This is a genomic window from Variovorax sp. UC74_104, assembly GCF_044055375.1.
Classification (GTDB): domain Bacteria; phylum Pseudomonadota; class Gammaproteobacteria; order Burkholderiales; family Burkholderiaceae_C; genus Variovorax.
On sequence record NZ_CP171979.1, the window covers coordinates 674428 to 729857 of the forward strand.

The 55430-nt window shown below is 67.1% G+C and carries 53 protein-coding genes and 4 pseudogenes (2 of these 57 only partly in view); 28 read left to right on the top strand and 29 right to left on the bottom strand.

The genetic code is table 11. From position 1 onward, the window contains the following. The 6 genes from ACHMXA_RS33835 to ACHMXA_RS33860 form a co-directional block, all read left to right on the top strand. Nucleotides 1-1912: the 3' portion of a xanthine dehydrogenase family protein molybdopterin-binding subunit gene (locus ACHMXA_RS33835; protein ID WP_395321783.1), read on the top strand. 470 nt of this gene lie to the left of the window's left edge; the window shows 1912 of its 2382 coding nt (coding positions 471-2382); the start codon falls outside the window, past its left edge; it ends in the stop codon at nt 1910-1912. Beyond that, a complete protein-coding gene (locus tag ACHMXA_RS33840) occupies nt 1909-2760 on the top strand; it encodes an FAD binding domain-containing protein (protein ID WP_395321785.1) in 852 nt (283 codons plus the stop codon). The genes ACHMXA_RS33835 and ACHMXA_RS33840 overlap by 4 nt, the downstream gene beginning before the upstream one ends. 5 nt (nt 2761-2765) lie before the next feature. Beyond that, complete coding sequence (locus ACHMXA_RS33845) at nt 2766-3983, top strand: 2Fe-2S iron-sulfur cluster-binding protein (protein ID WP_395321787.1); 1218 nt, start codon at nt 2766-2768, stop codon at nt 3981-3983. 130 nt (nt 3984-4113) lie between these two features. Further along, on the top strand, nt 4114-4920 hold the full coding sequence (locus ACHMXA_RS33850) for an alpha/beta fold hydrolase (RefSeq protein WP_395321789.1): 807 nt from the start codon (nt 4114-4116) through the stop codon (nt 4918-4920). A 74-nt stretch (nt 4921-4994) separates the two neighbouring features. Beyond that, nucleotides 4995-5531, top strand: a complete 537-nt coding sequence (locus ACHMXA_RS33855) for a MarR family transcriptional regulator (protein WP_176666364.1) — start codon at nt 4995-4997, stop codon at nt 5529-5531. A 108-nt stretch (nt 5532-5639) separates the two neighbouring features. Beyond that, a complete protein-coding gene (locus ACHMXA_RS33860) occupies nt 5640-7430 on the top strand; it encodes an acyl-CoA dehydrogenase (RefSeq protein WP_395321791.1) in 1791 nt (596 codons plus the stop codon). A 116-nt stretch (nt 7431-7546) separates the two neighbouring features. Here ACHMXA_RS33860 and ACHMXA_RS33865 read toward each other — a convergent pair whose 3' ends face one another. Then, complete coding sequence (locus tag ACHMXA_RS33865; RefSeq protein WP_395321793.1) at nt 7547-8503, bottom strand: IS110 family transposase; 957 nt, start codon at nt 8501-8503, stop codon at nt 7547-7549. A gap of 183 nt (nt 8504-8686) precedes the next feature. On the opposite strand from ACHMXA_RS33865, the pseudogene ACHMXA_RS33870 reads away from it, so the two are divergent. Beyond that, nucleotides 8687-8842, top strand: a pseudogene (locus tag ACHMXA_RS33870) (ketopantoate reductase C-terminal domain-containing protein); the annotation flags it as partial. A gap of 116 nt (nt 8843-8958) precedes the next feature. Here the strand turns inward: ACHMXA_RS33870 and ACHMXA_RS33875 are convergent. Beyond that, entirely contained in the window at nt 8959-10368 is a 1410-nt protein-coding gene (locus tag ACHMXA_RS33875) for a PLP-dependent aminotransferase family protein (RefSeq protein WP_395321795.1), read from the bottom strand. A gap of 171 nt (nt 10369-10539) precedes the next feature. On the opposite strand from ACHMXA_RS33875, the gene gabT reads away from it, so the two are divergent. From gabT to ACHMXA_RS33910, 7 genes are all read left to right on the top strand, one after another. Continuing rightward, nucleotides 10540-11832 (top strand): 4-aminobutyrate--2-oxoglutarate transaminase, encoded by a 1293-nt coding sequence (gene gabT, locus ACHMXA_RS33880; RefSeq protein ID WP_395321797.1) that lies wholly within the window; start codon nt 10540-10542, stop codon nt 11830-11832. A 27-nt stretch (nt 11833-11859) separates the two neighbouring features. Continuing rightward, the gene (locus ACHMXA_RS33885; protein ID WP_395321799.1) at nt 11860-12966 is read left to right on the top strand and encodes an ABC transporter ATP-binding protein; all 1107 of its coding nucleotides are present in this window, start codon (nt 11860-11862) and stop codon (nt 12964-12966) included. Nucleotides 12967-13042: 76 nt separating this feature from the next. Then, a complete protein-coding gene (locus ACHMXA_RS33890; protein WP_395321801.1) occupies nt 13043-14071 on the top strand; it encodes an ABC transporter substrate-binding protein in 1029 nt (342 codons plus the stop codon). Nucleotides 14072-14105: 34 nt separating this feature from the next. Continuing rightward, nucleotides 14106-15362 (top strand): ABC transporter permease, encoded by a 1257-nt coding sequence (locus ACHMXA_RS33895; protein WP_395321803.1) that lies wholly within the window; start codon nt 14106-14108, stop codon nt 15360-15362. Nucleotides 15363-15384: 22 nt separating this feature from the next. Beyond that, nucleotides 15385-16203 carry an ABC transporter permease gene (locus ACHMXA_RS33900; protein ID WP_176666357.1) on the top strand — a complete coding sequence of 273 codons (819 nt, stop codon included), beginning with the start codon at nt 15385-15387 and terminating at the stop codon, nt 16201-16203. Next, entirely contained in the window at nt 16179-17177 is a 999-nt protein-coding gene (gene speB, locus ACHMXA_RS33905; RefSeq protein WP_395321805.1) for an agmatinase, read from the top strand. Before ACHMXA_RS33900 ends, speB begins: the two co-directional genes overlap by 25 nt. Before the next feature lie 62 nt (nt 17178-17239). Beyond that, nucleotides 17240-18718 (top strand): NAD-dependent succinate-semialdehyde dehydrogenase, encoded by a 1479-nt coding sequence (locus ACHMXA_RS33910; protein WP_395321807.1) that lies wholly within the window; start codon nt 17240-17242, stop codon nt 18716-18718. 219 nt (nt 18719-18937) lie between these two features. Here the strand turns inward: ACHMXA_RS33910 and ACHMXA_RS33915 are convergent. The 5 genes and pseudogenes from ACHMXA_RS33915 to ACHMXA_RS33935 all read right to left on the bottom strand — a co-directional run bounded on the left by ACHMXA_RS33915 (nt 18938) and on the right by ACHMXA_RS33935 (nt 23421). Next, nucleotides 18938-19908 (bottom strand): annotated as a pseudogene (locus tag ACHMXA_RS33915) (tripartite tricarboxylate transporter substrate binding protein). Nucleotides 19909-19960: 52 nt separating this feature from the next. Beyond that, nucleotides 19961-20338: a nuclear transport factor 2 family protein gene (locus tag ACHMXA_RS33920; protein ID WP_395321809.1), complete on the bottom strand. Its 378-nt coding sequence runs from the start codon at nt 20336-20338 to the stop codon at nt 19961-19963. Nucleotides 20339-20351: 13 nt separating this feature from the next. Continuing rightward, nucleotides 20352-21200 carry a fumarylacetoacetate hydrolase family protein gene (locus ACHMXA_RS33925; RefSeq protein ID WP_395321811.1) on the bottom strand — a complete coding sequence of 283 codons (849 nt, stop codon included), beginning with the start codon at nt 21198-21200 and terminating at the stop codon, nt 20352-20354. A gap of 159 nt (nt 21201-21359) precedes the next feature. After that, nucleotides 21360-22871, bottom strand: a complete 1512-nt coding sequence (locus ACHMXA_RS33930; RefSeq protein WP_395321813.1) for a bifunctional 3-(3-hydroxy-phenyl)propionate/3-hydroxycinnamic acid hydroxylase — start codon at nt 22869-22871, stop codon at nt 21360-21362. Further along, entirely contained in the window at nt 22864-23421 is a 558-nt protein-coding gene (locus ACHMXA_RS33935; RefSeq protein ID WP_176666351.1) for a VOC family protein, read from the bottom strand. Before ACHMXA_RS33935 ends, ACHMXA_RS33930 begins: the two co-directional genes overlap by 8 nt. A 146-nt stretch (nt 23422-23567) precedes the next feature. On the opposite strand from ACHMXA_RS33935, the gene ACHMXA_RS33940 reads away from it, so the two are divergent. Further along, on the top strand, nt 23568-24557 hold the full coding sequence (locus tag ACHMXA_RS33940; RefSeq protein ID WP_395321815.1) for a Bug family tripartite tricarboxylate transporter substrate binding protein: 990 nt from the start codon (nt 23568-23570) through the stop codon (nt 24555-24557). Between the two features lie 357 nt (nt 24558-24914). On the opposite strand, the gene ACHMXA_RS33945 is transcribed toward ACHMXA_RS33940, so the two are convergent. Beyond that, complete coding sequence (locus tag ACHMXA_RS33945; protein ID WP_395321817.1) at nt 24915-25790, bottom strand: IclR family transcriptional regulator; 876 nt, start codon at nt 25788-25790, stop codon at nt 24915-24917. A 129-nt stretch (nt 25791-25919) separates the two neighbouring features. On the opposite strand from ACHMXA_RS33945, the gene ACHMXA_RS33950 reads away from it, so the two are divergent. Together ACHMXA_RS33950 and ACHMXA_RS33955 are read left to right on the top strand one after the other, a co-directional pair. Further along, a complete protein-coding gene (locus ACHMXA_RS33950) occupies nt 25920-26390 on the top strand; it encodes a hypothetical protein (protein ID WP_395321819.1) in 471 nt (156 codons plus the stop codon). A 16-nt stretch (nt 26391-26406) separates the two neighbouring features. Further along, a complete protein-coding gene (locus tag ACHMXA_RS33955) occupies nt 26407-26925 on the top strand; it encodes a hypothetical protein (RefSeq protein ID WP_395321821.1) in 519 nt (172 codons plus the stop codon). Between the two features lie 148 nt (nt 26926-27073). Here ACHMXA_RS33955 and ACHMXA_RS33960 read toward each other — a convergent pair whose 3' ends face one another. Both ACHMXA_RS33960 and ACHMXA_RS33965 read right to left on the bottom strand, forming a co-directional pair. Then, a complete protein-coding gene (locus tag ACHMXA_RS33960) occupies nt 27074-27934 on the bottom strand; it encodes a DMT family transporter (RefSeq protein ID WP_395321822.1) in 861 nt (286 codons plus the stop codon). Further along, entirely contained in the window at nt 27934-28818 is an 885-nt protein-coding gene (locus tag ACHMXA_RS33965) for a MurR/RpiR family transcriptional regulator (protein WP_395321824.1), read from the bottom strand. Before ACHMXA_RS33965 ends, ACHMXA_RS33960 begins: the two co-directional genes overlap by 1 nt. 87 nt (nt 28819-28905) lie before the next feature. On the opposite strand from ACHMXA_RS33965, the gene ACHMXA_RS33970 reads away from it, so the two are divergent. Next, complete coding sequence (locus ACHMXA_RS33970; protein ID WP_395321826.1) at nt 28906-29802, top strand: oxidoreductase; 897 nt, start codon at nt 28906-28908, stop codon at nt 29800-29802. Between the two features lie 224 nt (nt 29803-30026). Here ACHMXA_RS33970 and ACHMXA_RS33975 read toward each other — a convergent pair whose 3' ends face one another. Together ACHMXA_RS33975 and ACHMXA_RS33980 are read right to left on the bottom strand one after the other, a co-directional pair. After that, entirely contained in the window at nt 30027-31043 is a 1017-nt protein-coding gene (locus ACHMXA_RS33975) for a TRAP transporter substrate-binding protein (protein WP_395321828.1), read from the bottom strand. A 25-nt stretch (nt 31044-31068) separates the two neighbouring features. Next, nucleotides 31069-31851, bottom strand: coding sequence for an IclR family transcriptional regulator (locus ACHMXA_RS33980; RefSeq protein ID WP_395321829.1), 783 nt, complete (start codon nt 31849-31851; stop codon nt 31069-31071). Nucleotides 31852-32001: 150 nt separating this feature from the next. Here ACHMXA_RS33980 and ACHMXA_RS33985 point away from each other — a divergent pair, with 150 nt between their 5' ends. Genes ACHMXA_RS33985 through ACHMXA_RS34005 form a run of 5 tightly spaced genes read left to right on the top strand, consistent with a single transcriptional unit; the run spans nt 32002 to nt 36756 of the window. After that, nucleotides 32002-33003, top strand: a complete 1002-nt coding sequence (locus tag ACHMXA_RS33985) for a TRAP transporter substrate-binding protein (RefSeq protein ID WP_395321831.1) — start codon at nt 32002-32004, stop codon at nt 33001-33003. A gap of 20 nt (nt 33004-33023) precedes the next feature. Next, on the top strand, nt 33024-33479 hold the full coding sequence (locus ACHMXA_RS33990) for a type II 3-dehydroquinate dehydratase (protein WP_395321833.1): 456 nt from the start codon (nt 33024-33026) through the stop codon (nt 33477-33479). Next, nucleotides 33476-34039 (top strand): TRAP transporter small permease, encoded by a 564-nt coding sequence (locus tag ACHMXA_RS33995; RefSeq protein ID WP_395321835.1) that lies wholly within the window; start codon nt 33476-33478, stop codon nt 34037-34039. The genes ACHMXA_RS33990 and ACHMXA_RS33995 overlap by 4 nt, the downstream gene beginning before the upstream one ends. Then, nucleotides 34036-35316: a TRAP transporter large permease gene (locus ACHMXA_RS34000; protein WP_176666339.1), complete on the top strand. Its 1281-nt coding sequence runs from the start codon at nt 34036-34038 to the stop codon at nt 35314-35316. The genes ACHMXA_RS33995 and ACHMXA_RS34000 overlap by 4 nt, the downstream gene beginning before the upstream one ends. A gap of 57 nt (nt 35317-35373) precedes the next feature. Then, on the top strand, nt 35374-36756 hold the full coding sequence (locus tag ACHMXA_RS34005) for an ELWxxDGT repeat protein (RefSeq protein ID WP_395321837.1): 1383 nt from the start codon (nt 35374-35376) through the stop codon (nt 36754-36756). Here the strand turns inward: ACHMXA_RS34005 and ACHMXA_RS34010 are convergent. The 9 genes from ACHMXA_RS34010 to ACHMXA_RS34050 form a co-directional block, all read right to left on the bottom strand. Next, on the bottom strand, nt 36737-37720 hold the full coding sequence (locus ACHMXA_RS34010; protein ID WP_395321838.1) for an alpha/beta fold hydrolase: 984 nt from the start codon (nt 37718-37720) through the stop codon (nt 36737-36739). The two genes, ACHMXA_RS34005 and ACHMXA_RS34010, sit on opposite strands and share 20 nt — an antisense overlap. A gap of 12 nt (nt 37721-37732) precedes the next feature. After that, nucleotides 37733-38911 carry a pyrroloquinoline quinone biosynthesis protein PqqE gene (gene pqqE, locus ACHMXA_RS34015; RefSeq protein WP_395321840.1) on the bottom strand — a complete coding sequence of 393 codons (1179 nt, stop codon included), beginning with the start codon at nt 38909-38911 and terminating at the stop codon, nt 37733-37735. After that, nucleotides 38889-39158: a pyrroloquinoline quinone biosynthesis peptide chaperone PqqD gene (pqqD, locus tag ACHMXA_RS34020; protein WP_395321842.1), complete on the bottom strand. Its 270-nt coding sequence runs from the start codon at nt 39156-39158 to the stop codon at nt 38889-38891. The genes pqqE and pqqD overlap by 23 nt, the downstream gene beginning before the upstream one ends. Beyond that, complete coding sequence (pqqC, locus tag ACHMXA_RS34025) at nt 39155-39832, bottom strand: pyrroloquinoline-quinone synthase PqqC (protein ID WP_395322685.1); 678 nt, start codon at nt 39830-39832, stop codon at nt 39155-39157. The genes pqqD and pqqC overlap by 4 nt, the downstream gene beginning before the upstream one ends. A 96-nt stretch (nt 39833-39928) precedes the next feature. Next, nucleotides 39929-40849: a pyrroloquinoline quinone biosynthesis protein PqqB gene (pqqB, locus tag ACHMXA_RS34030; RefSeq protein ID WP_176666334.1), complete on the bottom strand. Its 921-nt coding sequence runs from the start codon at nt 40847-40849 to the stop codon at nt 39929-39931. 54 nt (nt 40850-40903) lie between these two features. Continuing rightward, nucleotides 40904-40978, bottom strand: a complete 75-nt coding sequence (gene pqqA / locus ACHMXA_RS34035; protein ID WP_080898329.1) for a pyrroloquinoline quinone precursor peptide PqqA — start codon at nt 40976-40978, stop codon at nt 40904-40906. A 40-nt stretch (nt 40979-41018) separates the two neighbouring features. Continuing rightward, nucleotides 41019-43241, bottom strand: a complete 2223-nt coding sequence (locus ACHMXA_RS34040; RefSeq protein WP_395321844.1) for a PQQ-binding-like beta-propeller repeat protein — start codon at nt 43239-43241, stop codon at nt 41019-41021. A gap of 8 nt (nt 43242-43249) precedes the next feature. Beyond that, complete coding sequence (locus ACHMXA_RS34045) at nt 43250-44410, bottom strand: ThuA domain-containing protein (protein ID WP_395321846.1); 1161 nt, start codon at nt 44408-44410, stop codon at nt 43250-43252. Nucleotides 44411-44571: 161 nt separating this feature from the next. Then, nucleotides 44572-44748: a hypothetical protein gene (locus tag ACHMXA_RS34050; protein WP_395321848.1), complete on the bottom strand. Its 177-nt coding sequence runs from the start codon at nt 44746-44748 to the stop codon at nt 44572-44574. Nucleotides 44749-44973: 225 nt separating this feature from the next. Here ACHMXA_RS34050 and ACHMXA_RS34055 point away from each other — a divergent pair. After that, nucleotides 44974-45066, top strand: a pseudogene (locus ACHMXA_RS34055) (LysR family transcriptional regulator); the annotation flags it as partial. Nucleotides 45067-45220: 154 nt separating this feature from the next. Here ACHMXA_RS34055 and ACHMXA_RS34060 read toward each other — a convergent pair. Further along, on the bottom strand, nt 45221-45601 hold the full coding sequence (locus ACHMXA_RS34060) for a hypothetical protein (protein WP_395321849.1): 381 nt from the start codon (nt 45599-45601) through the stop codon (nt 45221-45223). Here ACHMXA_RS34060 and istA point away from each other — a divergent pair. Together istA and istB are read left to right on the top strand one after the other, a co-directional pair. Beyond that, complete coding sequence (gene istA, locus ACHMXA_RS34065; protein ID WP_395316597.1) at nt 45594-47126, top strand: IS21 family transposase; 1533 nt, start codon at nt 45594-45596, stop codon at nt 47124-47126. The genes ACHMXA_RS34060 and istA overlap by 8 nt on opposite strands. Beyond that, nucleotides 47119-48015 (top strand): IS21-like element helper ATPase IstB, encoded by an 897-nt coding sequence (gene istB / locus ACHMXA_RS34070; protein ID WP_093083094.1) that lies wholly within the window; start codon nt 47119-47121, stop codon nt 48013-48015. Before istA ends, istB begins: the two co-directional genes overlap by 8 nt. A gap of 367 nt (nt 48016-48382) precedes the next feature. Here the strand turns inward: istB and ACHMXA_RS34075 are convergent, their stop codons facing one another. Both ACHMXA_RS34075 and ACHMXA_RS34080 read right to left on the bottom strand, forming a co-directional pair. After that, entirely contained in the window at nt 48383-49138 is a 756-nt protein-coding gene (locus tag ACHMXA_RS34075; RefSeq protein ID WP_395321850.1) for a DUF4303 domain-containing protein, read from the bottom strand. A gap of 598 nt (nt 49139-49736) precedes the next feature. Beyond that, a complete protein-coding gene (locus ACHMXA_RS34080) occupies nt 49737-50210 on the bottom strand; it encodes an ester cyclase (protein WP_395321852.1) in 474 nt (157 codons plus the stop codon). A gap of 100 nt (nt 50211-50310) precedes the next feature. Between ACHMXA_RS34080 and ACHMXA_RS34085 the strand changes: the two genes are divergently transcribed. After that, entirely contained in the window at nt 50311-51186 is an 876-nt protein-coding gene (locus ACHMXA_RS34085) for a helix-turn-helix transcriptional regulator (protein WP_395321854.1), read from the top strand. 121 nt (nt 51187-51307) lie between these two features. On the opposite strand, the gene ACHMXA_RS34090 is transcribed toward ACHMXA_RS34085, so the two are convergent. Then, nucleotides 51308-51583: a helix-turn-helix domain-containing protein gene (locus ACHMXA_RS34090; RefSeq protein WP_395322688.1), complete on the bottom strand. Its 276-nt coding sequence runs from the start codon at nt 51581-51583 to the stop codon at nt 51308-51310. Between the two features lie 292 nt (nt 51584-51875). Further along, nucleotides 51876-52379 (bottom strand): annotated as a pseudogene (locus ACHMXA_RS34095) (AraC family transcriptional regulator); the annotation flags it as partial. A gap of 160 nt (nt 52380-52539) precedes the next feature. On the opposite strand from ACHMXA_RS34095, the gene ACHMXA_RS34100 reads away from it, so the two are divergent. After that, nucleotides 52540-53409 carry a PASTA domain-containing protein gene (locus ACHMXA_RS34100; RefSeq protein ID WP_395321856.1) on the top strand — a complete coding sequence of 290 codons (870 nt, stop codon included), beginning with the start codon at nt 52540-52542 and terminating at the stop codon, nt 53407-53409. A gap of 50 nt (nt 53410-53459) precedes the next feature. Here the strand turns inward: ACHMXA_RS34100 and ACHMXA_RS34105 are convergent, their stop codons facing one another. The 3 genes from ACHMXA_RS34105 to ACHMXA_RS34115 all read right to left on the bottom strand — a co-directional run. Beyond that, nucleotides 53460-53711 carry a hypothetical protein gene (locus ACHMXA_RS34105; RefSeq protein ID WP_395321857.1) on the bottom strand — a complete coding sequence of 84 codons (252 nt, stop codon included), beginning with the start codon at nt 53709-53711 and terminating at the stop codon, nt 53460-53462. Between the two features lie 102 nt (nt 53712-53813). Then, nucleotides 53814-54581 (bottom strand): coniferyl-alcohol dehydrogenase, encoded by a 768-nt coding sequence (locus ACHMXA_RS34110; RefSeq protein WP_395321859.1) that lies wholly within the window; start codon nt 54579-54581, stop codon nt 53814-53816. Nucleotides 54582-54616: 35 nt separating this feature from the next. After that, a protein-coding gene (locus ACHMXA_RS34115; protein WP_395321861.1) for a benzaldehyde dehydrogenase crosses the window boundary here: on the bottom strand, nt 54617-55430 show its 3' portion. It continues 662 nt past the right edge of the window; 814 of the gene's 1476 nt are visible here — the last part of the coding sequence; the start codon falls outside the window, past its right edge; its stop codon occupies nt 54617-54619.

Consider the following 55430-nt stretch of genomic DNA (forward strand, 5'->3'; position numbering starts at 1 on the left):
CGAATGGAAGGACAACGTCTTTCTCACGCTGCGGGCCGATCGCGACTTCGAAGAACTCGCCGCGAAGGCCGAGGTGAAGGTCAGCCGCACGGTCGAGCTGTCGCGCCAATGCATCGTGCCGCTGGAGGGCAAATCTGTCTTGGCCTATTGGGACTTCCAGACCGAGCAGCTCGTGGTCGTCAGCGCCACCCAGGTCCCGCATCTGCTACGCGTGGGCATCGCCCAGCACCTCGCGATGAACGAGGAAGCCGTGCGGGTCGTGTCACCGGACGTCGGCGGCGCCTTCGGCTACAAGGGACAGCTCTATCCCGAAGACCTCTGCGTCGCCTGGCTGGCCAAGACGTATCGCACACCGTTTCGCTACCTCGAGGATCGGCGCGAGCACCTGATCGTCGGCGCCAACACGCGCCAGCATCACTACCGGCTCACGGCCTATGCGGACCGCACGGGCAAGCTGCTCGCGCTGGATGCCGTCATCACCATCGACGGCGGCGCCTATTCCTACTATCCCTTCTTCGTCGGCCTGGAGCCTGGCCAGGCGATCGGCAATCTGCCCGGGCCCTACAGCTTCCGCGGCTATCGGTGCGAGACCCTGTGCGTTGCGACCAACAAGCCGGGATTCATGGCCTACCGTGGCGTCGCGCGCACCGGCGTCTGCTTCGCGATCGAGCTGCTCATGGACGCCGTGGCCCGCGAGGTGGGGCGCGAGCCGTGGGAGGTACGGCTGGAGAACCTGGTTCCAGCCTCGGCCATGCCCTATGTGAACGTGGCGAACAAGCACTTCGACAGCGGCGACTTCCCGGCAAGCCTGCGCCGCGCCGTGGAGATGATCGGACTGAAGGCCGTGCGCGAGCGCCAGGCGCGCGGCGAGCCCGACGGGCGGCTGATCGGCTTCGGCACGGCCACCTATACAGAGCAGTCCGCCCACGGCACGACCGTGTTCGCGAACTGGGGCCTGCCAGTGGTGCCTGGCTTCGACCAGGCGGTCGTCCGGATGACAGCGGACGGCGGACTCGAAGTGCGCGTGGGCGTGCACTCGCACGGCCAGGGCATGGAGACCAGCTTCGCGCAGATCGCCAACGACGTGCTCGGCATTCCGGTGGCACGGATCCGGGTGGTGCACGGAGACACGGCGCTCACGCCGTTTTCCTCGGGCACCTACGCCTCGCGCGCCACCGTCATGTCGGGAGGCGCCATCTCGGTCGCATGCAAGGAATTGCTGCCGCGCATCCAGTCGATCGCAGCCTATCTCATGGGTGTGGATGCGCAGACTGTCGCATTGATCGAAGGACGCGCCGTGTCCGGCAGCAAGTCGATCCCGCTGTCGGAGGTCGGGGGCGCCTGGTACCTCACGCCGCAGGACCTGCCTGCCGACGTTCATCTCGGCGGCCTGGAGGTGTCCCGTGCGTACAAGCCCAAGGTCGACACCGGCACCTTCACCTATGCGACGCACGCGGTGGTGGTGGCCGTCGACACCGAAACCGGTGAGGTCGAGATCCTCGACTACGTGGTCGTGGAGGACTGCGGGACCATGGTCAATCCGATGATCGTGGAGGGTCAGACCATCGGCGGCATCGCACAGGGCATCGGCACCGCGATGTACGAGGAGAGTCCGTACGACGAACAAGGCCAGCCGCTGGCCTCCACCCTGGCCGACTACATCCTGCCGGGCGCCACCGAGGTGCCGCGCATTCGCATCGACCATTTCGAGACACCTTCGCCGCACACCGAATTCGGGGCCAAGGGCGTCGGCGAAGGCGGTGCGATCGCGCCGCCCGCGGTGATCTTCAACGCGGTGAACGACGCCCTGCGCGGCACCGGCGCTGCCGAGGTGCTCATGACGCCGCTGACGCCGCGCCGCCTGCTCGCGGCCCTCGAGGGCGCGAATCGCGAAGAGGAGCACGCCCGATGAAAGCGCCGAAGTTCGCATACGCGCGCGTCCTCGATGTCGGCGAGGCGGTCGCTGCACTAGCGGCAGGCGCAGGCGCCACGAAGACCATGAGCGGAAGCCAGTCCCTCGGCCCGATGCTCAACCTGAGGCTGGCGCGGCCTGCCCACGTGGTCGACGTCGCGCAGATTCCCAGCCTGCGCACTGTCAGCCGCAAGGGCGACTGGATCGAGATCGGTGCCGCCGTCACCCATGCGGAGATCGAGGACGGCGTGCACCCGCCGCTGGCCGCGCATCCCATGCGCCAGGTCGCAGGCGGGATCGCCTACCGCGCGATCCGCACCCGAGGTACCGTGGGCGGCAGCCTGGCGCATGCCGACCCCGCAGCCGACTGGGTGGTAGTGCTGGCGGCACTCGGCGCGCGCCTGGTGGTCAGGTCGCCGCGCGGCGAACGCACGATCGACGCCGATGCGTTCATGCTCGGCGCCTACACGACCGTGCTCGAGTCCGATGAACTGATCGTGTCGGTCGCCGTGCCTTCGGAGACATCCTCCATGCATTGGGGATATCACAAGGTCTGCCGCAAGCCGGGCGAGTTCGCAGAGGCCAGTGCCGCGGTGTATTTCGACGCTTCGCGCGAGCGTGCGCGGATCGTCCTCGGGGCTGCCGACGGCCCTCCCCTTCTGCTGCTTGCGCTCGCAGCCGAGATCGCGCGCAACGGTGCCGGCGCGGCCGGCCACGAGTCGCTGAGGGCGGCCGTGCGCGCCGCGCTCCCCGAACGCGACGCCATCGACCGGAAGCTCTTCACCGCCTGCCTGGAGCGCGCACTCGAGCAGTCCGGCGTCCTGGCCGGTGCCAAAAACGCGGAGTAAAAGACTTGGACCCGATTTCCATTCAAGTGAACGGTCGCAGCATCAGCCGGCCGGCCGAGCCCAGGGTGCATCTGGGCGATTTCCTGCGCGACGAACTGCGCCTCACCGGAACCCACCTCGGCTGCGAGCACGGCGTGTGCGGCGCCTGCACCGTGCTCGTCGACGGCCAGCCCACGCGCTCGTGCATCACCTTCGCCGTGGCATGCGAAGGCCGGGAGGTCACCACCATCGAGGGCTACGACGACGATGCGGCGATGCAGCGGCTGCGGCAGGCATTCACGCGCCACCATGCGCTGCAATGCGGCTTCTGCACGCCGGGAATGCTGACCACGGCACGTGACATCGTGCTTCGCCTGCCCGACGCCGACGAAGCGCGCGTGCGCCTCGAGCTGTCGGGCAACCTGTGCCGCTGCACGGGTTACCAGGGCATCGTCGACGCCATCCTGGACGTGCTCCAGCAGCAGCGCGACACCCCCGACGCGCAGTTCGAGCAGCTGCGCAAGCGACTGGTCGCACCGCGAACGGTCGCGCTGAAACGCGTCGCCGCAGCGGCGCCCGCCGAATCGCCGGTGCCGTCGCCCGGCAGGACCGCGGCATCCGGTCCGGCCGCCGCGGCGGACATGGCGGAGGTCGATCCCGTGGCGATGGCCAAGGCCAAGGCGAAAGGCAACGCCATCGAGGTCCATTTCGACGTGCCTCATCCGGTCGACCGGGTGTGGGCATTCATGGGCGACCTGCCCGCGGTGGCGTCCTGCCTGCCGGGTGCGACCATCGACTCGCACGAAGGCGAAAGGGTCAAGGGCACGATCGCCATCAAGTTCGGGCCGATGTCCGCGGCCTTCGCCGGCGCGGCGCGGCTGGAACGCGACGATGCCGCCAGGCGCGCCGTCCTTCGAGGCGCGGGCCAGGACAGCCTGAGCAAGTCGCGCACCCAAGGCGACATCACCTACAGGCTCGAAGCGCTCACCGCCGACAGCACCCGCGTCCACGTGGACATGATCTACGCACTGCAGGGGCCGCTCGCGCAGTTCTCGCGCTCTGGGCTCGTGAAGGATTTCGTACGCCGCATGGTGGCGGACTTCGGAAAGCAGATCTCCCGCAGGCTGAGCGGGCAGGCTGCCTCGGTCGGCGAGCCGCAACCCGCGGTCTCCATGGCCGCGATGATGTGGAGCGTGCTGTGGAACCGCATTCGAGGCTGGTTCGGAAGGCCGCCGCAGTCATGAGACCGTTCGTGCCGTGTGCCGCACCGCTTCCAGCGCAGCGGCGAAGCTTCGTGTCGATACCGTTTGCGCCGCCAGCCGGAGCGGGAGTGGGAGTGGGATCGGTCGGTGAATGCAACACCTCGGAGTCGCAATGAGTTCATTTCTTCATGGCTACCACGTGCGCGCCAACGGGGTGCGGCTGCACCTGCTGCGCTATGGCGGCCAGGGCCCGCGCATGCTGGTGTTGCCCGGCATCACGAGCCCGGCCATCACGTGGGGCTTCGTCGCCGAGCGGCTGGCTCGCCACTTCGACGTCCATGTGCTGGACTTCCGCGGGCGTGGCCTGTCCTCCAGCGTGCCCGGCATGGACGCCGGCCTCGATGCCATGGCGGGCGACGTGCTCGATCTGCTGGAGGTGCTGGGGTGGTCGTCCGTCACGCTGCTAGGGCACTCCATGGGAGCGCGCGTCGCGATCCGCGCCGCGTCGCGCGACGTGCGCCGCCTCCACAGGTTGCTGCTGATCGATCCGCCCGTCTCCGGCCCCGGCCGCCGTCCCTATCCCGTGCCGCTGTCGTGGTACGTGGATTCCATCCGGATGGCCATCCAGGGCGTCACGGCCGACGAGCTGCGTCCCTACGCGCCGAGCTGGACGGACGAACAACTGCAACTGCGCGCCGAGTGGCTCCACACGTGCAGCGAGGAGGCGGTGGTCCGGGCGCATGCCGGTTTTCACGGCGACGACATCCACGCCGATCTGGCGAGGTTGCAGACGCCCGGGCTGCTCATGACGGCCGGGCGCGGCGGCGTGGTGCTCGCCGAAGACCTGGCGGAGATCGAAACCCTTGCACCCCACCTGAGGCAGTGCACGGCCAGCGGCGCCGGCCACATGATCCCGTGGGACGACGAGCTGGATTTTCACCGCCTGTTGGGCGAGTACCTCGAGGTCGACCTGCTGTAGTGGCGGGCGCTCTCGTTCCTTTGCATATGGGGGAGCCGATACACTCGCCGGCTGACACTATTGGCGATCTCGAGATGATGACGAAGCGTTCTCCCGCCCGGAAGAAGACAGGTGGCACCACGGACGTGGAGGCGCCAAAGCCCAAGGGTCCAGAGCCATTCAATCCGCTGCGCGAAGTCATGTGGCGGCGTCCGGGCTTCCTGATCCGCCGGCTCACTCAGATCGGACAGGCGATCTTCTTCGATCTCTGCAAGTCCGAGAGCATCACGCCGCTGCAGATCGGCATGTTGACCGCGCTTTCGATGAATCCGTGGCTCGATCAGAAGGCTCTCGGTCGCGAGCTTTCACTGGATCGAACGACGACGGCCGAAGTGGTCAAGCGCCTGGTCGACAAGGGGCTGGTCGAGACTCGCGTCAATCCGGACGATCGTCGATCGAGGCTGTCGGTGATCACCCAGGACGGGCTGAACCTGATCAACGACCTGCAGGAAAGCATCCACCGCTCCCAGGAACTGCTGATCGAGCCGCTGTCGCCCGAGGATCGCGCCGTCTTCATGAAGCTGCTGGCTCAGCTCGTGGATGCCCACGAGAAGATGGAGAAGCAGGGCTAGCCCGGCCGGCTTGACGCTCCGCATCGTCCTGCCGTATGTCCGGCGCTCCTGTTCGGGAGGAGCCGAGTTTTCATTTTTACCTTGGATCTGCTTCGAAAGAAAATCGAGATGAGTTACGTCGCGCCCCTTAAAGACATGCTGTTCGACATCGAACACCTGGCCAACATCGGCGAGATCGCGATGCTGCCGGACTTCGAGGACGCCGGCCTCGAAACCGCACAGGCCGTGCTCGAAGAGTGCGCGCGCTTCAACCAGGACGTGATCGCGCCGCTGAACGTGGCAGGCGACCGCAATCCCTCGTCGTTCAAGGATGGCGCCGTCACCACCACGCCGGGCTTCAAGGAAGCCTTCGCGCAGTACGTGGCGGGCGGGTGGCAGGGGTTGCAGCATCCGGCGGACTTCGGCGGCCAGGGCCTGCCCAAGACCATCGGCGCGGCCTGCGGCGAGATGCTCAACTCGGCCAACATGAGCTTCGCGCTGTGCCCGCTGCTGAGCGACGGCGCCATCGAGGCGCTGCTCACCGCCGGCTCCGACGAGCTCAAGGCAACCTACCTCGAGAAGCTCGTGAGCGGCCAGTGGACCGGCACGATGAACCTCACCGAGCCGCAGGCCGGCAGCGACCTCGCCATGGTGCGCAGCCGCGCCGAGCCGCAGCCCGACGGCACCTACAAGGTGTTCGGCACCAAGATCTTCATCACCTACGGCGAGCACGACATGGCGGAGAACATCGTGCACCTCGTGCTCGCCCGCGTGGCCGGTGCGCCCGAAGGCGTGAAGGGCATCAGCCTGTTCGTCGTGCCGAAGTTCCTCGTGAACAAGGACGGCTCGCTGGGTGAGCGCAACGACGTGCACTGCGTGAGCATCGAGCACAAGATGGGCATCAAGGCGTCGCCCACGGCCGTTCTGCAATATGGCGACCACGGCGGTGCCATCGGATATCTCGTCGGCCAGGAGAACCGCGGCCTCGAGTACATGTTCATCATGATGAACTCGGCCCGCTACGCGGTGGGCATGCAGGGCATCGCGATCGCCGAGCGCGCCTACCAGCACGCGGTGGCCTACGCGAAGGAGCGCGTGCAGAGCCGCCCTGTGGACGGCTCCATCAACACCAGCGCGCCGATCATTCATCACCCCGACGTCAAGCGCATGCTGATGACGATGCGTGCCTACACCGAGGGCTGCCGCGCGATGTCCAGCGTGGCGGCTGCCGCCTACGACGCCGCGCACCATCACCCTGACGCCGACGCGCGCAAGCAGAACCAGGCCTTCTACGAATTCATGGTGCCGCTGGTGAAGGGCTACAGCACCGAGATGAGCCTGGAAGTGGCCTCGCTGGGCGTGCAGGTGCATGGCGGCATGGGTTTCATCGAGGAGACCGGCGCGGCGCAGTACTACCGCGATGCCAAGATCCTGACCATCTACGAAGGCACCACCGCCATCCAGGCCAACGACCTCGTGGGCCGCAAGACGGCGCGCGACGGCGGCCAGACGGCGAAGGCGATTGCCGCGCAGATCGAGAAGACCGAGGTCGAGCTGGCCAGGCTCGACAACCCCGCTGCGGCGGCCGTGCACAGGCGCCTGAAGGCCGCGCGCGAGGCCTTCGTCGAGGTGGTCGATTTCGTGGCGGGCCAGACCAAGGCATCGCCCAACGCAGTGTTCGCGGGCAGCGTGCCCTACCTGATGCTCGCGGGCAACCTGGTGGCCGGCTGGCAGCTCGCGCGCTCGCTGATCATTGCGCAGGACCTCGCCTCGCGCAGCTTCGACACCGACTTCATGCTGGCGAAGATCGCCACCGCGCGCTTCTACGCCGAGCACATCCTCAACAAGGTGCCGGGCATGCGCGACAGCATCGTCGACGGTGCCGAGAGCGTGACGGCGCTGGCACTCGAGGCTTTCTGAAGCAAGGACGCAAGCCTCTTCCCCCGCGCGACGAAGGTCAAGCCCGGTGGCGCTCTCCTCTGCTGCCGAAGCCACGATTCACAATCGCGCTAACCTTTGAGCAACCGTCTTGGCAGTCAAGCGATATGCATAGTCGAGTCCCAAGTAGAGCCATGCTTTGCGATGGCATTGAGCATGGTCAGCAGCTTGCGCATGCAAGCGACCAGAGCGACTTTCTTGCGCTTGCCAACAGCCAGCAGGCGGTCGTAGCAGGCCTTGAGGGCCGGGTTGTACCGCACCGCTGTGAGGGTGGCCATGTATAGGGTTCGCCGCACATCGGCTCGCCCACCCCAGATGGAGCGTTGACCACGCATCTGGCCGGAGTCGTGGTTCAAGGGTGCCACGCCCACGAGTGCTGCGATGCGGCGCCGGTCGAGTTTGCCGAGTTCGGGCAGCTCGGCCAGCAGCACGGCCACGCTGGCCGCGCCGATACCCGGCACGCTGGCCAGCGCCTGCGCCAGTTGAGCGTGATGGCGCTGGACATGTGCAGCCACCTCGACTTCGCTGTCTCCCTGCTCCTTCTTGAGGAACTCGATCACGCGCTCGATGCTTGGGCGCGCGGCCGCATGCGCTAGGCGCAGGCGTTGTCGCTCTGAGGTCAGCATCTGCACCAACTGGCGCCGCCGCAGCACCAGGGCTTGGAGCTGCTGCAGTTCGGCATCCGCCATCGGCTTGACGAAACGCTCGCGCTCGGGATGCTGGTGCAGCACGCGGGCGAAGGCCGCAAGCATGCGCGCATCCAGGGCGTCGGTCTTTGCCAATGCGCCCATGGCGCGAGCAAAGTCACGCGCTGTGCGCGGATTGACCACGGCCACCGCCAAGCCTGCGGCCTGAAGCGCGCAGGCCGCCTCGAATTCATAGCCGCCAGTGGCCTCGAGCACTGTCAATGCGGGCGCCAAGGCCGATGCCTGGCTGACCAGTTGCTCGATGCCGCTGGTGTCGTTGGCGACCCGCCAGGTCTTGGCCTGGTCGCTGCTGGCGATCTCCAGCGTCTGACTGGAAACGTCGATGCCGATAAAAACAGAGTCGGACACGTCCTCTCACTCCCATCCTTGTCTATGCGAACTTCAAGTTCCTACAACCGTTCGGGCTGTAGAGAAGGACGGTCCGGCTCGGGCGCCCAGTGCTCAGAGGCGGGCTTCAAGCATCCCAGAGGCCGCTCGGGCTACCCGAGCCGGTCCGAGCCATAAAGATACAAGGCCGCCCGCATGAACATCACATCCATCCTCACCGATCGCGAAGCCGGCAGGCCGCTCGAATGGGACATTCGCAATGGTGTGGTCTCACGTCGCGGCCGGGCTCACGGCATTCCGACGCCGATCAGCGACGTCCTGGTGCCGCTGCTCGCGGCGGCGAGCGACGGCCCTGGCTGATTGCCAGCCTGCGCTCTCTTTGCTCCCACGTACCGTGGGGCCTGCCGCTGGCGTCCTCGGCGGAGTCGTCAGCATGGACTCCTCGTCGAGCCGGCCCAGTCCCGCCCCACCCCGGCTCAGTCGGCCGGACGCTCCTCGATGCTGCGCTCCAGGAAGCGCCAGAGGCGCTCGTCCTCGCTGAAGGCGACGTTGAAACGCAGCCAGCCGGTGGGATGCGGGTTGACCAGGAACAGCTGGCCCGGGCCGAGCATGATGCCCTGGGTCGCCGCGCGCCGAGAGAGTTCGGCGCTGTCGGTGATGTCCGGATGCCGGGCCCACAGGTACATGCCGGCCGCAGGCTCATGGAACAGCTCGAAACCCAGTCCGCTCAGCCGCCGCGCGACACTGCCATGCGCCTGCGCGAGGCGCTCGCGCAGGGCCTTCAGATGCTTGCGCCAGCGGCCGTCGGTCACGGTGCCGAAGGCCAGGCGCTCGGTGATGTCGGACGATGTGAGGCCCGAGATCATCTTGAGCTGCGCCAGCTCGTCGAGCAGCTCGGGCTGGGCGACCACGTAGCCGACACGGATGTTCGGCGAGATGGTCTTCGAGTAGCTGCCCACGTAGACCACGCGGCGCAGCTGCCCCAGGCTCGCAAGCGAGGGTCGCATCGACGCGTCCATCTCGGCGTAAATGTCGTTCTCCACCAGCGTGAAGTCGTGCGCCTGCGCCAACTGCAGCAGTTGCACCAGCTGCGGCAGCGAGGCCATGGAGCAGGTCGGGCTCTGCAGCCGCGGCTGCGTGAAGAAGGCCTTGGGGTGGTGCACCGCCAGCAGCGCTTCGAGCGCGGGCATGTCGTAGCCCGTCGGAGTGCGCGGCACGCCGACGATCTCCACGCCCAGGAAGCGCAGCATGAACATCAGGTTCGGATAGCCGGGATCGTCCACGAGCACCCGGTCGCCCGGCTTGAGCAGGCGGCGCGCGACCAGGTCCAGCGCCTGGCTCGAACCCTGGGTCAGCAGCACCTGGGCGGCCTCGACCACGATCTGCTGTTCCGAAAGCGCCTCCGCCGTCGCCATGCGCAGCGCCATGTGGCCGAAGGGCAGGCCATAGCCGCCGATGTCGCTGCCTTCGGAAGCCAGATGGCGCAGGCTGCGGCGCATGCCGTCCTCGAACAGCCAGTCGTGCGGCAGCCAGCCGCATCCGGGCTTCAGCGGCAGGTTGCGGTTCTCGAAGATCTGCTGGAGATACCAGCGCGCGTCGAAGCGGGGATCCGCGCGGGGCACGCTGGCGGCGCCGGCAGCACTCTCCTCGCTGCGCCGCTTGACGAAGAAGCCGGCATTGGCGCGCGAGACCAGCAGGCCCTGGGCCACCAGCCGGTCGTAGGCCTCGACCACCGTGAAGACGCTGACGCCGTGGGCGGCGGCGAAGGCGCGAATCGACGGCAGCTTGGTGTCGGCCTTGAGCTTCTGGGCGCCGATCAGTCCGCGCAGCCCTTCCACGATCTGGCTCACCAATGGCGTTGGCTGTTCGGGGCGAAGAATGAGCATCGGGGTGTCTCCGGCGGTCCGGCCTGCACCATATTGAGGAAAGTATGTACAGGATACAAGACCAGTACAGTCCTCCGGACGACCGCTTCCGGTGTACATGGCCGGTCCGGATCGGGCGACCTAGAGTGCCGGCATTCCTTTCCTCCCAGCACTCAAGCACAGGTCGTCCCCATGCAACGCGAACCCCACCTCAGCAATGCCGCCCTCATGGCCCGCCGCAGCGCGGCCGTCGCGCGCGGCGTCGGCCAGGCCCATGAAATCTTCGTCAGCCGGGCCGCCAACGCCGAGCTCTGGGACGTCGAGGGCCGCCGCTACATCGATTTCGCCGGCGGCATCGCGGTGCTCAACACCGGCCACTGCCACCCCGAGATCACGGCCGCCGTCAAGGCGCAGGCAGATCTTTATTCGCACACCTGCTTCCAGGTGCTGGCCTACGAGCCCTACGTGGAACTGGCCGAGCGGCTGAACGCGCTGGCCCCGGGCCAGTTCGCGAAGAAGTCGATCTTCCTGAGCACCGGTGCCGAGGCGGTGGAGAACGCGGTCAAGATCGCCCGTGCCCACACCCGGCGCCCCGGCGTCATTGCCTTCACCGGCGGCTATCACGGCCGCACGATGATGACGCTGGGCCTGACCGGCAAGGTGGCGCCCTACAAGATCGGCTTCGGCCCCTTCCCGGGCGAGGTGTTCCATGCGCTCTACCCGAACGCGCTGCACGGCGTGAGCGTCGACGACGCGCTGCATTCGGTCGAGCTGCTGTTCAAGAACGACATCGAGCCCGAGCGCGTGGCGGCCTTCATCCTGGAGCCCGTGCAGGGCGAAGGCGGCTTCTACGTGGCGCCCAACGACTTCGTCGAAGGCCTGCGCGCGCTGGCGGACCGCCACGGCATCCTGATCATCGCCGACGAGGTGCAGACCGGCGCGGGCCGCACCGGCACCTGGTTCGCCAGCGAACAGTGGCCCGTGGCGCCAGACCTGATCACCACCGCCAAGTCGATGGCGGGCGGCTTCCCGATCTCCGGCGTGGTGGGCCGCGCCGAAGTGATGGACGCCCCCGCGCCCGGCGGCCTGGGGGGTACCTATGCCGGCAGCCCCATCGGCTGCGCCGCGGCGCTCGCGGTGCTGAAGGTGTTCGACGACGAGCAGCTGCTGGCGCGCAGCCGCGCGCTGGGCGAGCGGCTCACGGCCGGCCTGCGCCGCATCGCGGCCGGGGTGCCGGCCATCGGCGACGTGCGAGGGCTCGGCGCCATGGTGGCCATCGAGCTGTTCGAGGAGGGCGACACCGCCCGACCTGACGCGGCGCTGACCCGCAAGGTGGTCGCGGAGGCGGCGCGGCGCGGGTTAATCCTGCTGTCATGCGGCACCTACGGCAATGTAATTCGCGTGCTGGTGCCGCTCACGGCATCCGACTTGCTTGTGGACGAAGGCCTGACGCTTCTCGCGGACAGCTTCGCCGCACTGCGCTGATCGACCGATCCTTTGCCGACATCCTCCATGACTGCTGAACCCTTGGTGCGCTTCCAGCGCGTTCAGAAGACCTACGACGGCGAGCACCTGGTGGTGCGCCAGCTCGACCTGGACATCCATCGCGGCGAGTTCCTGAGCCTGCTCGGACCTTCGGGCTCAGGCAAGACCACCACGCTGATGATGCTGGCGGGCTTCGAGTCGCCGACCTCCGGCGAGATCCTGCTCGACGGCCGGCCGATCACGCGCACGCCCCCGCACAAGCGCAACTTCGGCATGGTCTTCCAGAACTACGCGCTGTTCCCGCACCTGAGCGTGGGCCAGAACGTGGCTTACCCGCTGACCGTGCGCAAGGTGTCCAAGGACGAACAGCAGCGCCGCGTGCAGCGCGCGCTCGACATGGTGCAGCTGCGCGGCATGACCGACCGCCTGCCCGGCCAGCTCTCGGGCGGCCAGCAGCAGCGCGTGGCGCTGGCGCGCGCGCTGGTGTTCGAGCCCCAGCTGGTGCTGATGGACGAGCCGCTCGGCGCGCTCGACAAGCAGCTGCGCGAGCACATGCAACTCGAGCTCAAGGACCTGCACCGGCAGCTGGGCGTGACCTTCGTCTACGTGACGCACGACCAGGGCGAGGCGCTCACCATGAGCGACCGCGTGGCGGTGTTCAACGAAGGCGTGATCCAGCAGCTGGACACGGTCGACCGGCTCTACGAGGCGCCTTCCAACCGCTTCGTGGCCGGCTTCGTCGGCGACAACACCGTGCTGAAGGGCCAGCTGGGCCCGCAACAGGGCCATGGCGGCGGGCATGCCGAGATGAGGCTGCCCGACGGCCGCGTGCTGCGCGGACTCAACGTGAGCGGCGCGGCTTCGGGCGCGGCCGTCGAGGCCTGCATCCGCCCCGAGCGGGTGGTGCTGCACCGCCGGGCGGACGTGCAGCGCGCCAACATGCTCGACGCCGAGGTGGCGCGCGTCATCTACTTCGGCGACCACCTGCGGCTGCTGTGCAGCGTCGGCGCGGGCCAGGCCGAGGCCACGGTGAAGCTGCCGCTGAGCGGCCTCGACGGCGCCGCCGCGCCGCAGGCCGGCGAGGCGGTGGTGCTCGAGTTTCCGACGGCGCATGCGCGCATCTACGCCCCCTGACCCCGGCCGATTGCCGTTTCCTCGTTCGCGTTCCCTTTCTCCTTCCATTACTCCATCACCCCAGGAAGACTCCACCATGAAAAAGACCCTCCTCACCTGTACCGTCGCCGCCAGCTTCGCCCTGCCGGCCTTCGCCCAGCAGCAGCTCACCGTGGTCAACTTCGGCGGCGCCAACGCCAATGCCCAGAAGAAGGCCTACTACGAGCCCTTCGAGAAGACGGGCACCAAGATCATCCCGGTCGAATACAACGGCGAGCAGGCCAAGATCAAGGCCATGGTGGAGACGAAGAAGGTCACCTGGGACGTGGTCGAAGTCGAGTCGCCCGACGCCGCGCGCGGCTGCGACGAGGGCCTCTTCGAGAAGCTCGACTATTCCAAGATCGGCAGCAAGGCCGACTTCCTGCCGGCCGCCGTCACCGACTGCGGCGTGGGCCTGTTCGTATGGTCGACCGTGATGGCCTACAACGGCGAAAAGCTCAAGACCGCGCCCACGAGCTGGGCCGATTTCTGGGACGTGAAGAAGATCCCCGGCAAGCGCGGCATGCGCAAGGGCGCGCGCTACAACCTCGAATTCGCGCTGATGGCCGATGGCGTGAAGCCGGCCGACGTCTACAAGGTGCTCGGCACCAAGGAAGGCGCCGACCGCGCGTTCAAGAAGCTCACCGAGCTCAAGCCGAACATCCAGTGGTGGGAGGCCGGCGCGCAGCCGCCGCAGTTCCTGGTGGCCGGCGACGTGGTGCTGACCACCGTCTACAACGGCCGCATCGACGCGGCCAACCGCGAAGGCCGCGACCTCAAGATCTACTGGCCCGGCGGCATCTACGACCTGGACTACCTCGTGATCCCGAAGGGCGCGCCGAACAAGGAAGCCTCGCTGAAGTACATCCAGTTCGCGATGCAGCCCGCCAACCAGGCGGTGTATGCCCAGAACATCGCCTACGGCCCCACCAACACCAAGGCGCTGGCCTCGCTCAGCCCGAAGATCCTGGCCGACCTGCCAACCTCCTCGACCAATGCCAAGGACGCGCTGCAGTTCAACGTCGGCTTCTGGGCCGACCAGGGCGAGGCGCTCGAGAAGCGCTTCGCGGCCTGGGCCACGCAGTAAACAGACCGACGAACCAGCGAACGCGAAAGAGGCCATGCACGCGGCAACGTCTGTCCCCCTGGTTTCAGCGGAAGCGCCCCCCGGCGAACTGCGGCGCGCACTGGCGCGCGCCGAAGCCCGCCGCAAGTGGCGCGCCTTCGCGCTCACGGCGCCGCTGCTGGTGTTCCTGCTGCTGACGCTGCTGGTGCCCATCGTGGCGCTGCTGCAGCGGGCGGTGGAGAACCCCGAAGTGGCCAACGCGCTGCCGCGCACCGTGCGCGCGCTCGACGGCTGGAACCGCAAGGAGGCGCCCGCACCCGCGGCCTATGCGGCCATGGCGACCGATCTGGGCCAGCTGCCCGACAGCTCCGACGCGGGCGCCCTGGCGCGCCGCCTCAACACCGAGATCGCGGGCGCCCGCTCACTGGTGATGGGCGCCTTCAGAGCGCTTCCGATCACCGGCACGCCGGAGGAGATCAAGGCGCGCATGCTGGAGCTCGATCCTCGCTGGGGCGAGGCGCCGTACTGGCAGGCGATCGCCAAGAACGGCTCGCGCTGGACGCCCGACTACCTGCTCGCCTCGGTCGACCTGCGGCGCGACGTGGCCGGCGAGGTGGAGCGCATGCCCGCCGACCAGCGCGCCTTTGCCGGCATCCTGCTGCGCACCTTCCAGATCAGCGCGGTGGTCACTTTCTTCTGCCTGCTGCTGGCCTATCCGCTGGCGTGGTGGCTGTCGACGCTGCCGGCGCGCAAGGCCAACGTGCTGATGATCCTGGTGCTGGTGCCGTTCTGGACATCCATCCTGGTGCGCGTGGCCGCGTGGATCGTGCTGCTGCAGTCCGAGGGGCTGGTCAACCGCGGCCTCATGGGCCTCGGCCTGATCGACCAGCCGCTGGCGCTGCTGTTCAACCGCACCGGCGTGATCATCGCGATGGTGCACATCCTGCTGCCCTTCATGATCCTGCCGCTGTACAGCGTGATGAAGAGCGTGCCGCCCACCTACCTGCGCGCGGCCGTCTCGCTGGGCAGCTCGCCACTGGCGGCCTTCTTCCGCGTGTACGTGCCGCAAACCTATCCGGGCATCGGCGCCGGCGCGCTGCTGGTCTTCATCCTCGCCATCGGCTACTACGTGACGCCGGCGCTGCTCGGCGGCGCGGACGACCAGATGCTGAGCTACTACATCGCGCGCTACACCAACGTCGAGATCAACTGGGGCATGGCCTGCGCGCTGGGCGCGGTGCTGCTGGTCGCCACGCTGGTGCTGTACGCCGTGTACCGCCGCATCGGCAAGGCCGAGCTGAGCCTGGGCTGAGCAGCCAGAAAGACACACAGTCATGCTGAAGCTCCCTCAATTCCCGGCCTACGCGACCTTCGCCGACAAGCTCGGCTGGTGGCTGGTGCGCGCCGGCTGCGTCGCGGTGCTGGCCTTCCTGCTGGCGCCGATCCTGGTGGTGATCCCGCTGTCGTTCTCCGACAGTTCGTTCCTGGCCTACCCCATTCCGGGCTGGTCGCTGCGGTGGTATCGCAACCTCTTCGAATCGCCCGAGTGGGCGCGTGCAGCGCGCAACAGCTTCATCGTCGCTCCGGCCGCCACGTTGCTCGCCACCGTGCTGGGCACGCTCGCCGCGGTAGGGCTGTCGCGCACGAACTTCGCGTTCAAGGGCCTGCTCATGAGCGTGCTGATCTCGCCGATGGTGGTGCCGATCGTGGTGGTTGGAGTCGCCACCTACCTCTACTTCGCACCCCTCGGACTGGCCGACACCTACCTCGGCCTGATCGTGGTGCATGCGGCGCTGGGCGCACCCTTCGTGCTGACCACCGTGCTCGCCACGTTGGCCGGCTTCAACCAGAACCTGGTGCGCGCGTCGCTGAGCCTGGGCGAGACACCATTCAGGACCTTCATGCGCGTCACGCTGCCGGTGATTGCGCCGGGCGTGATCTCGGGCGCGCTGTTCGCCTTCGCCACCTCCTTCGACGAAGTGGTGGTCACGCTGTTCCTCGCGGGGCCGGACCAGGTCACGCTGCCGCGCCAGATGTTCACCGGCATCCGCGAGAACATCTCGCCCACCATCGCCGCAGTGGCGACGCTGCTGATCGTCTTCACCACCGCGCTGCTGCTCGCGCTCGAATGGCTGCGCGGACGGCGGCGCTGAACCCACGACACACGATGCCGACCACCACCACACCGAACCAGCCGCTCGGCGGCAACATGATGCCGCGCTTCGCCGGCCCGGGCACGATGATGCGGTTGCCCGGCGCCACATCCCCCGAAGGGCTGGACGCCGCCTTCATTGGCGTGCCGCTGGACATCGGCACCTCCAACCGGCCGGGTGCGCGCTTCGGCCCGCGCCAGATCCGCGCGGAGTCCGCACTGCTGAGGCCCTACAACATGGCAACCGGCGCGGCGCCCTTCGACAGGCTGAACGTGGCCGACCTGGGCGACGTGCCGATCAACACCTACTCGCTCGACAAGTCGCTGGCCATCGTCTCGGCCTTCTACGACACGGTGCTGGCCGCCGGTTGCGCGCCGCTGACGCTGGGCGGCGACCACACGATCGCGCTGCCGATCCTGCGCGCGGTGGCGCGCCAGCACGGCCCGGTCGCGCTGGTGCACGTGGACGCGCACGCCGACGTCAACGACGACATGTTCGGCGAACGCATTGCCCACGGCACGCCATTCCGTCGCGCCGTCGAAGAGGGCCTGCTGGCCTGCGACAAGGTCTGGCAGATCGGCCTGCGCGGCACCGGCTACGCGGCGGACGATTTCGACTGGCCGCGCGCACAGGGCTTCACCGTCGTGCAGGCGCACGAGGTCTGGTACCAGTCGCTCGCACCGCTGATGGCGCAGGTGCGCGAGCGCATCGGGCCGACGCACCCGGTCTACATCAGCTTCGACATCGACGGGATCGACCCCTCGTTCGCCGGCGGCACCGGCACGCCCGAGATCGGCGGGCTCACCGTGCCGCAGGCGCTGGAGATCGTGCGCGGCTGCCGCGGCCTGAACGTGGTGGGCGCCGACCTGGTGGAGGTCAGCCCGCCCTACGACCCGAGCGGCAACACCGCGCTGCTGGGCGCCAACCTGCTCTACGAAATGCTCTGCGTGCTTCCGGGCGTGCCTTACCGCTGACACCGGCTGCGCGCAGCCGCCGCTCTTTTTTCTTTCCTCGAGACAACACGACACACGAGACCATGGACGACAGGACTTCTCCCCTTGCACTGCTGAACGACCCCACCCTGCTCAAGACCGATGCGCTGATCGCGGGCGAATGGGTCGCTGGCGCCAGCCGCTTCGACGTGAACGACCCGGCCACCGGCCGCAAGCTGGCCGACGTCGCCAACCTCGCGCGCGCGGATGCCGCGCGCGCCATCGCCGCGGCGGACAAGGCGCTCGCCGCCTGGCGCGGCAAGACCGGCAAGGAGCGCAGCATCGTGCTGCGCAAGTGGTTCGACCTGCTGATCGCCCACACCGAAGACCTCGGCCGCCTGATGACCGCCGAGCAGGGCAAGCCCTTCGCCGAAGCCAAGGGCGAGGTCGCCTACGGCGCGAGCTTCATCGAGTGGTTCGCCGAAGAGGCCAAGCGGGTGAACGGCGAGGTATTGCCGCAGTTCGACAACAACCGGCGCCTGCTGGTGCTCAAGCAGGCCATCGGCGTGTGCGCGGCGATCACGCCGTGGAATTTCCCGCTCGCGATGATCACCCGCAAGGTGGCGCCAGCGCTGGCTGCGGGCTGCACGGTGGTCATCAAGCCGGCCGAGCTCACGCCGCTGACCGCGCTGGCCGCCGCCGAGCTGGCCGTGCGCGCCGGCATTCCCGCGGGCGTGCTCAACGTGCTCACGGCCGACAGCGCCAACAGCATCGCGATCGGCAAGGAACTGTGCGAGAGCGACGTCGTGCGCCACCTGAGCTTCACCGGCTCCACCGAGGTGGGCCGCATCCTCATGAGCCAGTGCGCGCCGACGGTTAAGAAGCTGTCGCTGGAACTGGGCGGCAATGCGCCTTTCCTGGTGTTCGACGACGCCGACGTGGATTCGGCGGTCGAGGGCGCCGTCGCGAGCAAGTACCGCAATGCCGGCCAGACCTGCGTGTGCGCGAACCGGCTGTACGTGCAGGAAGGTATCTACGACGCCTTCGTCGAGAAGTTTGCCGCCAGGGTCAAGGCGCTCAAGGTCGGCAACGGCTTCGAGGACGGCGTGGTGCAAGGCCCGCTGATCGAGGATGCGGCCCTCGACAAGGTGCAGCGCCACGTCGACGACGCCGTCGCCAAGGGCGGCAAGGTGCTCGCGGGCGGCCACAGGCTGCAGGGCCAGTTCTTCGAGCCGACCGTCATCGCCGAGGCCACGCCCGACATGCTGTGCGCACGCGAGGAAACCTTCGGTCCCTTCGCGCCCGTGTTCCGCTTCAAGACGGAGCAGGACGGCATCGATGCGGCCAACAACACGGAGTTCGGCCTCGCGAGCTACTTCTACACCCGCGACGTGGGCCGCATCTTCCGCGTGGCGGAGGCGCTGGAATACGGCATGGTCGGCATCAACGCCGGCGTGATCGCCACCGAGCACGTGCCCTTCGGCGGCGTGAAGCAATCGGGCCTGGGTCGCGAAGGCTCACACCACGGCATGGACGACTACGTGGAGATCAAGTACCTCTGCCTGGGCGATATCCGGCGCTGAACGCAGCACAGGTGCGAAGTCATCCTCCGGGCCAGCCGCAGTGGTCGTGACGGAGCCATCGGCAGGCGAATCGGACGGGGATTCCTGCCGCACCACAACCCGGAAGCATGAGCACTTGACGACGGCTCATCGCGTCCCGGGCCGATGGCCTGGGCGAGCGAGCAGACGATCTCGCCGATCATGGAGTCTGTCGCAGAACAGGACGCGGACGCGGTCCGCTCAGCGCGCCGCCAGTCCGAGCCGGCGCAGCGTGGCTGCCTTGGAGCGGCTGTCTTCGCGCAGTTGATGCTCGAAGGCTGCACCGGGGCGGAAGTCCACCACTTGGTTGGCCCCGCGGGCCCAGTCCTGGTAGCGCGGTGAAGCCACCGCTTGCCGGCAGGCTGCTTCCAGCCGCGAGACCACGGCGTCCGGCGTACGAGCGGGCGCCAGCAAGCCGCCGAAACTGGCCTGCACCACGTCCACGCCCGACTCCTTCAGCGTCGGCACATGGCCGAAGGCGGGGTGTCGCCGGTCGGCATAGACCGCAAGCAGGCGCAAGGCGCCGCTGCTGAGCTGGCCGGTGATGGAGCTGATCAGCACGGCACCGAATCCGAGACGACCGGCCAACAGATCCTGCAGCATGGGTGCATCGCCCTTGTAGGGCACGTGCGCCAGGCTGACATGGGTCACCGCCTCGATGTCCGCGGTGCCCAGGTGCGGGATGGAGCCTGTGCCGGAGGTGCCGTAGCTGACACCGCCCGGGTCCTTGCGCGCCGCCGCGAGCAGGTCGGCCATGCTGCGCCAGGCCGATCCGCCGGCACGGCAACGGCGAAGATGTTGTCGAACACCTGGCACACGGGCCGGAAACTGTCGAGCCCATACGCCAGCTTGAGCCGATGCGGCTCGCTCGACAGCGGCACTGCCGGCGTGAAGGCCAGCGTGTAGCCGTCGGACTGGGCGCTCGCCACGGCGTTGAGACCGATGGCGCCGGCCGCGCCATCGCGGTTGCTCAGCACCACCGGTTGGCCCAACTGTTCGGACAGCGCCGCACCGAGGTTGCGGGCGTTGAGGTCGAGGCCACCGCCGGCGGCAAAGGGCACCACCATGTGCACAGGGCGGTTCGGGAAGTCCTGCGCCGAGGCGCAGAGGGCCAGGGCGGCCAGCAGCAGTCCGGGCACGGCCCTCCCGGTAGCGCGCAGCAAGTCGATCATGGGTTGTCTCCCGATAGTTGTGAGGCCGAGGCGGCGCCACGGCCGGGCCGCTTCAGCTGGCCGGCGAAGCGGTGCCCTGGCAGGCAGCCAGCTCCCAGTCCATCCCTTGCCGCCGCCAGACGGCCAGGTAGCTACTGGCGACCTGCCGCAGCTCGCCGCCGCGCAGCACCTCGGCCCGCATCTCGCCCGCGACGATGACCGCATGGCCGCAACACGACACGGCCAGCGGTGCAAGCTCGAGTTGCTGATAGGCGATGACGCCCGTGGCGAGCTTGTGCAGCAGGCTGTCGCGCGAGTCGACCGTGCCGGTGGAGTGCACGTAGCGGAGATCGGGCGCGAGCAGCGCGCCCAAGGCTTTCACATCGCCGGCCAGCATGGTGTCGCGGCGGCGGGCCTCCAGTGCGCGCAGATCGTCGTCGACACTCGTCATGGCGCGGCGCCCATCACTCGTCGCGAATGCCGTTGCGCAGCACGCCGATGGCGTCCACCTCGATCTCGCACACATCGCCCGGCTTCATGAACACCTGGGGCGTGCGCTTGTTGCCCACGCCGCCCGGCGTGCCCGTGACGATCACGTCGCCGGGCTCCAGCGGGATGAAGGCCGAGATGTAGGCGATCTGGCGCGGGATGCTGTGCACCATCATGTCGGTGGTGGCGCGCTGCATCTCCTGGCCGTTCAGGCGGGTGACCAGCGTCATCTTCTGGTCGGGCGCGAGCTCGTCGGCCGTCACCATCCAGGGGCCGAAGGCGCCCGTCTTCCAGAAGTTCTTGCCGGGTGCCCATTGCGAGGTGTGCAGTTGCCAGTCGCGCACGCTGCCGTCGTTGTAGCAGCTGTAGCCGGCGATGTGCGACCACGATTGCGCCTCGCCGATGTGCCGGCCGCCCTTGCCGATGACGATGGCGATCTCGCCCTCGTAGTCCAGCCGCTGCGAAACGCCGGGGCGCACGATGTCCTCGCCGTGGGCCAACTGCGAATCGGCCACGCGCAGGAAGATCACGGGCTTCTCGGTCGCCTCCTTGCCGGTCTCGCGGATGTGCTCGCCGTAGTTCAGGCCGATGCAGAAGATCTTGCCGGGGTTGGGAATGACCGGCAGCAGCCGAACCTCCGACAGCGGCACGGTGGCACGCGCGGCATCGACATGCCCCGCCGCCTTGGCGGCCAGGCCCGCAGCGATGAAGGCCTTGAGGTCCGGTGCTTGTGCACCGAAGACTTCGCGCAGGTCGACCACGCGGTCGCCCACGACGGCACCGTAGCTGTCCTGGCCGTTGTACTGGTAGCTGATGAGTTTCATGGTGGTTCCTTTGGATAGAGAAGGTGGGAGGTTCCAGGCCGGCCGACTCGGGCACCGCGTCGCGGCCACGTGGTCAGGCGGACTTTTTTCAGGGTCGATGCTCGCCTGCCGTGAGAGATCGAGCGCAAGGAAGACGGACCGGGCGGATCGCGTGGATCGTCATGGCGCCACCGGCAGGTGCTGGGAGATGCGGTCGAGCTCGGCCTGCGTGCGCGCCACGCCAACGATGTAGCGATCAGGCCGCAGGATCACGGCCCCTGCTTCGTGCCTGCGCAGCCACGCGTCGAGCTGAGCGTCGGGCTGGTCGATGACGAGGGCCTCGCTGCGGGCCCAGCGCTCGGCGGTGGCCGGTGCCACCCGCTCCAGCAGCGCGCGCCGGCCGATGACGGCGCTGCGGCGGCCGAGCAGTTCGTCCAGCAACCGGCCGTCATCCAGGCGCGGCTGGGGGAAGGGGCGGCCAGCCAGGTCCTGCTGCTGCGCGTCGAAGGCGCCCTGGCCCAGCAGCTGCGGCGGCAGCTCGAAGACCTCCGGCTCGCTGTCGACGAATCGCGCATCGCGTTCGGCCGCGGCGGCCGGGTCGGTGGTCTGGATGATGCCGCCCAGGCGCACCGCCAGCTCGATCAGTGCGCGCACATGCGGCTTGCGCTCTGATTCGTAGGTGTCCAGCAGCAATTCGGGGGCACGTCCGCCGATCACGGCATCCAGCTTCCAGGCCAGGTTGGAGGCATCGCGGATGCCCGCGCACATGCCCTGGCCCAGGAACGGCGGCGTCTGGTGGCAGGCATCGCCCGCCAGGAACAGCCGGCCCTGGCGCCAGCCGTCGGCGATCACCGAATGGAAGGTGTAGATGGCCGCGCGCTCCAGCCGCGCCTGTGCAGGGCTCACCCAGGGGGCCACCAGTTTCCAGAGATTGTCGGGCTGCACCAGCGCCTCGCGGTCGTCGTCGGGCAGCACCATGATTTCCCAGCGGCGGCGGTCGCCCACCACGTTGCAGTAGGTCATGGGCCGACGCGGATCGCAGTGCTGCACCGTGTGCGGCGGCAGGTCGAGCGCCTCGTTCAGCACCACGTCGAACACCAGCCAGGGCTGGCGCAGGCCGAGGTCCACCATCGGGCTGCCGATGTGCTGGCGCACCGGCGAGCGGGCACCGTCGCAGCCCACCACCCAGCGCGCGCGGGCCTCGAACGCCGGGCCGTCATTGCCGTGGCTGTCGCCCTGACGGCAGTGCAGCGTCGCGCCGTCGCCGTCCGCTTCGATGGCGCTCAGCGTGGTCCGCAGCCGGACATCCACCTGCGGGAAGCGCGCCAGCCCTTCGCGCAGCACCGCTTCGAGCTCGGGCTGGTGGAAGTAGTAGTTGTTGGCGCAGCCGTGCGGCCCCAGCGCCGCGGTCCCGCCGCGGATCAGCAGGGTCTGCCCCGCGCCGTTGACGAAATGCATGCCCTGCGTGCCCGGCCGCGAGATGGCCAGCACCTGCTCGCGCAGTCCCGCCGCTTGGAAGATGCGAAGCACCTCGCCGTCGTAGTGAATGGCCCGTGGCAGCGGAAAGATGCCGGCCTCCTTCTCGATCACCAGCACCGAGCGGCCGGCCGCACCCAGCAGGTTGGCCAGCGTGGCACCGGTCGGGCCCAGGCCCACGATGGCCACGTCGTACACGGGCGGGCGCTCAGACATTCTGGTCTTCCTGCATGCGGCGCGCGACCTCGGCCTGCCACTGGACGCGGGTCATGAACTTGGGGAAGCGCTTCGCGATGGCCTCGGCCCGGGCCAGGATGGCCTCGTCGGACTGAGACAGGTCGATGGGCTCGCGCAGCGGCTGGTCGCAATACCAGGGCGTGTCCATGAACAGCTCGAGGCGGTTGCCCTCGGGGTCGCGGCAGTAGACGGAGACCGCGTTGCCATGCGTCACGGGGTGCATGTCCGTGGCGCCCTCGTCCAGCAGCCGGCCATGGAAGGCGCGCAGCGTTGCCAGGTCGGGCACGCGAAAGGACAGCTGGTTGACCACGTTGAAGGCCATGTCCGCCGGTCGGCCGGTCGCCAGGACCAGCTGGTGATGCTCGTTCGGGTCACGGCTGAGGAAGACCAGCCGCACCGGGCCCAGGTCGCCTGCGTCGGTCTGGGTGAACCGCAGGGCGCGCTTGTAGAAGCCGGCCATGCGGTCCAGGTCGGTGACGTACAGGCCGATGTGACTGAACTGCAGCTGGAGAGGAGATTTGGATGGCATGAATTGTCTTCTTTCGATAACGAAGCGTCTCTTTTATGGCTTCAACAGACAAATTATATCTGAATTATCTTATTTTGATAATTTGCTTCGTTTTTATATGATTCGTCCGCGTGCAGCCTGCACGCATTCGCAAAACGGAGACATTCATGACCCCCATCCAAAAGCTCGTCGCGGCGGCCGCGGCCTTCCCGCTGGCGGCAGTGCTGGCGCTGTCAGGCACCGCCGCCAGCGCCCAGCCCGACTACCCCTCCAAGCCCGTGCGCATCATTGCCCCCTTCCCCGCAGGCAGCGGGCCCGACGCCAACGCCCGCGAACTGGCGGCGGAGCTGACGAAGATCCTGGGTCAGTCCTTCTATGTGGAGAACCGTCCGGGCGCGTCGAACATCATTGGCACCGAGGTGGCGGCCAAGGCGACCAACGACGGCTACTCGCTCTACATCGGCACCACGAGTTCGCTGTCGGTGGTGCCGCACCTCTATGGCAAGCTGCCCTTCAATGCCGAGCGCGACTTCGCGCCCATCAGCCTGCTGGGCGTGCTCAACACCGGGCTGATCGCCACGCCCTCGGTACCGGTGAAGGACGCGCGCGAGCTGATCGCGCAGCTCAAGACCAGGCCCGACTCGGTCAACGTGGCCACGCAAGGCATCGGCAGCTATTCGCACCTGTCGGCGGCGTGGTTCAACAGGGAGGCCGGCGTGAAGTCCAACCTGGTGCCCTACAACAGCAACAGCCCCTATGCCGACCTGCTGGCAGGACAGATCCAGCTGATGTTCGACGGCCTGCCCGCCGCCGCCACCAACGTGCAGGCGGGCAAGCTCAAGCTGCTGGCCATCACCGGCCGCGAGCGGCACCCGAGCTTCCCCAACGTGCCCACCTTCGCGGAACAGGGCCTGCCCGACTACACGCCCATCGCCTGGCAGGGCCTGCTGGCGCCCGCCGGCACCGCACCGGCCATCCTGGAGAAGCTCAGCGCCGCGATGGCCAAGGTGTGCCAGTCACCCGAACTGGCGAAGAAGTGGCGCGACTACGGCGGCGAGTTGCGCTGCAACACGCCCGCCGAATTCACCGCCTTCATCCAGGCCGACCGCGCCATGTGGGGCAAGGTGATCCGTGCCGCGGGCGTCAGGCTGGACTGAGGACGCATGACGCCCGTGTCTCTTGCGCTTGCCCGGATCGCGGGGCCCGACCAGCGCCACGGCACCCACGTCGAGGTCTGCTGACCATGCGCGCTCTCTCTCAAGCAACGACCTGGTCGACGGCGACGGTTACGCCATACGCGTGGTGGCACATTCCGCGCTCACCTTTGCCGTACCGGCCGGACTCGGTCTGCATGCCGCCGTCGAGCTGCCCGAGGCGCTCTTCACCTGTGGCACGACTTCTTCGGCGTTGCGGCCCTGAGGCCGGAGAGCAGGTCTCAGCCAGAGTTCATCGTGCCGGTTGTGAAGAGACGGCGCAGGTCGACACGCGCCGGCTGACGCTGCGCCGTAGCTGACCTACGCCAGCCGCCCTCCGATGCGCGAGGCGCCCTCGGTGATCAGATGAACGATCTTTTCGAGATCGACGATGGCCAGGCGCGAGGTATCGAAAACCAGCGAGATCGCGGCCCATGCACCACCGTCGGTCTTCAGGATCGGCGCGGCCACCGCCGCAAGCTGTGGTTCGAGCTCACCGATCGATACGTAGTGGCCCGCCTTGCGAATCGCCGCAAAGCCACGGCGGAATTCGCTCCAGTCCGCGGGCAGTCCGCTGCGAATGATTTCGTCGTGGCGGGCGTCGAAGACCTTGCGCAGTTGCGCCGGCGTGAAATTGGCCAGCAACACCTTCGGTGCCGCGCCTTGGAACAATGGGCGGGGGCGTCCACGCCCATAGGCGAGGGTCGCCGGAGCCCCGCCCATCTCGCGATGCGTGTCCAGGGCCTGCATCCCGAAGAGGCCGGAGAGGACGCAGTCGAACCCGGTCGCGGCGACCAGTTCGCGCATCACCGGAATGCCCTCGCGCAGCACCGGGTCCGCCTTGCGGATGTAGTGGTCGAGCAGGATGATGCGAGGTCCCAATGCGTAGTGCGAGTCCTCGACGCGTTGCAGAAGACCGGCTTCGAGCAGCATCCGCACGTAGCGATAGCCCGTTGGCAGCGACACGTCCAGTGCCGCCGAAATGTCGTCCGCAGTGCGTGTCAGGTGCGTGTCGTCGAAAAGATCGAGAACTCCCAACATGCGTCCCAAGCTGGACATGGATTTTTCCGGCACGCAAATTTCTCCAGGATGTAATGACGCGACAAGGAGGTGCTGCGAGATGCGATCCAGCTCGTGCCCCTTGCGCGCGACGCCGACAATATATCGGTCCGGCATGCTGGCCCGAATCGAGGCCATACGTCACGCCTCGAGGCCGCGCGGGGGATGCCCGGCCTGCGTTCATGGAAATTGTGCTGCAGGTCATCCCTCCAAGCACGCCCCGCAACGAGGGCTGCCCCTGGCGGAGTGGTGCGACGGTATCGCCCGATGCGCCTGCCGGTCGCGGGCTTTGCGCTTTCTCGCCACCGCAATACCGCGCAAGGTTTGGATATGCATACTGCGCCCATGTCCGTGCCGCACCCCCCATCGCTTCTGCGTCCCATCCACTGTGCGGGCGCCCTTCTGGCGTTCACGAGCTTGTCCGCGCAAGCGGATCCCACAGTGGACCTCTTCCGCTTGCTGGGCTGGACCGCGGCACTGGGCTTTGGACAGATCCTGGCCTGGGTCGTGGGGTTGGCACTTGTCTTCCTGGTAACGTTCTTCGTGCCTGGCCCGCTCCTGCGGGCGCTGGTTCGCGCCCCGCTGCTTTGGAGCCTGTTCCTGCTTCTCGTGCCTCGCTTGCGTGGGGGGCCGTGGAGCTGGAGCAGCGTTCTGCTGGGCCTGGCGACCGCCGCCTTGGGTGCCTGGCTCATCGAGCGTCGCTGGAATGACGACGACGTGGATCTCGATCTGAGCTGACACACTGGAGTCGCCGATGAGTTTGTTTCGCAGGGCCGTTGCGCTGGTCATCTTCCTGGGTTCGGCCTGTTTCGCGATCCGGATACGTTCGGACGGTTCCGGGCTGGCAGCAATCCTTCTCATCCCGGCAGTGCTCGTCGCGTTCTTCGCGCTCGCGATGGTCCTGTTCGACCTCCCCGTCCTCGGAGATCGATCGTTCGAGGACAGCGGTTTCGAACGCACCGTGCTGTCGCCGTGGCAGTTGAAGATCTTCGGCATCTTTCTCGCGTTCCTCTTCGGCGGTGCACCTCTCTTCATTGCCGTGCGAGGCCTCTCCAGAGGCGTCATTCCCGCCCCCTGGGGTGCTCCAGATATCGTGCTGGCCCAGGCGCCATTTCGCTTTCTGCTTGCGTGTGCGCTCTTTGCCGGAGCCGGTGCGGTGCTCGCGGTGCTGATCATGAAAGGGGCCGGGCGAGCCAGCGGCTCAAAGCCGCCATATCCCAGATCGCCAGCGGGGACGCGAAGTGGACGGGACAAATCCGGCCGGCGACGGTGACAGCGCGTCGGCCGTCGCGTTCAAGACACCGTCGCTGCCAAGTGCTGCGCGACATCGATCGACAACATCGAACCGGACACCAAACCATCGGACAAGTCCCTTGGCTCGTCGCAGCAGATCGGATCGGTAGCGTCGGCCCGCCGAAACATCAAAGACTGATCGCCGCGATCCCGGCCAGCACGATCACTCCCCCGGCGATGCGGCGTGCGAGCTGGCCCTCACGAAAGAGCCAGCACGCCAGAAAAGCGCCGATGACGATGGACGACTCGCGCAGCGGCGCGATCAGCGCCACCGGTGCACTCAGCATGGCGGTGAGAACGAGGATGTAGGCCAGCGGGGACAACACGGCAACGACGAGGATCGGCACTGCGTTGGCACGCAGGACATCGGGGATCCGATGCCGCCGCAGCAGCGCGATGGGTGTCAGGATCAGGCCTTGCAGCAGGAGCGTGCCTGCGTAATAGCTCACGGGCGCCAGGTGCCACGAGGTGACCGAGTAGCTGTCCCAGAGGGTGTATGCGGCGATGGTGGCACCTGTCGCGGCCCCCCAGAGGATCCCCGGTACCGGACGGCGGGGTCCGCCTCCGAACAGATTGCCCGCGACGACGAGGATGCCCGCGACGATGAGCAACGCTCCGAGCATGGCGACCGCGGTGAGTCGTTCCCCCAGCAGGAGAACCGCGAACAGCATCGTCAGCATGGGTCCCGTGCCGCGGGCGACCGCATAGACCACGCCCAGTTCTGCGCGGTCGTAGCCGGCCTGCAGGATCAGGGAGTAGGCGATGTGCAATGCGGCCGAGACGGCGGAACCCACCGCGAGCCGCCAGTTGAGCACCTGCTGCCCCTTGGCCATGAGGGCCAAGCCGATCGGCACGCACAGCAGCGCCGAGGCGCAGGTATAGGCCCAGACGAACAGAAAGGTGTCGCCGCGCTTGTATTTCGAGGCGATGTTCCACAGCGCATGGGCTGCCGCGGCGGCGAGCACAAGCGCGACGGTGCCGGGCTGCATCAGCAGATGTCGGGCAGGTCGATGCCTGCCCGCTCTGCCAGGCGGCTGCGCTCGGGGTCGCGCAGCGCGAGCATTGCGACCAGCGCGTCGATCACGACGAGTTGGGCCAGCCGACTCCCCGCTGCGGCCATCTGCGCCGGCAGCGGCGCACCGCCGACGACCAGCGCGATATCCGCGAGGGTCGCCAATGGCGTGCCGTACTGGTTGGTGATGGCAATGAGCGAAGCCCCGGCGGACGACGCCGCATCGGCGATGGCGAGGGTGGTCGAAGTGCGTCCGGTCGAACTGACGGCGATGACGACGTCGCCGGGGCCGAGGAGGCGCGTCGCGATCATGGCCGACAGGTAGTCCGGGATGCCGATGGTCGTCACGCCGACTGCGCGCAGCCGGAAGACCGCGTCGGCAGCGACCGTCGCCGACGGTCCGGCACCGAATGCGATGACCTGTCGCGCAGACTGGATCGAGCGGACCGCTTCTTCGAACGCAGGCAGTTCGACGGCCCCGCCGAGCGCGGTCAGTGCGTCGGTGCCTGCGCGGATGGATGTTTCGAGCACCGTGGCCGACGTCGCATCCGCGGCGAGCACCTCAGGCGGCGCGAAGAACCGGGTCGTGCCCCGGGCACGAGCGATCTCGATCTTGAGTTCGGTGAACCCGGTGAACCCGATGGCACGTGCGGCGCGGACAACGCTCGGTGGCGAAACGCCGGCACGAGCCGCAACCTGCGCGGTCGTGCTCGCGCCGACGAACAAGGGATCGGCGAGCAGCAGAGCCACGACCTTCGCTTCGCTGGCGGCCAGATCGCCGCAGCGGGCCTGGATGCTCCCTATCCATTGCCCGAGCCGCGCTTCGTCCGAAGAAACTCCATTACCAACTTCTTCATTCATTTGGAATATATTACATCCCTCATCCGAAGCAGACAACCGCCGCGCAAGCAGGCGTGCTCTGCAACAAAGCCGCAGGAGTCCCGTTGCATGAATCCAGAACGCAGTCCATCCGTGGCCGTCGTGGGGCCGGGTGCCATCGGCACCACGATCGCGGCGGTGCTGCACGGGGTCGGGCGCACGCCGTTGCTGTGCGGTCGCACGTCCCGCGATCAACTGGTGCTGCGCGATGGCGATCGCCTCATCACCATTCCCGGTCCGGTCCGGACGGATCCCACCGAAGTCGAGCACCCGGTCGATCTCGTCTTTCTGGCTGTCAAGGCGACACAGATCGAGGCAGCCGCAGCATGGCTTGGCGCATTGACCGGTCCGGAGACGGTGGTGTGCGTTCTGCAGAACGGCGTCGAGCAGTTGGAGAGGGTCGCGCCACATTGCCCGCGTGGGCGGATCGTGCCTGCCGTCGTGTGGTTTCCCGCACAGGCGCAATCCGATGGCTCGGTGCGCTTGCGTGGCGACGCTCGCCTCAGCTTGCCGGACACGCCGGCTTCCCGCGTGATCGCCGAGGCCATGCAAGGCACTCGCTGCTTCGTCGAGTTGGCGCCAAATTTCAAATCCCTGGCTTGGCGCAAGCTGCTGCAGAACGCGGTGGCCGGACTCATGGCGCTCACGCATCGTCGCTCGGGCATGTTCGGCCGGTCCGACATCTCCAGTCTCACCCTGGGCTATCTGCAGGAATGTCTGGCGGTGGCCCGCGCCGAGGGCGCCGAACTCGGCGACGAGGTGCCGCAGGCGATCCTCGACAAGTTCCAGGCGTCTCCCGCCGACATGGGCACATCCATCCTCACCGATCGCGAAGCCGGCAGGCCGCTCGAATGGGACATTCGCAACGGTGTGATCTCACGTCGCGGCCGGGCTCACGGCATTCCGACGCCGATCAGCGACGTCCTGGTGCCGCTGCTCGCGGCGGCGAGCGACGGCCCTGGCTGATTGCCGGCCTGCGCTCTTGCTGTCCTTCCGTGCCGCCGGCATGGCCGCTCGAGTCCTCAGCGCACAGTCATCGAGTCCGATGCAATCACCCCCGTGACGCGCGCACCTCGGTTCGAACCTTGCCCCTCTACTTTCAAGCACTGCCCTACCGACGAGCCCCGCCGGTTTTTGAAACACCCGCGTGCCCGACTCGGCTGCTCCAGTGCCCTGCGTGGCGAAGCGGCCTACTTCCGCACTTTCTCGATTTCCGTCATCAACTCCTTGACGGTGGCCTCGCCCACGGACGCCGAGTACTTGTCGATCACCGGCTTGACCTTGGCGCGCAGCTTGGCCATCTCCTCCGGCGGCAATTCCGAGACGGTCATGCCCGCCGCCTTCAGGGCATCGAGCGCGCTGTCGGCCGCGCCGCGCGAGGCCTGGCGCTGGAACGCCGTCGCCTCGGCCGAGGCTTCGGCAAGAATCTTCTTCTCCTCGGCGCTCATGCCGTCCCATGTTTTCTTGCTGACCAGCAGCGCCTGCGGGTTGTAGATGTGCCGGGTCTGGGTGATGTGCTTTTGCACCTCGGCGAACTTGGACGACAGGATGGTGGTGTTCGGGTTCTCCTGGCCGTCGACCGCCTTCTGCTCGAGGGCGGAATACAGCTCCGGGAACGGCAGCGGCGTGGCGTTGGCGCCCAGCGCGGCGAACATGTCGATGTAGATCGGCGACTGGATCACGCGGATCTTCAGGCCTGCGATGTCGTCTGCCTTCGTGATCGGCCGCTTGCTGTTGGTGAGATTTCGAAACCCGAGGTCCCAATAGCCCAGCCCGTGCAGGCCCTTGTCCTCCAGCTTGGCCATGAGCTTCTGGCCGAAGGGGCCGTCGGTGACCGCATCGGCCTCCTTGCCGCTGTTGAACAGGAACGGGAAATCGTAGGCCGCGAACTCCTTCACTTGCGCCGAGAGGATGCCCGCGTTCAGCACCGTGAGCTCCACCGTGCCGCCCTGCAGCGCCGACACGGTCTGCAGGTCGCCGCCGAGCACGCCGCCCGCGAACAGCTTGACGGTGATCTTGCCGCCGGACTTGGCGGCCACCAGATCGGCGAACTTCTGCGCGCCCTGTGCCTGCGGATGGCCGGTCTGGTTCTGGAACGCGAACTTGAGCGTGCGCTCCTTGACCTGTGCGACCGCACCTGGCGCGGCAAGCACAGCCGTGGCGGCCACCGCGGCCCAGAGCAGCTTGCGAATCGGATTCTTCTTCATGGCGGTTGTCTCCTCGTTGGGGTTGTCAGGCTCTCTTCTTGAACAGCGCCGAGGCGCCGCTGGCGCGTGCGACTTCCTCGGCCGTGCCGAGCAGCGCCGGCCCCAGCGCCTCCATCCGCTGCGGCGTCAGCCTGACGGCCGGCCCCGCGATGGTGACCACGCCGATCACCGCGCCGTTGACGGAGAAGACCGGGGCGGCCATGGCGGTCATTCCCGGCGCGAAGACCTCGTTGATCATGCTGAAGCCGCGCTGGCGGGCGGCCTTCACATAGGCCATCACCGCCTTGAGCGTGGTGGGCGCCTTCGGGCCGAAGTCCTCCGGCTTGCCCAGCCCCTTCTTGGCCACCAGGGCCATCGCATCGTCTTCGCTCATCGTCGAGAGCCAGGCATGCCCAGCGGCGCTGCACGACAGCATCACCGACAGCCCCATGTCCGGGTCGTAGCGCAGCCCGTGCGTGGCCCCTTGCGCCTTGGCCACGAACGTCAGGTCTTCGTCGTCGACCACCGCCAGGCGCACCAGTTCGCCCGAGGCGGCCGCGAGCTGGTCCAGCAGCGGCTGGGCCACATCCACGATGCCCGAATTGCTCAGGAACGACAGCCCGACGGAGACGAGCTTGATGGTCAGCACGTAGTGACCGTCGCCCGGGCTCTGTCGTACGTAACCGCAGCGAATCAGCTCCGTGAGCAGTCGGTGCGATGCGCTCAGGGGGATCTTCAACTCACTGGCCACCGTGGACAGTGCAACACCCTGCGGGTATTCCGCCAGGTATTCCAACACTTTGAAGCTGCGTCCCAGCATCTCGCTCATTTGATGTCTCCCGGTTCAATCGCGCCCAGCCGCCTGTCGCGACGGCATCACTCTATCAGATCACGGGAAGGGATTTCCATAATGGAAAGATTTTCCGGAAAACTCAGAATCGCCGCAGTCAGTCCTTTCCGCTTCCTCTGGAGACCTTCCGTGAAACTTCTTCGTACGCTTGCCGCCGCCGGCCTGTGCATCGGCCTTGTCGCCCCGACCTGGGCCCAACAGGAACGGGTGATCCGCTTCGGCCATCTCAACAATGCGGACCATCCGGTGAGCTTCGGCGTGAAGCGCTTCGCGGAGCTGCTCGCGGCCAAGAGCGGCGGCAAGATGAAGGTGCAGGAGTTCCCGGCCTCCCAGCTCGGCAACGAGATGCAGCAGCAGTCCGCGCTGCAAGGCGGCGTGCAGCAGATGTCGGCGCCGGCCACCACGTCGCTCGCAGGCATCGTCAAGGAGTTCGGCCTGGTCGACTTCCCCTTCTCCGTCAGCAGCTTCGCCCAGGCCGACGCCCTCCTCGACGGCCCCCTGGGACAGGCCCTCGTCGCCAAGCTGCCCGAGAAAGGCCTCGTGGCCCTCGGCTACTGGGACCTGGGCTTTCGCAACGTCACCAACAGCAAGCGTCCCATCGGCAGGCCCGAGGACCTCGAAGGCCTGAAGATCCGCGTCATTCCCAACCCCGTGTTCCTGGAGACCTTCAAGGCCTTCAAGGCCAACCCGGTGCCGATGCCGTTCGCAGAACTCTACGGCGCACTCGAAGCCAGGGCGGTCGACGGCCAGGAGAACCCGTATTCGGTGATCCTGTCGAACAAGTTCTTCGAGGTACAGAAGTTCGTGAGCGCGACGAATCACGTGTATGCCGCCAACATCGTGCTGGTCAGCAAGAAGTTCTGGGACTCGCTGTCCCCCGCCGAGCAGAAGATGATGCACGAGGCCGCCGACGAGGCGCGCGGCTACCAGCGCCAGGTCAGCCGGGCGGCGGCCCAGAAGGCCGTGGGCGAACTGCAGGCCAAGGGCGCCCAGTTCAACGAGGTGAGCGCGGCCGAGCAGGTGCGCATGCGCGAGATCGCCAAGCCGGCGATCGACAAGTTCGCGGCCCAGTACGACCCCGCCATCGTCAAGCTCTACAACGAAGAGCTCGCCCGCATCCGCAAACCATGACCGCGCCACGCGCCACCTCCATGAAGATACTCGTCCTCCACGGCCCCAACCTGAACCTGTTCGGACGCCGCGAACCCCACATCTACGGCAAGACCACGCTCGCCGAGATCAATGCCCGGCTGCAGGCGCTGGCCGGCGAACTCGGCGTGACGCTGGAGACCCTCCAGTCGAACCATGAAGGCGACCTGATCGACTTCCTTCATGCGCATATCGACGACGCGCAGGGCGCGCTGGTCAACCCCGCCGGGCTCACGCAGCACGGCGTGCCGCTGCACGACGCGATCAAGGCCATGCCGTTCCCGACCATCGAGGTACACATGTCCAACATCGCCGCGCGCGAAACCTGGCGCGCCCACTCGATCATCTCGCCGGCGGTCAAGGGCACGATCCAGGGACTGGGCCCCCAGTCGTACCTGGCCGCCCTGCGCGCGCTGGTGGAGCTGCACAGGCAGACCGAAGCGCAGGCCGCCGCATGAGCCGCTGGATCGACCGGTGCTGCCGCGGCATCGAGGCGCTGATCGCAGCCGCGCTCGCGGTGATGGTCGTGCTCGTCTTCGGCAACGTCGTGCTGCGCTACGGCTTCAACTCGGGCATCACGGTATCCGAAGAAGTGTCTCGCTGGCTCTTCATCTGGATGACCTTCCTGGGCGCCGTGGTCGCCTTGAAGGAGCACGGGCACCTGGGCGTGGACATGGTGGTGCAAAAGCTGCCGCCCCTGGGCAAGAAGGTCTGCCTGGCCGTCGGGCACGTCGTCATGCTCTACATCGTCTGGCTGCTGTTCCAGGGCAGCGTCGCGCAGGCGCGCATCAACTGGGACGTGACCGCACCCGTCACCGGCGCATCGATGGCCATCGTCTATGCCTCGGGCGTGGTCTTCTCCGTCCTCGCCGGCCTGATCCTGGCGCTCGACCTGCTGCGCCTGCTCACCGGGCGCATCGCCGAGAGCGACCTCGTGATGGTCCAGGAGTCGGAGGAAGCCGTGCAGCTCCAGCAGATCCTCGGCGCGAACGACGACGCTCGGGGAGCGCGCCGATGACCATCCTCGTCTTCGTGGGCACCTTGCTGCTGGCCATGGCGATGGGCATTCCCATCGCGTTCTCGCTGCTCGCGAGCGGCGTGGCGCTGATGTGGCACCTCGACCTGTTCGACGCACAGATCCTTGCGCAGAACGTGATCGGCGGCGCCGACAGCTTCCCATTGCTGGCCGTTCCCTTCTTCATGCTCGCCGGCGAGATCATGAACGTCGGCGGCCTGTCCAAGCGCATCGTCGACTTCGCGCTCGCGCTGGTCGGCCATGTGAAGGGTGGCCTTGGCTACGTGACCATCATGGCCGGCTGCCTGCTGTCGGCGCTCTCCGGCTCGGCGGTGGCCGACGCCGCCGCGCTGACCGCGCTGCTGCTGCCGATGATGGTGAGCGCGGGGCACGACAAGGCACGCGCGGGCGGCCTCATCGCGGCCACCGGCGTGATCGGCCCGGTGATCCCCCCGAGCATCGGCCTCGTGATCTTCGGCGTGGCCGCCAACGTGTCGATCTCCAAGCTGTTCCTCGCGGCGATCGTGCCGGGCCTGCTCATCGGCGGTGCCCTGTGGATCACCTGGGCATGGCTCGTGCGGCGCGAGAAGATCGTTCCGCCGCCGCGCAAGTCCTCGGCCGAGATCGTTTCGGCCTTCCGCAAGGCGCTGTGGGCGCTCATGCTGCCCGTGATCATCCTCGTGGGCCTGCGCATGGGCGTGTTCACGCCGACCGAAGCGGCCGTGGTGGCTGCCGCCTACGCACTGTTCGTGTCGACGGTGGTGTACCGGGAAATCACGTGGAAGGACCTCTACGGCATCTTCGTGAGCGCGGCCAAGACCAGCGCCATCGTGATGTTCCTGATCGCCGCGGCCATGGTGAGCGCATGGCTCATCACCGTGGCCGACCTGCCGTCGAAGGTCGTCGGCCTGCTGCAGCCCTTCATGGGCAATCAGGTCCTGCTGATGGCGGCGATCATGGTGCTCGTCATGGTCGTGGGCACGGCGATGGACATGACGCCGACCATCCTGATCCTCACGCCGGTGCTGATGCCGATCGTCAAGGCCGCGGGAATCGATCCGGTGTACTTCGGGGTGCTGTTCATCATCAACAACTCGATCGGACTGGTCACCCCGCCGGTGGGCACGGTGCTGAACGTGGTGGCCGGCGTCGGGAAGATCTCGATGGACGACGTCACGCGCGGCGTGGTGCCCTTCATGATTGCCGAGTTCGCGATCCTGTTCGTGATGGTCGCATTCCCGCAGCTGGTCATCGCACCCGCGCGATGGTTCGGGGGTTAGGCGGTGGCGAGGTCCGCTTCTTCCGGCCTGCGGCGGCGTGGCCGCATCTTCCTGGGCATGCTCGCGCTCCTGACGCAGTTGCCCGCGGCCGCACAGGCACCCGACCGCGAGGTGCTGCCCGAGCAGCGCCAGCCGCTGGCTTTCGTTTCGCCCACGGGGCTGACGCCACTGGGCGGAAAGATGATCTTCAGCGCCTTCCATGTCGAAAGCGGGCAGGAGCTGTGGGTCACGGACGGCAGCCGCGCAGGTACCGCGATGCTCAAGGACATCCGCCCGGGCTTCCAGGGCGCCTTCCCCGCCGGCCAGACGGCGTTCAAGGGCCACGTCTACACCGCGGCCACCGATGGCGTGCACGGGATCGAGCTCTGGCGCACCGACGGCACCGCCGCGGGCACCGCCCTGGTGATCGACCTTCAGCCGGGCGAAGAAGGCGCGCTGCCGAGCGAGCTGACGGTGTTTCGCGACGCGCTGTACTTCGTGGCCAATGACGGGCGTTCAGGATTCCAGCTGTGGAAGACGGCGGGCACCGCGTCCACCACCGCGCGCGTGTCCTCGATCGACGCTGGCCCGCGCGCGGTGGCACGCCAGCTCACGGTGGCCGGGCAGCGCCTGTTCTTCACCGCGACCACGCGCGAGCACGGCCACGAACTCTGGGTCAGCGAAGGCACGCCCGAGAGCACGCGCCTGGTTAAGGACATCCGGCCCGGCCCCGAGGACGCAGGCATCCAGAACCTGACGGCGGCGGGCGACGAACTCTATTTCACCGCCCACGACGGCGTGCATGGCATCGACCTGTGGAAGAGCGACGGCACGGCAAGCGGCACACGCATGGTGAAAGACCTGCGGCCCGGTCCCGAACCCTCCCGACCGATGCACCTGACGGCCCTCGGCCGCGCCCTGTACTTCGCTGCCGACGACGGCGCGCACGGCCTCGAGCTCTGGAAGAGCGACGGCACCGAGGTCGGGACCACACTGGTGAAGGACATCCGCCCGGGACCGTCCGGCGCCATTTCCAGCCCGATCACGGCCATGGGCGGCCGGCTCTATTTCGCCGCCACTGACGGCACCTCGGGCGCGGAGCTCTGGCGCAGCGACGGGACGGCCGCAGGGACCGTTCTGGTCAAGGACATCGCGCCGGGCGCGCAGAACGGATCGCCCGCGCGCTTCTCGGTCGTCGGCTCCCGCCTCTGGTTCTCCGCCAACGGCGGCAGCGCCAGCGGCGTCGAACCGTGGACCAGCGACGGTACGCCAGCGGGCACCCGCGCCGTGGCGGACATCGCGTCGGGCGCACGCCATGCGATGCCGCAGGGTTTCCGCCAGCTGGGCAATTCGGTGCTCTTCGTTGCAGACGATGGCAACGGCAACGAACGGCTGTGGACGCACCGCAAGGACGGCCGGGTGGTCCTGGTCGGCGATCCGCTCAGCCAGCGCCTGCACTGATCCGCATGCCGGGCGCGGACTCGCCGGCGCCGCTGAAGGCCTGCGTGAGCGCGTAGTCGTTCAAGGCCTGCCGCATGGCTGCCGCGATGGCCGGGTGCGTCGGGTCGTGGCCGGCGCCCGGCACCCACCGCAGGATGGCACGCCCCTGCAATGCATGCGCCAGCGTCCGGGCGCCCTGCGGCGGGCACAGGCGGTCCTTCGTGCCATGCACGATCAGCGTGGGGACCGCGGGCAATGCGGCGCAACGCTCGAGCAGCGTGGGCGCGCGCAGCCAGCATCCATGCCTCAGGTAGTGGCTCTGCACGCGATAGCGCGTCACCAACCGCTGCAGCGTTGCGTCGTCGGGCTGCGATGCGGGCCTTCCCGTGGCCATGCGTTGCTCCCACCCGAACCAGAGCGCGGCGATCCGGCACTGGCGTTCCGGCGTTCCATGCGCCAAGTTCTCCGCGATCACGTCGGTGATCGGACATTGCCGCCGCCACGCCTCGCTCCACAACGTGCACCACTCGGGGTCGCCGTGGCGTACCGCCTTCGCGAAGAAGCCGTCGATGTCGCGGGCGCGCGCAAGGAACACGTTCCTCAGCAGCAGGCCCGCCACGGCGCCGGGCTGGTCCAGCGCATGGGTCAAAGCCAGCGTGGCGCCCCAGGAGCCGCCCACCACGAGCCAGCGCTCGATCCGGAGGTGATCGCGCAGGCGCCTCAGGTCGTCCAGCAGATCGGCGAGCGTGTTGGCCGTGATCGCGCCTGCCGGCGTGCTGTGACCGGCCCCTCGCTGGTCGGGGCAGATGATGCGGTAGCGCCTCGCATCGAAGTCGCGGCGCAACACCGGCGAGCTGCCCGAGCCCGGCCCGCCGTGCAGCACCAGCGCCGGCAGGCCCGCCGGGTCGCCATGCTCCTCGACATGCATGACATGCCCGCCGTCCAGCGGCAGCCGGTGGACGATCGGACGAGGACCATCCGTCACACGCGGGTCCGCTCAGCCCTGCGCCCGTGCATTGGCGTCCGTGCGAAAGACCAGTTCGCCCGACCGCCTGGCGCCGGGCACGAAACGGATCGGCGTGCCGCCGGTGTCGCCCATGCCAGCCGCGGCCGTGACCATGGCCTCGACCTCCGCGTGGCGCGGACTCTTCGGGCAAACCGGGTCCGTGGCGGCCGCGTCGCCGGTGAGGAGATAGGCCTGGCAGCGGCAGCCGCCATGGTCCTTTTCCCGGTCGTCGCAGCTTGCGCAGGTGCTGCTCATCCAGCCGGTGCCGCGGTAGGCGCCGAAGGCCGGACTGTCGTGCCAGATGCTGCGAACGGCGTGCTCGCGAACGTTGGGGAATTCCAGCCCGGGCAGCATTCGCGCACTGTGGCACGGTAGGGCCATGCCGTCGGGCGCCACCACCAGGAACACGCTGCCCCAGCCGGCCATGCAGGGCTTGGGCTTTCCCTCGGCATAGTCGGGCACCACCCAGAGGATCTTCATGCGCCCCTCGAGGCGCGGCCGGTGCGCCTCGACCACCGCTTCGGCGCTCGCCAGCGCCGAGCGGGAAGGCATCAGCATCTCCCGGTTGCGCCATGCCCAGCCGTAGTACTGCACGTTGGCCAGCTCCAGGAAATCCGCCTCCATGGATTCGGCCATCTCGATGATGCGCTCGACATGCGGCAGGTTGTAGCGGTGCATCACGCAGTTCAGCACCATCGGATAGCCCAGGTCCTTGATCGTGCGGGCCACGCGCTGCTTGAGGTCGAAGGTGCGCGTGGAGCTCAGGAAGTCGTTCAGCTCGCGGCTGGAGTCCTGGAACGACAGCTGGATGTGATCGAGGCCGGCCTTCTTCAGCGCCTCGGCCCGCCGCGGCACGAGGCCCACGCCGGAGGTGATCAGGTTGGTGTAGAAGCCGAGCTGGTGCGCCGCCGCGACGAGCTCTTCGAGGTCATCGCGCACCAGCGGCTCGCCACCCGAGAACCCCAGCTGGACGGCCCCCATGGCGCGCGCCTCGCGGAACACGCGAATCCATTCGCCCGTGTCGAGTTCGTTGCCGTAGCGCGTGTAGTCCACGGGGTTCGAACAGAAGGCGCAGTGCAGCGGGCAGCGATAGGTCAGCTCCGCGAGCAGCCACAGCGGCGGTTTCACAGCGCCCGCGCGGCCGCGCTCACCGGATCCAGTGGCGTCCACGGGCCTGCTCCAGGAACTCGAGCACGTCGGCACGCAGATCGGGTTCACCGAAGGTGCTTTCCAGGTCGGCCACGAGCGCCGCGACCGAGGTCTTGCCGTCGCAGCGCTTCAGGATCTCCGCCGCCGGCTCGTTCAGCCTGATCATGCCCTCGGGAAACAGCAGCACATGGCACTGCTGCGCCTCTTCCCATTGCATCCTGTACATCGTGCCGAGTGCCGGCTGTACGCTGTCGGTCCATGCGGTCATGGCTGCTGCTCTTTCGCAAGGTCGTCGGGATAGGCCTTCTCGATCGCGTCGAGCATGGCCCAGAGGATGTCGAGCTTGAAGCCCAGGATCTGCAGGGCTCGGACCTGTCGTTCGCGCGTGGTGCACCACTGCATCGCCACCTCCAGGCCATGCTCGACATCGCGGTCGGCCAGCGGGATGCGGCTGCGGAAATAGTCCAGGCCCGAGGTGTCGATCCACGGATAGTGCGTGGGCCAGCCCGCGAGCCGGTCCTTGTGGATGCGCGGCGCGAACATCTCGGTCAGCGAGGAGATCACGGCCTCCTGCCAGGGCGCCGTGCGCGCGAAGTTGACGTAGGCATCCACGGCGAAGCGCACGCCGGGCAGGACGAGCGCGTGCGACTCCAGCACATCGCGCCGAAGGCCGGTCGCGAGGCCCAGGCGTGTCCATATCTCGATGCCGCCGGCGTGGGGGCCCTCGTGGTCGCCGTGCCCGTCGTGGTCGAGCATCCTCACCACCCAGCGCCTGCGCGTTGCGCGGTCATCGCAATTGGAGAGGATCGCCGCGTCCTTCACGGGAATGCGGCACTGGTAGTAGAACCGGTTCGCCACCCAGCCCCGGACCTGGAAGGGTTGCAGTTCGCCGGCATTGAGCCGCCGGTTGAACGGATGATGGCTGTGATAGCGCGACTCCATCGCGCGCAGCTGCGATTCGAAGACCTGCGGCGACCAAGGCTCCTGCTGCGTCTGCGTCTGCGTCTGCTGCTGTTGTTGTTGCTGGTGCGTCACGCCTCAGATCTCCAGTTCCATGCCATCGAAGGCCACCTCGATGCCGCGACGCACGAGCTCGGCGCGTTCCGGCCCGTCTTCGTCGAGGATCGGGTTGCTGTTGTTGATGTGGATGAGTACTTTCCTGCGCGCGGTGCAGGCGTCCAGCGCCTTCAGCATGCCCGGACCGTGCGGTCCGTCGCACTGAGGCAGGTGGCCCATGTCGGCGGCGTGCTTCTTGCCGAGGCCCGCCGCGACCATCTCGTCCTCGGTCCAGAAGGTGCCGTCGACCAGCACGGTGTCGCAGCCGTCGAGGCACCTGCGTTCGGCCTCGCCGACCCGTGCAAGGCCTGGTGCATAGAACACGCGCCGGCCACTGGCCGGGGCCTCGATCAGCACGGCCGCGTTGTCGCTGCGCGTCTCGGCCTGCCGGCGCGGCGAGTAAGGGGGCGCCTTGCCGGGAACCGGCACCGCCTGCAGGCGCAGGCCGGCGATCTCGTGCCACGTACCGCCGCCGGGTTCGAGCGGCATCGGGTGCCAGCTCACACCGCTGTAGCTTTCGAGCGCCTTCAACAACGGCAGGCTGCCGGTGAGGTCTTCATGGGACTCGGGCGTGCAGTAGAGCTGCAGCCGCGATCCCTCGCGCAGGCTCAGAAGCCCCGCGACATGGTCGATCTGCGAATCCATCAGCACCACGGCCTCGATCGCGGAATCGCGCAGGCCATGGCGAGGCCACAGCGCCGGCGAGGCGCGCAGCTGAGCGCCGATGTCGGGCGACGCGTTCAGCAGCACCCAGCGTTCGCCGTCGGCCGACACGGCAATCGAACTCTGCGTGCGAGGAAGGGCCCGGACCTGCCCGGTTCGCTGGCCGGCGCACAGGCGGCAGTTGCAATTCCATTGAGGGAAGCCACCGCCCGCTCCCGAACCAAGAACCAGAATCTTCATGGGGGACAAGAAAAAGACGGCACCGGCGCGAAGCCGGTGCCGTCGGGGCCGCGCTCAGCGCGCGGAGATGTACATCGTGATCTCGAAGCCGAAACGCAGCTCTTCGAACTCAGGCTTGCACCATTTCATCGCATTGCTCCTTCAGTGGTTGGGGGATTGAGGGATGGGATCAATACACGACGATCTTGCCCGTCGGGCGCGGGCTATGGCAGTCGTTGTAGAAGTATTCGCCCGGCGTGTCAAAGGTGTGGGTCGCGGACTGGCCCGGAGCCAGCCTGAAATCGAACCTGCCTTCGAAGAACTGCGTGGCGCAGTGCGTGTTCGCATTGGCCGCCGGGTTGGTGAAGGTCACGGTGGTGTTCGCCGGCACGCGCATGAAGGTCGGCGTCATGGCATTCACCGCCGTCGATTCGGTGGTGCCCGGCTCGTTCGCGGCGGTCTGCACGCGTGCCAGGAACACTGTGTTCGGGGTCGGCAATGCCGCGCCTTCCACCGCCGAACCCGACACCGGCCGGCGCACGACGGGCGGCACCGGCGTGGGCGCGGGCGCGACGGAGCCGCCGACCTTGAACGCCCACAGGCGATCGCCGCGCGGTGCCGAATCGCCGTACGGAATGCCCGTACCCCCCGAGAACACCGCGATGTACTGCTCGCCATCGATCTCGTAGGAGACCGGGCTGGCACTGATCGCGGCACCGGTCTGGAAGCGCCACAGTTCGCTGCCGTCATGCGCATCCAGGGCCAGCAGGTTGCCGTCGGGCTGTCCGATGAACAGCAGGTCGGAGGCCGTGCTCAGGATGCCGTTGCCGTGCGCCAGCGAATACGGCATCTGCTTCTTCCACTTCACGAGGTTGGTGCTCGGATCGACCGCCACGACCGCACCGGTCATGTAGGTGCCCGGCGGACGCAGGCCGTTGCTCGATTCGGTGAGCGAGTGCGCCGCCGACACGTAGCCCATGCCCGTGTAGACCAGGCCCGTGCGCTGGCTGAAGGACTGGTGGTTCCAGTTGGCACCGCCGCCATGTCCCGGAATGGAGAGGATCGGCACGTCCCAGTGCGCGTCGTAGAGGCAGCCCTTCACGTAGTTCGGGACCGCGCGGTTGGGGTCGCCGGGGATCGCCGTGCCCAGCGGCTGGTCCACGATGCAGGTCTCGGTCCAGGCGCCCTGGCGCGGGAAGGGCTGGGTCGGCCAGCTGGCCTGGCGGGCGTCCTGCTTCACGGGCACTTCGTCGATGCCCAGCGGCGCGCTGCCGTCCTTGCGGTCGAGGATGTAGTACATGCCCGTCTTGCTGCCGTAGATCACGACCTTGCGGTCTTTCCCGTCGATCTTGACGTCGGCGAGCACGGGAGACATCACGTTGTCCATGTCCCAGATGTCGTGGTGCACGGACTGGAAGTGCCACTTGTATTCGCCGGTCTTGAGGTCCAGCGCAACGATCGAATTGGCGAAGAGATTCAGGCCCGGGCGCGTGGAGCCGTTCTGCGACGAACCGCCGCGCACGTTGCCGAAGGTCCAGTAGACCAGGCCCAGTTCGGGATCCACCGCGGGATGGATCCACGGGGTCGCACCGGTGCGTTCCGATTCGGCGGCACCGCCCCAGGTGTCGTAGCCGATCTCGCCGGCGCGCGGCACGCCCCAGAACGAGGTCAGCACCTTGCCCGTCAACGCATCGGCGGAGAACGCCGCACCGCGATTGCCGTCGTTCGTGCCGAGGTAGAGCCGCTTGTCGTGATAGACGAGCGCCACTTTCTGCAGCGCGCCCTGGTAGTCGGGGTCGGTGCTGCTGCTCGGGTACTGCTTGATCCAGGCGATGGCACCTGTGTCCGTCCTCAGCGCCACCAGGCGGTTGCCGTTGGCGACGGTGAACACCAGTCCCAGGTCCTTCGCGACGGCCACCCCGCGGCGGGTGATGGCACCGTAGGGCGTGGTCCATTTCCATTTCGTGAGGCCGGTCTTGCCGTCCACCGCGATCACGTTGCCCAGCGCGGACTCGATGTAGAGCACGCCGTCGACGACCACCGTCGTGCTCTGGTTGGTGCCGGTGGTCATGCCGCCCTCGATCTGGTTGACCCAGGCGCCGCCCAGCTGGCCGACGAGGCCCTTGTTGATCTTGCGCAGGCTGGAGTAGTTCTGGTTGCCCAGATTGCCGCCCACCTTGGGGAAGTCCTTGTCGCCGGCCGTACAGCAGTCAGACAGGTCGGCCGCGGGCGCGGCGGCCGCCGGCGGAGATGCCAGTGGCGGCGCGCTCGATGCCGGCGGTGGCGCGGGGGCCGGGTTGACAGACAGCACCGGCGCGCCGCCGCCGCTCGAACCGCCGCAAGCGCCGAGCAACAAGGGGGATGCGAGCACGCCGCAGGAAACCAGCAGCGTGACCAATGATCTTTGTTTCATGGATGTCTCTACTTGGTGAAGTTGGGAACGGATGTGCGCGAGGCCGCACGCACCGCGGGCAGTGCGCGGTGCGCGAAGCCGGCCTCGCAGGCTCGTTGCTCGGTCGCTATTCGGTGCAGAAGGGCGTGAGACCCATGGCCGACTTGACGCCCTGGACCACGAGCTTCTGGAACTCGATGGCCCCCCACGCCCGACAGGTCCGCGGTGAACGAGTGGGCGTTGTGCCCGAGGGTCGTGAGCCATGCGCGGCCACCGTCGTAGTACTGGCACCAGGCGACGGGATGGAAGTCCGCATGGCCCGGATGCGGCGCCGCCGTCAGCGGCTTCAGCGTCGAGGTGTCGACCTTGGCCAGGAACTTCACCTTCGTGGGGAAGGGCATGAGGTTGTACCACTCGTCCTGGAACGAAAAGCGCTTGGGCACATCCTTCGTCGACGGGTCGTCCGAGACGATCTCGACGTCGCCGGCGCGGTTCGGCCCGTGGTTGTAGAAGTTCGCGTTGCCAAGCAGACCTTCGTAGTAGGGCCAGTTGTATTCCGCGCCGAATGCGTTGTGCAGGCCGACGAAGCCGCCGCCGCGGCGCATGTAGTTGCGCAGCGCGGTGCGCGCGGCATCCTGGCTCGTGCTGACCGCGCCGTTCCACAACGTGTCGCGGTTCGAGCTCGCGAAGATGATCGCCTTGTAGTTGTTGATGCGGCTGCCGAGGACCGCGACGTCTTCCGTCCAGTCGACCGTGATGCCTTCGGCCGACAGCATGCGAACCAGGCCCGCCTGCATCACGTTGTCCGGATTCATCACCGGGTTCAAACCCGCGGCCATCGGCGTGCCCAGCACGGCATGACGCGGCCCCGCGGTGCGCGAATAGACCAGCACCCGGTCCGGCGTCGAAGCAAAGGCGCCCCAGTCGTTGTAGCACTTGGGATTCGTTCCCCTGCAGACGTTGTAGTAGGTGTCGAAGCTGTCGTCGGGGGCTTCGGCAACCGGGTCCGTCGGCTGAACCGGTGTCTCGCCCGCAGGCTCGGTCGGATTGCTCGGTGCTGCCGGCGACACGGGAAGGGCCGTGAGCGGCACTCCTCCCCCTCCTCCGCTTCCTCCTCCGCATGCAGTCACGGCCAGCGTCACGGCCGCCGCCAAGGCGAGCCTGAGAGTCAATGATTTGGCAAGTTCCAAGGGTGTCTCCTCGTTCTGATCGATGGCGCAGAGTGCGAGCGCTCTGCCGATGCCGGCCCGCCCGTGTCCGCTGCGGCAGGGTTGACCGGGGGCGATCATAGGAAGTTTATGGAAACTATTTCCATTATGGAAATCCCTTCCTATTTTGACGGGCCGGATGATCACCCACCGCTGGACGCGCGGAACGGCCATGGAAAAGCCTGCTCGCCGGACGGCCGCGGCAAGCTGCGCATCGACCACAGGTAGTAGTGCGTGCAGTACTTCCCGGTCATCAAAGTAATTCTTTCGATGGGCATCACAGAAGCCAGAAAAGGCCATGGGATTGCTTCATCGAGCATGTCGTTACGCTCGTTCCGGCATTGCCGCACAACGCAATGCATCCGAATTCAAAAGAACGAACGGGGTCACACATGCATCCGACACAGCCGCCGGGCGTGGTCATTCGTGCCATCGCCTGATGAAGCAACTCGCCCTGCAAGGCGCGACCGCATTCATGCTGCTGGGCATCTCGGTCGGTGTCCAGGCCGCGTGCTTCCCGAACTTCACCTAGCGCTCAAGAAGCGCCACCTCCGGCAGGCGCCTATGTCATCCGACCGCCCGGCCAACGTCCTGCGAGGAAGGTACGCGTCCTGAAGGACCTCATGGAGTATTGCGATCGATTGGCTGGACTGTCGGTGAACGGGTGCGCGTCAGCCGAATACCGGGACGTTCTGGCTTGTTGCTGGCGGTCCTTCAGCACGCGTGATCAGCGTTCACGGCGGCCGTCCGGCCACGAGTAGGCATCTTGGTGATTGCCCTCATGTCGCAAGCTCAGCAGCGCTGAACGAATGTCGTGAACGCGTCCTTCGCCGGGTCATGGAAAACATAGACCGCCGCCTCATCATGAAAGTAGTCGGCGACAGGAAACTGCCCCAGGAAGACCAAAGGGCCGGCATCTCCGATGGGCCACGCTGGAGACTGCAACCAGCGCGGGGGCTGGTTCACATACTTGAACAGTTCCAGGATTCTCTGACGCAGCCATGCCTTTCTCTGTTTGGAAGGCAGGCTTGGCGCGGCTTCGAGCAACGAGGTGTTAGTGCCAGCGCAATCTTGACCAGCTAAACCGCAAAGTGCCAATCCAAAATTGACCAGGGTGTTCCACTGACCTGCTGAGAATTTCAGCAGGGGATTCAAGGTGATCACCATGGACATGATTGGCAAGGTCAGGCGCATGAGGCTGCGCGACCAACTCTCCCTTAGCGAGATCGCAAAGCGCACGGGCCTGTCGCGCAATACGGTCAAGAAGTGGCTCAAGGCGCCCAGCGATGTGGTGCCGAAGTACGAGCGGGTGAAGCTCGACGGCAAGCTCACGGCGTTCGAACCGGCCTTACATCAAGCGCTCACGACCGACAGCCATCGCCCCAAGCATGGAAGGCGCAGCGGCCGTGCACTGTTTGCCCAGATACAGGCGCAGGGCTACCGCGGCGGCTACAGCGCCGTCACCGACTACATCCGGCGCTGGCGGGTGGAGTCGGCAGCCAGTCCGGCCAAGGCGTTCGTTCCGATGAGCTTCGAGCTGGGCGAGGCCTTCCAGTTCGACTGGAGCGTCGAAGCCATGGTCGTCGGCGGCGTGTTCTACAACGTGCAAGTGGCGCACCTGAAGCTGTGCGCCAGCCGGGCCTTCTGGCTGGTGGCCTACCCCAGCCAGGGCCACGAGATGCTGTTCGATGCGCACACCCGCTCGTTCCAGGCACTCGGCGGCGTCACCCGGCGCGGCATCTACGACAACATGCGCACCGCCGTGGACAAGGTGCAGCGCGGCAAGCAGCGCACCGTCAACGCCCGCTTCGCTGCCATGTGCAGCCACTACCTGTTCGACCCCGACTTCTGCAACGTCGCCTCGGGTTGGGAGAAGGGGGTGGTCGAGAAGAACGTGCAGGACAGCCGCCGGCGCATCTGGATCGAAGCCGCGACCCGGCGCTTCGGCTCGTTCATCGAACTCAATGCCTGGCTGAGCGAGCGGTGTCGTTCGGTGTGGAGTGATACCACGCACCCGATCCACCGGCAGTTCACCGTGGCCGAGATGTGGGAGCTGGAGAAGCCTCACCTCATGTCCATGCCTGCTCCCTTCGACGGCTACGTCGAGCGGCTGGCCCGGGTCAGCAGCACCTGCCTGGTGGCCGCCGCGCGCAACCGTTACTCCGTGCCGTGCGAGTGGGCCGGCCACATCGTCAGCACCCGCGTCTATCCCGAGCGAATCGATGTGGCGGCCGCGGACGCCGTCGTGGCCAGCCATGCCCGGCTGCCGGGCAGCGGCCAGACCAGCTACGACTGGCAGCACTACATTGAGCTGGTGCAGCGCAAGCCGGGCGCGTTGCGCAACGGCACGCCGTTCCTGGACCTGCCGGCGCCGTTGCTGCGCTTGCGCCAGTCGCTGCTCAGGCACCCTGGAGGAGACCGGGTCATGGCACAGGTGCTGGCTGTGGTGCCGCAGGCCGGGCTGGAGGCGGTGCTGGTGGCCATCGAGCTGGTGCTCGAAGGCAGAGCGCCCAGCGGCAGCATCAGCGTGGAGCACGTGCGCAACGTGCTGGCTCGCTTGAACAGCCCGGCCACGCCAGACCAAGCGCAGACGTCCTTGCGACTCACCCAGGCGCCCAAGGCCGACACCGCGCGCTACGACCGGCTGCGCCCCACCCACCAGGATCATCTGGACGGACAGGAGGTCGGCCATGCGTGAGACCTCCAGCGATGTACAGGCTCAGCTGAAGGCACTGCGGCTCAACGGCATGGCCACGGCCTGGGCCGATCTGACGGAGCAAGGCGGCGATACGACCCTGGCCGCATCGCGCTGGCTGGTGGAGCACCTGCTGCAGGCCGAAGATGCTGACAGGGCCATGCGTTCCATTGCTCACCAGATGAAGTCAGCGCGCTTCCCCATGCACCGTGACCTGGCCGGGTTCGACTTCACCGTCTCGCAGGTCGACCGCGCGTTGATCCAGAAACTGGCGGACCTGTCGTTCACGCAGGATGCGCAGAATGTGGTGCTGGTCGGTGGCCCAGGCACTGGCAAGACCCACCTGGCCACGGCGTTGGGGATTGCCGGGCTCACCCGGCACGCGAAGCGAGTGCGGTTCTACTCCACGGTCGATCTGGTCAATGCCCTGGAGCATGAGAAGAGTCAGGGACGTGCCGGACGCATCGCCATGAGTCTGGTGCGCATGGACCTGGTCGTGCTCGACGAGTTGGGTTACCTGCCGTTCAGCCAGGCCGGTGGTGCCTTGTTGTTCCACCTACTGTCCAAGCTGTACGAGCACACCAGCGTGATGATCACCACCAACTTGACCTTCGGGGAGTGGTCCAGTGTGTTCGGCGACGCCAAGATGACCACGGCGCTGCTGGATCGCTTGACCCATCACTGCCACATCATCGAGACGGGCAATGAGTCCTACCGCTTCCGCCACAGCACGCGCGAAGCCAAGGGGCGCATCAAGACGCGTGAACAGACCAGGAAGGCAGCGGCCGCCCAGGTGAGCGAGGTCGCGGAGGAAGGGGCCTCGCCTGACGGCTCGGAAGTACCAACAACCGGTTCAAGAAAAGGAGGACCTACCGAGGCATCCAACCTATAGTTATCCACAGTTGGCTCCTACCGGAACCAGCTCCAGCCCCTGGTCAATGTTCGACTGGCACAGCTGATCTCGATTGCACTGGCGCTAACAGAACAGCGGCTTTCCGGTCGAAAGTCGGTCCCGTACGTCGAGCACACCGAGATTCGTGATTCGCCGGACTTCGCTCACCAGTGAGGCGGTCGGGTCGCACGGTGCTGTAGAAATGGTCACACGGCTCATCTTCTTCTAGAGATGCAAGGGTACGGCTGGTCTTGGCCGACTTGGGCGGGGCGCGACTCCATCCTGAATGGGCAGTCCCTGGAAACTTCGTAAAGCAATCACTCAGGCGAAGCCTCGGATTTATCCGGCGATCCGCCAGGCTCCCAATCTAAGCTGACTGGCAAAGCTTGATCCAGCGTTCGAGCCGACCCACCACACGCGAAGTGTTCAGTCTGCCGATCGAGCCTTCCATGTCCTCGTTGCCCTCGATTTGGCATAGCAGCACAACCTCTTCACGCGCCTCGCCCGTGCCGAAGAAACCTTCACGGTCAAGTTGTTCCATCGCGGCAATGCAGGCCTCGAAGAGACCCGCACGCAGGACGTCGAATTCAACGTCGCAAGGCAAGTCGCTGCGATGGCATGCCAGGATCATGCGGTAAGCGATGTCGAGAAACTCACCGCCCTCCGTGTAGGGCCATTCGGCGGAACTCCAGATCTCGCTTTCATCGTCCATGTCGCCCGGAGCACCCAAGGAGAGATCGCTTGCAGCATGGACGATGGTCATCGCATCGTCATCGCTGTAAAGCGCGAAAAGGCGGATGGTCTTGTCAGGATGGGCCGCGCGGATGGCCTGGAAGGTGTGGCGAGCACCTTCGCGAATCTCCGCGGTGAGCAAGGGGAAGTCGATTCGAGCGGGATCGTGTATGCCGTGGCGCACTCGCTCGTAGCCTTGCGCTTCGATCTCGTTGCTTCGCTGCGCGAGGGCTTCCTTTGCGGCTTCGGGACTTGCGAACTCGGAGACCATGGAGTGACCCATGGTGTGCACTTTGCCGTTCGCGGCCCACAGCGAATTGCCGAACTGCCGCAGTTCGTGAAAGTCCGTGGGCACCCCGTTGTCGAAGCGATAGAACAGTGACCAGGTCATCGGCGGAGAACTCCTTCTGAGGGCGCAGGGCCACCGCGAGCCTTCTTGCTGAAGGCCTTCAAGGGGCTTCTTGCAGCCGAATTTTGCCGGAGCAGTGGACATCAGGAGTATCCAATGCGGAGAACGATTCGTCTGCCCTGCGCTGGGCGAGCGTCCGTTCGACGAAGACCCACGACTGAGTGCCTCGGCTGAATTTCCGCTCGGAAAGTGATCGCGGGCCGAAAGGCGATGCAATCATTCCCGGGCAGTTCGAGATGTCGTACGAAGCTCGTCGGTTCCGGCGTCCTCCCTCGAAGCGAGTCGGCCAGAAGCGTGTGCCGACCCATCAGTCCCGCCTAGAGGATTTTGCTCAAGCCGGCGTTCCCAGAGATACAGCGCGGGCATGGCGACGAGATGGGCCAGCGCCGCCAGCAGACCGAAGACCAGCACGGCGAGTGCAATGACCGGACTCGCCACAATGCAAAGCAGAGTTCTGAGCATCCATGAATTTTCTGGACCGCCCCCTCGCACTGGATGTAGGAATTTACCGAGACTGCAACCTGACCCGACGCACTCCAACGGGGGGGAGTGCGAAGGCGCTGCTTCGGCCGCAGGCTCTTCACACCTCGCCAGCCCCAGAGCGAACGACGATGCCGAGCGCGAGCCACGCCTCCTGCGCATCCACCACATCCCAGTGCTCGACCAATAGTCCGTCTTGCAGGCGATAGCGATCCGCCGTCGAGAAGTGAAGCACCTTGCCGGTGGCTGGCACGCCGAAGAAGACGCCGGTGTGCGTCGCCTCCCACCGCGTCATCGCCATGAGGCCTTCGTCTTCGACCATGACCTCCTGGCGCACCGGTCTGAGGTCGGGCAAGCCGACGTAGAAGGTTTTCACGAATTCCTTGTACGCGGGCCGCACATCGACGTGCCGTCCGCCGCTCGATCGGGCCGCCTCTAGCAAAGGACGGACATTGGCGCTGTGGCTCGAGAAATCCGGAGGCAGGTGGTCGTCGACGGCCGTGAGGTCGTGCCGACCGTAGAGCCGGCTGCGAAAGTCCAGAAAGCGTTCCCTCGTACGGGCGATGGAGGTCATCGGGTGTTCCTTCGTCGGTTGAAAAACCCAGCGTAGAGCGCCTAATATCCCTCGACAAGACAGGAAGTTATCCAGGTATAGGAACCACCAGCCTCGCGCAATGACCCACCCGTCCAGCCCCCAGGCGCGTGCCGAAGTGGCCGCGTTCCTGCGCAGCCGCCGCGAGCGTTTGAAGCCCGCGGAAGTCGGCCTGCCGACAACGGCGAGGCGGCGCACGCCGGGCTTGCGGCGCGAGGAGGTCTGCCACCTCGCGGGCGTCGGCCTCGCCTGGTACACGTGGCTGGAGCAGGCACGCGAGATCGAGGTGTCGGCACATTTCCTCGATCGCATCGCCCACGCGCTGAAGCTCGATGCGACCGAGCGTGCACATCTTTTCACGCTGGCGCACAACCGCCCGCCGCCGATCGTGCCCGGTCCCTCGCTGGCGGTCACGCCGCACCTGCGCCGCATGCTCGATGCGGTCACCGGGCCTGCCTACCTTGCCACCGCCTCGATGCACGTGATTGCCTGGAACGGCGCGCTGTCGGCCGTGTTCGGCGATCTCTCGGCCATCGCGCCCGAAGACAGGAACATGCTGTGGCTGGTGTTCGCGAGCCCGGCGCATCGCGCGGCGATACCGCAGTGGGAAACCGATGCACGCGCGATGCTCGCGCGCTTTCGTGTCGAATTCGGGCGGCATCGCGACGACCCGGCCTTCCTGACATTGATCGAGCGCCTGCAGATCGCCAGCCCCGAGTTCAGGCAGTGGTGGCCCGATCATGACGTCAGCATGCGCACCGACCGGACCAAGCGCTTCGAGGTGCGCGGCGTCGGCCGGATGGAACTGGAGCAAAGCTCCTTCATGGTCGAGGAGTCGCCAGACATGCGGCTCGTCGTCTACACGCCGGTCGATGCACCGAGCATGAGGAAGGTCGAGCTGCTGGAGCGCCGCAGGAAGGAGCGTGATGCACAACCTCCCAGCTCCGCTCACCGCTAGCGTCCGAGCGACTGACGGGTATCGGCACCGATGCCGGGCGGCCGCTGTCCGTCGGCGCCGTCATGAAAAGTGCCATGACGATGCTTCGCGGCCGGCGGCTTCCCCGCCCCAACACCTCCAATCAATCGTTGAGCACGCCGAATGGCAGCGTCCATCCGGAAAGGTTGCTCCCTGCGTCCGACGGGAGGCGACCGTACGGCAGGAAGACGGGATTGGCGCGGCGCTGCAACGTCTCCTTCGGCGTGTGGCCGAACTCGGCCTTGAAGAGGCGATAGAAATATTTCTCGTCCGAGAAGCCGTGGCTCCAGGCGATCTCCGCAATCCGCACATCCTGTCGTTGCGGATCGCTGAGCACGTGGTAGGCATGGCGCAGTCGCCTGCGCCGGATCTGCCGCATGATCCCCTCCCTCTTCCTCGAACAGCTGGTAGAGCTTGGCCCGCGACACCCCGACCTCCCGGCAGATCCGCTCGGGCGTCAGATCGGGCTCGAGCAAGTGCGCGTCGATGTAGTGCCGGATCCGTTCGAGCAGCACCCGGCGGATGGGACTGCTGGCCTCGTGGATTGCCTCGGCAGTCGGTGAAACGGCGGCGGCCATCAGCAGCAACGTCGACTGGACGACGCTGGGCACGTCCTTCTGCTGCAAGGTGGGGAGATTGCGAAACAGCGACAGCAGCTGGTCGCCCAGCAGGCGGCCAATGCCGCTCCTGAGTGTCTGGTCGTGCACAAGCGCGGCGGATCCGGGCAGGAGATGCCGGGGCACCACGACGCTGATCACGTCGCCGGCTTCGACCATGCAATCGTTGGCCTGCGCGACGTCGTAGAAGAAGAGATCGCCAGGTCTCTTGACGGAATCGGGCCCCATGGCGCGGCGGGTCACCTGCCCACCGAGCAGCAGTGTGAAGCGAAAGGACTCCTGGCCGTCCAGCCGGATGCGCCTTGCATTGCGATGGACCGCATAGGTCAACGGCCGCGGCCGCCTGGGCCAGCGCCGCCCCGAGATGACCAGCGGACCGAGCGCGGCGCCGGTGGCCTCGGCGTCGAACGCGCCGCAACCGTCATCCTCGAACCTGCAGTCGCACAGGTTGTCCTTGACCCAGAGATGAAATCGGTCCCGTTCGGGATAGTCGGCGGTGGCAAATCTGAAGACAGGGACGGCATCCAGCGAATCCATGGCAACGGGCTCTCTTCTCATGACCCAGGAATCATCGCCGATCGGTGCCGCTCCCGCGCTGTGGGCGCCAGGTGCAATTGCATCTACATCGGGTGGAAACTGGTCATCGCCATGCCCGCTACGCTTCGACGATCATGGCGCTGGCCACGCTTTGAAATCTGCTTGCTCCGAATCTCTCGCCATGCTGTCACGCTTTTTTCTGAATCTCATCGATACACCTGCCGCTTGGGGGGCGGCGATCACGCTCGGCCTCGCGTTTTCGCTGCCGGCGGCCGCGCAACCGAATTCGTCGGCGAATGCGCCCGCGCCGCGCGTGATTTCCGAGTTGAAGAACATCCGGATGAGGGCGATCACCAGCTTGCCCAGGGCCGGCGGCAGCGCCAGCGACCGAGGCGGCTGCCCATCGTTCGTGATCCAGCCGAAATCGGCCGCGGCCAAGGCGGTGGCAGCGCAAGGATGGGCAGTGATGGCGGATCTGCCGCTGGGTTCCTATCGCGCCGTCGGTTTCGCCGGCCAACTGGAGGCGGGGACCAGCGGCACATGCAACATCACGCAGGGCAATGTCGGGGTGTTCGATGGCGACAAGCTCGTTGCACTGGCCTATGGCAAGTCGGCCGAGGACACGGCCATCGGCAACCTGACGCCCCTGGAAGGCGGTGCCGTGCGGGTGTGGGACGGCGACATCGTCGGCTCGCCGGTGGGCGACCTGCGCGTCGAGGCCGACGGCACCGTGCGCCTGGGCAGGTTGGCCGACGAGGAGTCCGTCTGCAAGGGAAAGGCCGTCGTGCCGAACGTCTACGGCATGCCGATCGACAAGGCGCGCAAGGCGTTGGCCGACAAGGGCTGGAAGCCGGTGCGCGTGAAGCCGGACGGCGAATCGCGCCAGTCGGGCTTGATCAAGCGCGGCATCGTCGAGGTCGAGTCCTGCGCGGGCACGGGCCTCGCCTACTGCAGCTTCAGCTATGCCGGCACGGCCGGTGCGCTGTCGGTCATCACCGCAGGCGAGAAGGGTCTTCCGAACGTCGTCGGCTACGACGCAAAGTGCCGCTGATGCAGCCGCGCTCCCCGTCTTCACCCCGAACCGCATCGGCGAACCCCTGATCAGCGGGGCCACCCTGCTGCTTCCCTGGTCCCGGCGGGACCCGGTGCCAGGAGGGCCTGCCTCAGGCTCCAGATGCAGGCCCCCAGGCGAAGCAGTCTTTCGACGTTTCTGTCATGGCTCGCATCCTCCGGATCCTCCTGGCCGATCAGGTCGGAGATGCAGTCGAGGGCGTCAGGGGGATTGAAGCCCAGGCCGGCGCGCGCCATTTCGATCGTCGTCACAAGAACGTCAGTTCTTTCCATCTCGAGCATCCGCAAAAGGTCAGCGTGCGCCATGCACGGCGCGGCCGCCAGGGCGCGAGGCGGCGGGCACGGGCACCCCGTCGGGGCCGGGGCCCGGCCAGTCGTCTCGCATCAGATGTAGGTCGATGCCAGGCCGCCGTCGACGGGGATGTTGACGCCGCTGATCCAGCGCGCCTCGTCGCTGCACAACCATGCGATCACCGGCGCGATCTCGTCGGCGAAACCGGGGCGAAGCATGCGGTGCGCATCGGCCTGCACCCGCTCCTGGCCCAGCATGCTCACGAAGTCGCCCAGGATCGGCGTGAAGACCGGGCCTGGCGCGACGCAGTTCATGCGCACGCCGTGCGTCAGGAACCACTGCTGTGACTGCGTGGCACTCCAGACGATCAGCGCCTCCTTGAAGTACTGGTAGCAGGTCTGCTGAGGCACGGGATGGTCGCGCAGCCACTGGGCGCCGGCCTCGAAGCCTCGGGCTTCGGCCAACGCTTTGTGGGCCTCCAGTCGCTGCGGCCACTCGGCACCGAGGATGGACGCCACATTGACGATGGCACCGCCGCGCGCAATGCGCGGCAGCGCCTGCTCGGTCAAATGCCGCAGCCCCAGGTAGTTGACGTCGGCCACCAGCCCGGCCGGCGCCGTGCCGGGCACGCCGGCGATGTTGCACAGCGCATCGAAACGTTCCGGCAGCTGGGCCACGGCCGCGTCGATGGTGGCGGCGGAACTCAGGTCGGCCTTGACGAAGCCGTCGAGCGTGAGGCTCGGGTCGTTGCGGTCCATGCCGACGACGCGGGCGCCTGCGAAGCGGGCCACACGCGCGACCTCGGCACCGATGCCCGACGAGGCACCCGTGACGACGATGGTTTTTCCTTGAAGCTGCATGAAATGTCTCCTTGTGGAATTGGTCGACGGCACGCTCAGAACGGATAGGGATGCGGCGCCTGCTTGATGCTCAGCCACTGCCACTGGGTGTATTCCTCCCAGTCGGCCGGGCCGCCCACGCTGCTGCCGTTGCCGGCGATGCCGGGGCCGCCGAAGGGATTGACGCACTCGTCGTTGACGGTCTGGTCGTTGATGTGGACCATGCCGGAGTTCAGTCGCGCGGCGATCGCCATGGCCCGTCCGATCGAGGGGGAGATCACGGCGGATGCGAGGCTGCCCTGATTGTCGTTGGCCAGCGCCACCGCTTCATCGTCGGTCTCGAAGGTGATGATGTTGGCGACGGGGCCGAACACCTCCTCGTCGTACACCCGCATGCCGGCCTTCACGCCCGCCAGCACCGTCGGCTTGTAGAAGAGGCCCTCGCTGACGCCACCGGCGAGCAGTTGCGCGCCGGCGGCGATGCTGTCCTGCACGATGGCATGCACGCGGTCGCGCTGCTTCGCGTCGATCAGGGGCCCGAGCGCCACCTGCCCGCTCGCGCCGTCGCCCACCGGCAGGTGCTGCGCCTTCGCGACCAGCCGCTGCGTGAACGCGGGGGCGATGCGCTCGTGCACGAGGATGCGGTTGGTCGCCATGCAGATTTGCCCCTGGTGCAGGTAGGCACCCCAGGCCGCGTTGCTGGCGGCGATGTCCAGGTCGGCATCGTCCAGGACGATCAGCGAGTTGGCGCCGCCGAGCTCCAGCGTCACCTTCTTCAGGTGCCGCCCCGCCAGCTCGCCGATGCGCCGGCCCACGGCGGGCGAGCCGGTGAAGGCGATCATCGGCACGTGCGCATCGGTCACCAGGGCC

What these genes read in the sequence shown, in the direction of transcription:
- ACHMXA_RS33840 (WP_395321785.1), top strand. Translation starts at nt 1,909, where the DNA reads ATGAAAGCGCCGAAGTTCGCATACGCGCGCGTCCTCGATGTCGGCGAG.
- ACHMXA_RS33850 (WP_395321789.1), top strand. Translation starts at nt 4,114, where the DNA reads ATGAGTTCATTTCTTCATGGCTACCACGTGCGCGCCAACGGGGTGCGG.
- ACHMXA_RS33855 (WP_176666364.1), top strand. Translation starts at nt 4,995, where the DNA reads ATGATGACGAAGCGTTCTCCCGCCCGGAAGAAGACAGGTGGCACCACG.
- ACHMXA_RS33860 (WP_395321791.1), top strand. Translation starts at nt 5,640, where the DNA reads ATGAGTTACGTCGCGCCCCTTAAAGACATGCTGTTCGACATCGAACAC.
- ACHMXA_RS33875 (WP_395321795.1), bottom strand. Translation starts at nt 10,368, where the DNA reads ATGCTCATTCTTCGCCCCGAACAGCCAACGCCATTGGTGAGCCAGATC.
- gabT (WP_395321797.1), top strand. Translation starts at nt 10,540, where the DNA reads ATGCAACGCGAACCCCACCTCAGCAATGCCGCCCTCATGGCCCGCCGC.
- ACHMXA_RS33885 (WP_395321799.1), top strand. Translation starts at nt 11,860, where the DNA reads ATGACTGCTGAACCCTTGGTGCGCTTCCAGCGCGTTCAGAAGACCTAC.
- ACHMXA_RS33890 (WP_395321801.1), top strand. Translation starts at nt 13,043, where the DNA reads ATGAAAAAGACCCTCCTCACCTGTACCGTCGCCGCCAGCTTCGCCCTG.
- ACHMXA_RS33895 (WP_395321803.1), top strand. Translation starts at nt 14,106, where the DNA reads ATGCACGCGGCAACGTCTGTCCCCCTGGTTTCAGCGGAAGCGCCCCCC.
- ACHMXA_RS33900 (WP_176666357.1), top strand. Translation starts at nt 15,385, where the DNA reads ATGCTGAAGCTCCCTCAATTCCCGGCCTACGCGACCTTCGCCGACAAG.
- speB (WP_395321805.1), top strand. Translation starts at nt 16,179, where the DNA reads ATGGCTGCGCGGACGGCGGCGCTGAACCCACGACACACGATGCCGACC.
- ACHMXA_RS33910 (WP_395321807.1), top strand. Translation starts at nt 17,240, where the DNA reads ATGGACGACAGGACTTCTCCCCTTGCACTGCTGAACGACCCCACCCTG.
- ACHMXA_RS33920 (WP_395321809.1), bottom strand. Translation starts at nt 20,338, where the DNA reads ATGACGAGTGTCGACGACGATCTGCGCGCACTGGAGGCCCGCCGCCGC.
- ACHMXA_RS33925 (WP_395321811.1), bottom strand. Translation starts at nt 21,200, where the DNA reads ATGAAACTCATCAGCTACCAGTACAACGGCCAGGACAGCTACGGTGCC.
- ACHMXA_RS33930 (WP_395321813.1), bottom strand. Translation starts at nt 22,871, where the DNA reads ATGTCTGAGCGCCCGCCCGTGTACGACGTGGCCATCGTGGGCCTGGGC.
- ACHMXA_RS33935 (WP_176666351.1), bottom strand. Translation starts at nt 23,421, where the DNA reads ATGCCATCCAAATCTCCTCTCCAGCTGCAGTTCAGTCACATCGGCCTG.
- ACHMXA_RS33940 (WP_395321815.1), top strand. Translation starts at nt 23,568, where the DNA reads ATGACCCCCATCCAAAAGCTCGTCGCGGCGGCCGCGGCCTTCCCGCTG.
- ACHMXA_RS33945 (WP_395321817.1), bottom strand. Translation starts at nt 25,790, where the DNA reads ATGGCCTCGATTCGGGCCAGCATGCCGGACCGATATATTGTCGGCGTC.
- ACHMXA_RS33950 (WP_395321819.1), top strand. Translation starts at nt 25,920, where the DNA reads ATGCGCCTGCCGGTCGCGGGCTTTGCGCTTTCTCGCCACCGCAATACC.
- ACHMXA_RS33955 (WP_395321821.1), top strand. Translation starts at nt 26,407, where the DNA reads ATGAGTTTGTTTCGCAGGGCCGTTGCGCTGGTCATCTTCCTGGGTTCG.
- ACHMXA_RS33960 (WP_395321822.1), bottom strand. Translation starts at nt 27,934, where the DNA reads ATGCAGCCCGGCACCGTCGCGCTTGTGCTCGCCGCCGCGGCAGCCCAT.
- ACHMXA_RS33965 (WP_395321824.1), bottom strand. Translation starts at nt 28,818, where the DNA reads ATGAATGAAGAAGTTGGTAATGGAGTTTCTTCGGACGAAGCGCGGCTC.
- ACHMXA_RS33970 (WP_395321826.1), top strand. Translation starts at nt 28,906, where the DNA reads ATGAATCCAGAACGCAGTCCATCCGTGGCCGTCGTGGGGCCGGGTGCC.
- ACHMXA_RS33975 (WP_395321828.1), bottom strand. Translation starts at nt 31,043, where the DNA reads ATGAAGAAGAATCCGATTCGCAAGCTGCTCTGGGCCGCGGTGGCCGCC.
- ACHMXA_RS33980 (WP_395321829.1), bottom strand. Translation starts at nt 31,851, where the DNA reads ATGAGCGAGATGCTGGGACGCAGCTTCAAAGTGTTGGAATACCTGGCG.
- ACHMXA_RS33990 (WP_395321833.1), top strand. Translation starts at nt 33,024, where the DNA reads ATGAAGATACTCGTCCTCCACGGCCCCAACCTGAACCTGTTCGGACGC.
- ACHMXA_RS33995 (WP_395321835.1), top strand. Translation starts at nt 33,476, where the DNA reads ATGAGCCGCTGGATCGACCGGTGCTGCCGCGGCATCGAGGCGCTGATC.
- ACHMXA_RS34000 (WP_176666339.1), top strand. Translation starts at nt 34,036, where the DNA reads ATGACCATCCTCGTCTTCGTGGGCACCTTGCTGCTGGCCATGGCGATG.
- ACHMXA_RS34005 (WP_395321837.1), top strand. Translation starts at nt 35,374, where the DNA reads ATGCTCGCGCTCCTGACGCAGTTGCCCGCGGCCGCACAGGCACCCGAC.
- pqqD (WP_395321842.1), bottom strand. Translation starts at nt 39,158, where the DNA reads ATGACCGCATGGACCGACAGCGTACAGCCGGCACTCGGCACGATGTAC.
- pqqC (WP_395322685.1), bottom strand. Translation starts at nt 39,832, where the DNA reads ATGGAGTCGCGCTATCACAGCCATCATCCGTTCAACCGGCGGCTCAAT.
- pqqB (WP_176666334.1), bottom strand. Translation starts at nt 40,849, where the DNA reads ATGAAGATTCTGGTTCTTGGTTCGGGAGCGGGCGGTGGCTTCCCTCAA.
- ACHMXA_RS34040 (WP_395321844.1), bottom strand. Translation starts at nt 43,241, where the DNA reads ATGAAACAAAGATCATTGGTCACGCTGCTGGTTTCCTGCGGCGTGCTC.
- ACHMXA_RS34050 (WP_395321848.1), bottom strand. Translation starts at nt 44,748, where the DNA reads ATGCTCGATGAAGCAATCCCATGGCCTTTTCTGGCTTCTGTGATGCCC.
- istA (WP_395316597.1), top strand. Translation starts at nt 45,594, where the DNA reads ATGGACATGATTGGCAAGGTCAGGCGCATGAGGCTGCGCGACCAACTC.
- ACHMXA_RS34060 (WP_395321849.1), bottom strand. Translation starts at nt 45,601, where the DNA reads ATGTCCATGGTGATCACCTTGAATCCCCTGCTGAAATTCTCAGCAGGT.
- istB (WP_093083094.1), top strand. Translation starts at nt 47,119, where the DNA reads ATGCGTGAGACCTCCAGCGATGTACAGGCTCAGCTGAAGGCACTGCGG.
- ACHMXA_RS34075 (WP_395321850.1), bottom strand. Translation starts at nt 49,138, where the DNA reads ATGACCTGGTCACTGTTCTATCGCTTCGACAACGGGGTGCCCACGGAC.
- ACHMXA_RS34080 (WP_395321852.1), bottom strand. Translation starts at nt 50,210, where the DNA reads ATGACCTCCATCGCCCGTACGAGGGAACGCTTTCTGGACTTTCGCAGC.
- ACHMXA_RS34085 (WP_395321854.1), top strand. Translation starts at nt 50,311, where the DNA reads ATGACCCACCCGTCCAGCCCCCAGGCGCGTGCCGAAGTGGCCGCGTTC.
- ACHMXA_RS34090 (WP_395322688.1), bottom strand. Translation starts at nt 51,583, where the DNA reads ATGCGGCAGATCCGGCGCAGGCGACTGCGCCATGCCTACCACGTGCTC.
- ACHMXA_RS34100 (WP_395321856.1), top strand. Translation starts at nt 52,540, where the DNA reads ATGCTGTCACGCTTTTTTCTGAATCTCATCGATACACCTGCCGCTTGG.
- ACHMXA_RS34105 (WP_395321857.1), bottom strand. Translation starts at nt 53,711, where the DNA reads ATGCTCGAGATGGAAAGAACTGACGTTCTTGTGACGACGATCGAAATG.
- ACHMXA_RS34110 (WP_395321859.1), bottom strand. Translation starts at nt 54,581, where the DNA reads ATGCAGCTTCAAGGAAAAACCATCGTCGTCACGGGTGCCTCGTCGGGC.